This is a genomic window from Streptomyces sp. NPDC127117, from assembly GCF_042677325.1.
Classification (GTDB): domain Bacteria; phylum Actinomycetota; class Actinomycetes; order Streptomycetales; family Streptomycetaceae; genus Streptomyces.
Map to the genome: position 1 here is coordinate 157557 of NZ_JBHXTM010000007.1, position 57671 is coordinate 215227.

Below are 57671 nucleotides of genomic sequence, written 5' to 3' on the forward strand. Positions count from 1 at the left end.
GGCCCGGCACCGCGATTCGCACGCGGTGCCCGGCCCCTGCTGTGGCGCGAATCCTCAGGAAGACGTGCCGCGCGGGAAGGAGACCTCCACGCGCCGGTTCTTCTTCCGGCCCTCTTCCGTGCTGTTGTCGGCGATCGGGTACTGCTCGCCGTAGCCACGGATCTCGAAGGTGACGGTCGATCCGAGATCCTTCACCAGCACCGCCTGCACAGCATTGGCACGCTGCTTGGACAGCACGTCGCCGTGGGCCGACGAGCCGAGATTGTCGGTGAAGCCGAAGACGCGCACCTTGCTGGCGTTCTGCTTCTTGATCTCGGCGGCGATGGCCGCGATACGGGAGTTGGCGGCGGAACTCAGCTTGGCGCTGTCCTTGCCGAAGAGGACCTCGGCCTGGAGCGCGAACTTGACGTTCGCGTTGCTGTCCTCGCGTCGCTCCTCGCCGCCCATGTCCTCGACGACCTGGATGATGTCGAGGACCTTGGCCGGGGCGAGCGTGGCGCCGTCAACCATTTTCAGGTCGGGGTCCTTGCCGTCCACAGGGACCGGCGGGGCCGCTGACGCCTCGGTACCCGGCGGTACGCTCGGTCCGTCATCGGCCAGAGCGACCGAGGCACCCATGACGGACGTGCCGGCCATCAGCACTACCGTCGCGATGACCATGCCTGTCCGTCGAATCGGACCACTCCGCATGCAGGTGTATGTCATCTCGTCCGTCACCCGGAGATCTTCAGCGACGTGGTGGCGAACGTCGGCAGGTTGAAGTCGACCTCGGTCGTCTCGGCGGGCGGCGCCGGGAACTGCATGAAGACCGGGACCGAGGCGCCGGGCTGGACAGCGGACATGCCGGTCGTGCACAGGCAACGACCATCGGTGTCCCGGAGGATGTAGTAGCGCTTCTTCCCGGCCTTGTCCACGAGCGTCGCGCCGCCGACGGAGTTCAGATTCTTGCTGACGATGGCGACTTCGCTGCCGGCCCAGGCGGACGGGTTGACGACGGTCTGGCCCTGGTTCTTCAACTCGCCCTGAACCGTGACGAAACCGCCGCCGTCGCGCTTCACCTGGTTGACGACCAGCAGCATGTTCTTGTCGCCCCTGGCTTCCGCGAGCTTCACATTCGGGTCCACGTCCTCCCCGGCAGCGGTGTCCTCCTGCTCCTTGCCCTTGTCCTCGTCGGAGGACTTGGGAGAAGCAGGGGAGGACGGCGAACCGGTGTCCTTTGTCCCTCCGCCGTCGTCGGCACCGCAGCCGGTGACGGCCAGGGCCAGGGCCGCCGTCATCGATACGGCTGCCACTACCCTTCGGGACTTGATGGAGCGCCGAATGCTCATCGCTTCTGATTCCTTTACTCGTCGTTCGCTGTCAGCTGTCGACCAGGTGCACGTCAAAGAGAATCTTGCTCACCTGTTCCCAGGGCGGGGGGCTGCCCGGACTGATTGACAGCATCTCGCCACCCCTGCACGTGAAGAAGTACACGTCCTGGATGCTGTCGTCGTTGAAGTCCACGGACCTCCACTTGGGGCAGCGCCACTCAATGACAGCAGTGGCATGCCCCTTGGCGAACGTGCGCTTCATGCCGGGAACCACAGACGCACCCACAGGCTTGAGAGTCTTGACGTCAACCCTGATCTTGTCCCGCTCGCCGCCGGGCATGGGGACGCATCCGGGCGGAGTGAGCTTCGCGTCGTTCTCTGCGGCCATCGCCCGTGCCGCGGGACACCCGGTAACCGGATGCGCCTGCAGGAACATGTCCAGCATGCTCTCGGGAAGTGAAGCGAGGAACGGGGCCTCCAGCTGCTCGCGGGACTGCTGGGCGGCAGCCAGCGCGGCAGCGTCCGCTGCTCCCTGGGCCCCGTTGCGCAAGGCAGCGGCCTTACCGACGGTAAAGAAGGCAAACGCGAGGAAGAGCAGGCCCGCCACCATCACAACATAGATGGGGAAAGCCTGCCCTGCCTCGCCGCGAAGTCTCGCGATCATTAGCCGGCCTTGATCTGCGACACCAGGTCGGAGATCTTGCTCGAGATCGAGCCGCCGATACCCGAGGCCGCGATCGCACCGATGATCGCCACGACCACCAGGATGATGCCCAGGTACTCGAACGCCGTCTGGCCGCGGTCCTTGTTCTCGTAGCGCTTCTGAATGGCGCTGACAGTGGTGTTGGCCCAGCCGTTGACGCGAACGGCGGTCTTCAGGGTGATGTTCGACATGGTGTTCCCCTCCGGGTTCGGCCGACCGGTAGCCGGCCGACTCGCAAGTTCCTTTGGTGTCGCCCGCGGTACCGGCTTCCTCCTGGCCGGTGCCGCTGGCGACATGAGAAACATACGGCGGCGCGCCCCGCTCGCCGGAGGGCCCCAGGGCCCATTCCCGGGCCCAAACCGTCAGTTGGGCCTGTGACACAGGTGTGTGCAGCCAGGACCCAAATCCCGCCGCAGCGCCGTTCCCGTTCCCGTACGCACTCTTCCGCTCAGCCACGGTGACCACCGGCCTCGCGCGCCCCTCGTCCCGTCACGGGGGCCGTGCCGAGCCAGCGGGCGATGGCCTCGCTGCGGCTTGTGCTGTGCAGCTTGGTGAAGATCCGGTTGATGTGGTTCTTGACCGTCTTCTCACTGATGAAGCAGGTGGCGGCGATCTGCTGATTGCTCATGCCGGAAGCGATCAGCTCCATGACCTCCACCTCCCGCGAACTCAGCCCGTACTGCTGCCTGTTGAGCGTCATGCCCGGTTCCCCGGTCATGGAAGACTGTGCCACAACTGGTTGCAAATGCGAAAGACCCTGCGGTGCCCGGACAGGTCGCGGCGCAGGTGGAGACGGTTCCGGCTTGGGCGCATGTGCAGGCGCACCGTGTTGCTGAACGGAACTCTGGGGATGACCGTCGTATCCGGGCCCCTGGTAGGGAACACCTGTGGTCAGTGCCGTTCCGAGCCCTTCCGGAAGCGGTCGTGACTGCGGCCCCGGGCCCTGACGCATGTGGGCGAGGAGGGCATTGGCCGCGGTGGCGGTGAAGTGGGCCCGGCCGTCCTTCGTGTCGCGCACCGCCTGAACCAGCTGGTCGGCCGTGAACTCGCCGTGGACCAGATAGCCGCTCGCGCCCAGGCGCAGCGCCTCGTGGACGATCTCGTTCTCGCGGCTGTAGGTCAGCATCATGACGGGCGCGACCTGCACCAGGTGCGGCAGCGCGGAGATGCCGTCGACGCCCGGCATCCGGACGTCGAGCAGGACGACGTCCGGGCGGTGCCGGACGGCCATGTCGTAGGCCTGGCGGCCGTCCGCGGCCTCCGCGACGACCTCGATGTCCTCACGGCCGGAGAGCAGGACGCCGAGGCCGGCCCGGACCACGGGGTTGTCGTCGGCGACGACGACCCGCAGGGCGCTGGGGACGGTCATGGGCGCCGCCGCGGGGAAGGGGGGCAGGGGCTCGGATGTCGCGGACTGCTGTTGGACGGGGAACACCTGGGAGCTGGGCTCCGAGTTGAGCGGGGTGACGTGCGAGGACGTGTGCTGGGAAGCGTGGTTCCGAGCGGCCCAGTTCTGGCCCGACGCACGGGAGACGTCGTCCGGCATCTGCGACCTCCTCTCAAGGGTCTATGGGGGGTGAGGGTGGAATGAGAGAGCGATTCAGTCGGGCTGCTCCGCCCCTGGAGCGGCGAGCAGGGCAGCCATCGGGAGTTCCAGGCGGACCTCGGTGCCCTTGGCCGCCTGCCCCTTTCCGATGCGGATACGGGCACCGATGGACGCGGCACGCTCGACCATCCCGACCAGACCGAAGTGCCCGGCGTGGCGGAGATCGTCGAGCGTCGTGCCCGGAGGCAGACCGCGCCCGTCGTCGTACACGCTGACGCGCAGGACGTCGCCCTTCACACCTGCGAGTACGACGAGGTAGGTGGGTTGTGCGTGGCGGTGGGCGTTCTCCATCGCCTCGGAGGCGATGGTGAGCAGTTGGCGGGCGACGACCTGGGGGACGTGCGGTATCGGTGCGTCGTTGAGGAGCCGGAAGGTGGCGGTCAGCCCGTGCCGCCGGGTGAAGTCCTCAGCCCGGGCCCGGAGTTCGCGTACGACGTCCACACCGCCGTCGAGTCCGGACTCGCGGCGCAGGTCGGAGAGCAGTTCCCGGGACTCGGCGGCGGCGCGGCGGGCGGCGCGGGCGACCAGTTCGGCCTGGTGCTTGACGGTCAGCGGGTCCATCCGGTCGGAGGAGCCGGCCAGGCCGTCGGCTGCCAGCGCCAGTCCGTGCAGGGTCTTGGCAACCGAGTCGTGCATTTCCCGGGCGAGCCGGGTCCGCTCGCCCTCCACGGCCTCGCTGACGGCGAGACGAGCCCTGGTCTCGGTGAGGGCCTGGCTCGCCGTCCCGAAGCGCAGGAGCAGATTGCGCAGGGTGACGCCGACGGCGCCCGCTATGAAGCAGAAGCCCGGAAGCAGGATTGCCGTGGCGTCGGCGGGCTGCATCTTCGGGGTGGTGTTGTACACGCCGAGGACGATGACCACCTGGAGCGCGGCGAACACCGCTGCACCGCGCCAGCCGTAGACGAGCCCGGCCAGCAGCGGGGTGCACACCGTGACGTAGGCCAGGGTGGACTCGGGACTGGCCGTGATCAGCAGCAGAGCGCCGAAGAAGGCGTCTATGCCCAGCAGCCACGGGTGGCGCAGGAGGACGGGGCCGAAGCGTTCCCAGTCCCGGAACAGCACGTACGAGCCCATGAACGTGACGAGGATGGCCGAGCCGATCAGCCAGGAGGCCAGGCCGGGAGCGGTGTGACCGAGCGCGAACGGTGTGGCGATGGCGATCATGGCGAGCCGGAAGCCGAAGACCTGCCTGCACATCGCCTGGAGGGCGTTGAGCTGGATCGCGAACGCCGGGCGTGATCCGGGGTCGGCGATCGCCTGGCGCACCTCGGCATTCAGTCCGTTCTGATAGCTGCCGAGTTGGAACGACACGAGCCCGTCACCTCCCTCCGCCCGATCTGCCCACCGTCCGCCTCGTTCACGTCATCCGCCCATGAGGGTGCTGAAGTCGACGTTGACCCCGTAGACGAAGCCGACCGTCAGCATCACCAGCGTGCCGGGCAGCAGGAACGTGGTGACCGCGAAGGTCGCCTTGGGAACGGCCCTGGCCGCCTTCCGGCGGGCGTTCTGAGCATCGGTGCGCCGCATGTCGTTGGCGATCTGGATCAGTGTCTCGACGATCGGCGCACCGAGCTCCTCGCCCTGCTGGAGCGTGGTCACGAACATCGCGACCTGCTCCGAGTCATTGCGCTTGCGCAGCTGATCGAAGGCCTCGCGGCGGCTGACGCCCATGTCCATCTGGCGCAGGGTGATGCGGAGTTCGTCCGCCCAGGGCCCCTCGTACTTGTCGGCGACCCGGGCCAGTGCCTGGCGGAAGCCGAGGCCGGCGGAGACGACGACGGCGAGCACATCGAGGAAGTCAGGAAGGGTCCGGTCGATGTGGTCTCGACGGATACGGACCGCGGACCAGATGCCGACCTCGACCCAGAACAGTCCGAATGCGATCAGCACCAGGGAGAGGAAGACCTGCCCACGGATGATCATCGAGAAGGCGCCGAGCAGGCCGAGTCCGCCGTAGACAGCCCGGCGGGCGGCGTAGCGGTCGATGGTCAGACCACCCGGGTTGCCCGCCATGTCGATCTGGCGGCGCTTCTTGTTGACCGACTTGGCGCCCATCATGCGCAGCACCATGGGGGCCCAGCGCATGCCCAGGCGGTCGATGCCGGAGCCGACCGCGCTGGTACGGGTCGCCCCGACTTCAAGAGCGATCGCGAGGTCACCGGGGAGCTTCGCATCGGCCCGGTACATGCGGACACCCGCTATGGCTCCGAAGACCGCGAGACCTACGACTCCTGCCAGCAGCAGATCCATGTGTGCGCCGCCCATCAGACGTCGATCTTGGAAAGGCGACGGATCACGATGAATCCGATCGCGTACAGGGCAAGGGAGACGATCACCGCGACCTGCCCGATGAACGCGCCGGTCATACGGTCGAGTGCGCCGGGCATGACCGTGTTCATCAGGAGCATGGCGCCCAGGCCGAAGGCGGGAACGGCATAGGCCGTGACCGTCACCTGGGAGAGCTGGGTCTTGACCTCGCGTCGGGTCTCCTTGCGCTCCTCCAGCGTCTCGGTGAGGTTGCGCAGCGAGCTGACGACCGTACCGCCGGCTCGGTTGGACAGGACGAGAGTGGTGACGAGGACGACGAGTTCGCGGGAGGGCAACCGGTCGGTGAGTTCGCTCATCGCGTCCTCGAGGGATTCACCGACGGCAAGACGGCGGGCCACCCTGGCCAGCTCCTCGCCCGCCGGATCCTCCAGTTCATCGGCCGCCATTCCGATGGAGGTACGCAGCGCCAGGCCGGCCTGGGTGGCGTTGGCGAGGATTCGGGCGAGCTCGGGAAGCTGGTTGATGAAGTGCTCGGTGCGTTTGGTCCGCTGCCAGTTCAGGAAGGCGTTGGTTCCCCAGAGGCCGATGAGGGCGGCGACCGGACCGAAGAAGCTGGCGAGCATGGACGAGGCGATCATCCAGAGCCCGGCCAGGGCGACGAAGGCGTAGACGAAGAACTCGCCCGGGGTGATGTCGAGGCCGGTGGCAGCCAGTTTCAGTTCGAGCTTCCGGCCCAGGCCGGTCTTCCGCAGTCGGCTGTCCACCGCCCGGAATCGACGGCGGCGGCCTGCCTCCGGAATGTGGCCGGTGTGTGAAAGCCGGTCCACCAGGGCGTCCCGATCGGCCTTGCCGCCGCTGTAGGCGTGCAGGCCCACGACGCCCGTGACGCCGGCGAGCAACGTCACGCCGATGGTGAGAAGAGGGAGATTCGTCATGGCACGGTACCTAGTTGGCCTCTCGGGTGGCGAGCTGTTCAGCGGATTCGGCGACCCCGAAGGCCTGCGGGATGGGCTGGCTGGCCATGTAGAGGCGCTCGGCGATCTTGCGCGGAATCGGGAGGTACTTGAACTCGCCGTTGATCCGTCCTTCGGCGTCCATCGGCTGGGCGTTGAACTTGGCGACGGTCACGATGCGGTAGGGATCGCGCCCGTGCGAGTCGAGGACCGCGATCTCGGTGATCTTTCGGGAACCGTCGGCATGCCGGGTGAGCTGGACGATCACATCGACGGCGCTGTTGATCTGGTCGTGCAGCGCCTCGAACGGGATCTCGATCTCGGACATCGAGGCCAGAGTCTGCAGACGCATCAGTGCGTCCTCGGCGTTGTTGGCGTGGACGGTGGCGAGCGAGCCGTCGTGACCGGTGGACATCGCCTGGAGCATGTCGAGCGATTCACCGCCACGGACCTCACCGACGACGATGCGGTCCGGACGCATACGCAGTGAGTTGCGGACCAGGTCACGGATGGTGATCTGGCCCTTCCCCTCGACGTTAGCCGGGCGGGACTCCAGCCGGATGACGTGGCTCTGCTGGAGCTGGAGCTCGGCGGAGTCCTCGATGGTGACGATGCGCTCGCTGTTGGGGATGAGGCCGGACAGCGCGTTGAGGAGCGTTGTCTTCCCGGTGCCGGTGGCACCGGAGACGATGACGTTGAGCTTGGCCTGGACGAGCCCGGCCAGCAGGATCAGCATCTGATCGTCGAGCGAGCCGACATTGATCATTTCCTGGAGCGTGAAGGCCCTCGGGAACCGTCGGATGGTGAGCGTCGCACCGGTCAGCGACAGCGGCGGGATGATCACGTTGACACGCTCACCACTGGGTAGACGCGCGTCGACCATTGGGTTCGACTCGTCGACGCGGCGGTTGACCGTCGACACGATGCGCTCGATGGTCTGCATCAGTTGCTCGTGCGAACTGAAGCGCATCGGCAGTTGCTCGACCTTGCCGCTGCGCTCGACGAAGATCTGGTCCGGCCCGTTCACCATGATTTCGGTGATGGACGCGTCCTCGAGGAGTGGTTCCAGGATGCCGAGCCCGAGGGCCTCGTCGACGACCCGGCGGATCAGCTGGGTGCGCTCGACGGTCGAGAGGACCGGGCCCTCACGGCTGATGATGTGGCTGAGAACGCGCTCCAGCCTCGCTCGCCGGTCTGCGGCGGCGAGCGAGGACATCTCCGCCAGGTCGATCTCTTCGAGCAGCTTGGCGCGGTAGGTGGCCACCATGTGGCTGTCCTCCCGCGCCCCGCCGTTCTTCTCGGGGGCGCTCATGCGTGCCCGCAGACTCATTGCGTAACTCCTCGTTCGGAAAAACTGTGGTGACCCGGTCGTGCGGTGCGGGCCCCGCTCACCCTCGCGGCATCGTGGAACTACGACTGGCCCAACCCCAGTCGTCGATTCCGGGCACCACAGAGGGGATCCTCACGCGAGTGGTGTACGTCACGTCGTCGGACCCGCCATGGCGCTTGAACCTCGAGTTCTTGTGGCTGCCGAGCCAGTCGCTCATCGCCTCGCGCCCCGCCTGCTCGGAATCCCCGCGCGGCACGTCCTGGGTGGCGCTACGTGCGGCCGCGCGGGCTCCGGTGCCCGCCTGGTTGGCGGCATACGCGGCGACCCCCAGTTGAATCGCGAAGAGGCCCACCAGGAGCAGCAGAGGGATGAAGCCCATGTACTCGATGGCGACCTGACCGCGCTCCCGGCGGGAAGCGGTGCCTGTCCGGTCCGAATTGTGTACGCGCATGCTCATCGCTCGGCCTCCAGCGGCGACGCGGCGTTGCCCTCGATGGTCATCGGCCAGTTGAGTACGCCGGGCACCAGGACCGGAACCCTCAGCTTCACGGTGGCCTTGTACAGCCCGGACGAGGAGCTGCACTGGGTCCGCTTCATCGACTCACGCCAGACCTTCGGCAGATCCTCCTCGGCAGCGTCCCGGCACGCCTGGCCTCGCGTTCCCTCCGAGATGGCTCCCTTGTGCGCCGCCTGGTCCGCCGAGTTCCCCGCCAGGGAGAACGTGTAGCCGATCAGCGCGCACTGCCAGAGCGCGATCAGCAGCAGGATGATCAGCGGTGTGACGCCCAGGAACTCGATCGCGGTCTGTCCGCGGTCACGCCCCCGGCCGATGAGACGGACGCGCATCCCGCCCCGCACCGGGGCGACATCACCGCAACGCCTTCCCCGTATCTCCGTGTCTCTCGTCTCGGTAAGTGCCATTGGTCAACTTGCCCCCTAGGTCGTCTGCCGGTTCCGGGAGTTGCCGTCGCGGTCGCGTCGGCGCCCGATCGAGCCTCGGTCGTTCTTGAACTTCGCGCTGCTCTTCGCGCCGTTCTTTTCCGCCTTCTCAGGAACCTTGACGATGCCCAGCTCGCCCGCAAGGGCCCAGAGGGCCTGTTTGACCGTGCTCTTGGAGTCGAGTTCGTGCAGCCGGCCCGCGTCGACGACGGCCTGGAGTTCCTTGAAGTTCGCGGGAACGGCGGTGTTGGCCGTCGTGGTTCCGGTGATCTTCTCGATCAGCTGCGGCTGGATCTCGGTGTTGCGGATGAAGCGGTTGACAAGGGTGACCGTGTCCTCGGCCTTGCGGATCTGGAGCCGTTCCCACATCCGTACGACCCGCTTCGCACCACGCACCGCGATCACATCGGGCGTGGTGACCAGCAGCGCCGTGTCGGCCATCTCGATGGCCGCCGCGCTGGCGCCCTGGAGTTGGCTGCCGCAGTCGATCACCACGACCTCATAGCGCGAGCGCAGCGCGCTGACGATCTGCCGGGCCGAGCGGTCGCTGACCTCCTCGGCGCTCTCGCCCTCGTTGGGGGCCAGCAGCAACGCCAGGCCGGTGCCGTGGCTGAACACGGCGTCGGACAGGACGCGCGGCGATATGTCGGTGATCGTCGACAGGTCGACGATCGATCGCCGGAACTGCACATCGAGGTACGAGCCGATGTCGCCGGTCTGGAGATCCAGGTCGACCAGGGCGACGGTCCGTCCGGACGTCTGGGCCGCCAGGGCGATCTGCACGGCGGTGACGGTGGCGCCCACGCCGCCCTTGGCGCCGCTGACGGTGATGACCGTACCGCCGGGGCCGGTGAAGACATCGGCCCCGGTGGTCAGGTGGCGGCGGACTCCGACGGACCACTGGGCCGCGGATTGAACCCTGTTGGCCAATTCCTCGTAGCTCAGGGGGAGGGTGACGACACCACGTGCACCCGACTCCATCGCGGACGAGAACAGACCTGGGGTGACATCGGCGGTGATGAGCACGACCCCGATGGCGGGGAAGCGCAGGGAGACCTCCCGGATCAGTTCCAGTGCCGGCACCGGACCGATCCGCTCGTGGACCAGCACGACCTCGGGCAGATCGTCGAGCGACTCGCCCGCGAGGCGGGCGAGGGTGTCGATGAGCTGGGTCGAATCGGTGACCGGAGCGGCCGGCTCCGCCTCGGGGAGCTGGCTGAGCAGGGTGGTGACGGATCTGGCCGCGTCGATGTCACCGACGGCCGGGAGGATCCTCGTGGTCATTCGATCCTCACTTGTCCTTGTCGAGCGTGTAGGTGCGGTCGCCCGGACGGATGGTGCTGTCACTGCCGGAGGCGAGGAGCGCGAGGCGTACGTGCTCCGCGAAGGACTCGGCGTAGGCGATGCGCTGGGTGTCGAGCGTGTTGAGCGCGAAGGTGATCGGGACGGCCTCGGTGCCCATGTTGGACTTGCCGTCGTGGCTGGGCTCCAGGGCGGTCAGCTTGCCGACGTCCAGGACCTTGGCGTTGGAGACGATGACCTTCGACTGGGAGGGGTCGCCGTCGCGCTCACCGGCGAAGGTGGCGTAGATGTTGACGGTGGCACCCGGGGTGATCTTGCCCGCGACCCCGGTCGCCGCGTCGATCATGATGGCGATCTCCTGCTCCCCGGGCTGCAGTTCGGGACGACGCTGCATCATGTCGGACTGGAGGAGCGAGCCCTTGCGCAGCTGGGTGACGGCGATCTTGCCGTTGACCTCGGAGAGGTCCGTCACCGCGTTGGAGGAGAGCCAGCGCTTGGGCATCGAGATCTTCTCGAACTGCCCGGAGGACAGGGCGGTATAGGGGGCTACATCGGACTTCAGCTGGTAGGCCGAGACCTCCGGCCCGACCTTGGAATTGACGTCGCTGATCACCGAGAGCACGCCGGCGAAGGCGCCGAAGGCGCACAGAACCGACAAAAGCAGGAGTATCACGCCGCGGCGCTGACGGGAGTTCATGGGCCGGACAACCTCGTTCAATTCGGATGCGTGGGGCAGCGGACGGAAGGGCGTCTACGGAGGAAAGCGGAAGCGCTGGAACTGCGGTGGTACCGGGTCTGCGGTGGTACCGGGTCTGCGGTGACGCTAGGACTGTGGTGGTGCGAGCGCTCCATGGCTGAGGACACCGGCTGGGTGCTTTCGGTTCTCCGCTGCGGGTAGCGGGGAGGAGCAGAACCCGCAGAGATCACCGATGAGTTCCATTCCGCACCAGTGGCAGATCTCCCGGCGCACCGAGGACACCAACTGGTACAGGACGGAGATGTCTGGCAGAAAGGCGGCGAATTCCACCAGTTTCCCGGTTCCCCACCATGCGGGGGAATCGGACGGGAGTGCGGCCTCGTGAATGGACTGGACCTTCCACGCGGGCGCGAGGGTCTCCTTCACCCACTCGGACTGGGACTGCCCCTTGGCGGTCATCAGATGAGTGGCGAATTCGGGGCCGGTCGGGAGTTCCGCCTTCGGACCGACCTTGACGAGCTGTGGTTCGGGGCCTGCGACCACGGCGAACTGGGAGCCGGGCACCCAGGACTTGGCATGGGTCCTGAGGTCGACCGGGATCCGGTCGAACTTGGTGACCGAGTGGAGCAGGGCGCCCGCGTGGATGTAGTGCGCCAGCAGCCGGGCGGCGGAGGCCACCACTCCGGGGCTGAAGTCACAGATGGACAACTGGCGCAACTGCCGCACGAGTACGGCCACGCCGAGCGGCGGCAGGTCCGCCTTCACCAGAGCGATGCGATCGCTCTCCAGGACCGAGCGGACGGAGTAGAGCCGGCGCTCGTGGGCGGGCGAGATGCCGCTCGGATAGACGGCGACGACATAGCCGTGCTGTTCGAGCAGCACGTGCATGTCACCGATGGCCATCTCCAGAGCCTGGGCGTCCGGAGCCTGCAACAGGGCGGCTGTCGGTGTCTGCTGATCGGTCGGAGGTAGTACCAAGTCAGCACTGGTCACTGCTATTGCGGTCGGCACGCTGTTCCCCGTTTCGGCTTCCGGCCGGACGCCGGTCATGACGTCGGCCGCAATCGCTCCTGCTCCGCGGTTCTGCCTCAGCACTTTATCCACGTCTTACCTGGCAGAGAACACTTTTCGGAGGCCAGTCCGACAACGTGTGCGAGGCGCCCGCGTAACGCCCTGGTGCTAAATCGGATCAAATCGAAAATCGTCAACTTCTGTACAACTGCGGAGGGTTACCGATACACCTTCCGGTCACCCGGGCCCCGAATTCATCGCCGCACGTCAGCAAGGATGCGGAACCTGGCGCGCCCGACCCCGCGAGGGCCGGGACGGTCACTGTCCGAGCACTCCGGGCACTTCACCCGCACGGGGTCGGACACGGCGCGACGGGGTCAACAAAACGTCAATTCACAGGGAAGCCGAGGCCGGTCCGGGGCCCAAGCGGAGGCTCCCGCGCCCCGTCGCGGGGCCGGTTCGGAAGCGACCGGGCAGACGCGGTCGTCGCAGGTCCCGTTGCCAGAGGTCTTGACAACTCGATTGGTCTGGACCAGTTTTGTCGGCCAGCGGTGGCCACCGTTCCTCAACTCCACATCCCCTTCTTCTGCCCGTCACCTTCCGGACGGCCCGAGTAGCGCCGGTCGACCCCGCCGGCTGTCGCACGGGTACCCCGGCAGGCATCCCCGACTCCCCACGGAGGCAGCAAGTGGAACCTTCCCCCGTCAACGGCCACAGAATCCGCAGGCGGTACAACCGTCCCCTCGTCGGCGCCGTCGCGGCCGTTCTCGCGGCCGGCGCGCTGACCGCCACGGGCCTCGCCGGAAACGCCCAGGCGGCCGACATCAATGTCGCCAAGAACGCGGGCTTCGAGTCCGGGCTCGCCAACTGGACCTGTTCCGGCGGCAGCGGCGCCACCGTCGCCTCCCCCGTGCACGGTGGCACCGCCGCACTCAAGGCCACCCCGTCCGGCCAGGACACCGCGAAGTGCACCCAGACCGTCGCCGTGAAGCCCGACTCGACGTACACGCTCAGCTCCTGGGTGCAGGGCGGGTACGCGTACCTCGGCGCGAGCGGCACCGGTACCACCGACGTCTCGACCTGGTCCCCCGGATCCGGCAGCTGGACGCAGCTCACCACCAGCTTCAGGACGGGGCCCAGCACCACCTCGGTCCAGGTCTACACGCACGGCTGGTACGGGCAGGCCGCCTATCTGGTGGACGATGTGTCGGTCAACGGCCCCGACGGCGGGGGCGGCACCGACCCGGAGCCGACCATCCCGTCCGCCCCGGCCGGTCTCGCGGTCGGCACGACCACCTCCTCCTCCGTGGCCCTGTCCTGGAACGCGGTCTCCGGCGCGACCGGCTACACCGTCTACCGGGACGGCGCGAAGGCGACCACCGCCACCGGGAACTCGGCGACGGTCACGGGGCTGGCCGCCGACACGGCGTACCAGTTCTCGGTGACCGCCACCAACGCGGCCGGCGAGTCCGTCAAGTCCGCTACGGTCAGCGGCCGTACGGCCAAGGAGGGCGGCGGCAACCCCAACCCCGGCACCTCCGTGCCCAAGCACGCGGTGACCGGCTACTGGCAGAACTTCAACAACGGCGCGACCGTCCAGAAGCTCAGCGACGTGCCCGCGAACTACGACATCATCGCGGTCTCCTTCGCCGACGCCACCGGCACACCGGGCGCCGTCACCTTCAACCTGGACACGGCGGGCCTGAACGGCTACACCGTCGACCAGTTCAAGGCCGACATCAAGGCGAAGCAGGCGACCGGGAAGAACGTCATCATCTCGGTCGGCGGCGAGAAGGGCTCCGTCTCCGTCAACAGCGACGCCTCCGCCACCAACTTCGCCAACTCGGTGTACTCGCTGATCCAGGAGTACGGCTTCAACGGCGTCGACATCGACCTGGAGAACGGCCTCAACTCCACGTACATGACGAAGGCGCTGCGCTCGCTGTCGCAGAAGGCGGGCTCCGGCCTCGTCATCACGATGGCCCCGCAGACCATCGACATGCAGTCCACCGCCGGTGAGTACTTCAAGACGGCGCTCGGCATCAAGGACATCCTGACCGTCGTCAACATGCAGTATTACAACAGCGGTTCGATGCTGGGCTGCGACGGCAAGGTCTACTCGCAGGGCTCGGTGGACTTCCTCACCGCGCTCGCCTGCATCCAGCTGGAGGGTGGCCTCGACCCGTCCCAGGTCGGCCTCGGTGTGCCCGCCTCCACGAGCGGTGCCGGCAGCGGCTACGTACCGCCGTCGGTCGTGAACGCGGCCCTGGACTGCCTGGCCAAGGGCACCGGCTGCGGTTCGTTCAAGCCCTCGAAAACCTACCCGGGTCTGCGCGGGGCCATGACCTGGTCGACCAACTGGGACGCCAAGTCGGGCAACGCCTGGTCGAACGCGGTGGGCCCGCACGTGCACGGCATGCCGTAGCCGGTACTCGCCGGCCGTCGGCCGCACGGCCGGCATCAGTGACCAGCAGCGCCGCCGCTCCCCCGGCGGCGCTGCTGCACGTTCCGGGTCCGGTGCCCGTCCCGGGTCTGTCCCGGACCCGCAACAGGCTGTCCGGGACTGCCGACATTCCATGGCCGTTCGGGAGCGTTCGTGGCACCGTTGTGTGGCGCGGTGGCGGTGCGACAGGGGGAGGGACATGGCCGGGGCGCGGATTCAGGCGTTGGGCGGGGACGATCCGGCGGTGCTCGGACCGTACCGGCTGCTCGGGCGGCTCTCGTCGGGCGGCATGGGGCGGATCTACCTCGCCCGGAGCGGCGCCCGGAGCGACGGGCGGGGCAGCGGGGAACTCGTTGCGGTGAAGACCCTGCTGGCCGAGGGCGAGGTCAGCGACATCGACCGGCGGCGGTTCGCCCGCGAGGTGTCGCTGGCGCAGCGGGTCGACAGCGCGCACACGGCGCGGGTACGGGAGGCGGACCCGCAGGCCGAGCGGCCGTGGATGGCCATCGAGTACATCGCGGCGCCCCCGCTGTCCGAACTGGTGCGCGCCTGCGGGGTGTTGCCCGCGTCGGCCGTACGGTGGGTGGCGGCCGGCACGGCGAAGGCGCTGGTCGCCCTGCACGGGGCGGGCATCGTGCACCGCGATGTGAAGCCGCAGAACGTGCTGCTGCCGCTGGACGGCCCCCGCCTGATCGACTTCGGCATCTCGCACGCCAACGACCTCACCCGGACCAGTCTCACGCTGGGCACGATCGCCTTCACCTCGCCCGAGCAGGCGCGCGGTGAGCCGTCGACGGCCGCCTCGGACATGTACTCGCTCGGTGCCACCCTTTTCATGCTGGCCACCGGGCGCCCGCCGTACAGCCCGGACGGTGACACCCTGCGGTTGCTGGCCAGGGTCCAGCGCGGCGAGCTCGACCTCGGAGGGCTGCCGAAGGAGCTGATCGGGACGGTCCGTCCGTGTCTGGCCGCGGATCCGGGGCAGCGGCCGGCGCCCGCCGAGCTGCTCGCCCGGTTCCGCAGGGACCAGGCAGGGCTGCCGGCCACGGACAGCGGGGTGCGCTGGCTGCCGCCGAAGTGGTCGGCGCTGATCGGGGAGTACGCGGCCCAGGGCCTGGCGCTCGCGTCGGGGCGCCCGTCCGATCCGGTGGCGGGGAGCGATGATCAGCGCACCGGCATGGTGCCGCCGCCGGGCCCGACCCGGGTGTACACCGCGGACCGCGAGGCGCAGCTGCGGGAGCGCGAGCGGGCCGCCCGCGAACGGGAGCGGGCGGCGAAGGAACACGAGCGGGCGGAACGCGAGCGCGCGGAGAAGCGGGCGGCGCGGGAGCGGGCCGCGCAGGAACAGGCCGCGCAGCAAGCCGCGCGGGAACAGGCGGAACGCGAGCGGGTGGAACGGGCCGCTCGGGAGCGGGCCCGGCGGGAGCGGGCCGAGAGGCAGCGCGCCGAGCAGGCGGACCGTGCCGCACGGCCGCGGGCGGCCTCGCCCACTCCGGGCACGACGCGCCCGACGCCCCCGCCGTCCGCTTCTTCGGGCGGGTCTTCGGGCTGGGGCTGGCTGATCGCCGTGGCCGCCGTCATCGCGCTCCTGGTCTGGCAGCCCTGGACGACATCGGGGAGCGGGAACGGAGGCGGCGGGAGCCCTTCCGGCGTCACCGGTTCCGGCGCCGTCACCTCCGGCAACGACCTCGGCACTCATACGGACGGCAGCGACACCGGCTCCGGCAGCGGACCCGACAGCGACAGCACCTACGGCTCCGGCGGCGACACCGAGGAGTCATCGCCCACGCCGACCCCCACGCCGACTCCCACCCCGGACGCCACCGACCGGGCATTCGCCGCGGTGCGTGCCGGTGACTGTCTCGATGTGTACAACGACGGGCACGACAACATGAGCGCCAGGACTCCGGTCCGGGTGGGCTGCCGGGCGTCGAATGCCTACATGCACGTCAACCGCGTCAGCACCACGACCGGGGCCGCCAGTTCCTGCGACAGTGGACCGGGCTTCACCTGGTGGCGCAAGTCCGGTGAGGACGGTGTCGAGCGGACGCTCTGCCTCGACCGGGTGTTCCAGGTGGGCCAGTGCTTCCCCGCGCAGGTCAAGGGGGCCACCAATGCTGATCTGACGGTGGTGTGGGACTGCGACGCGTCGACCGTGCCCCGGGCCGGCCAGTCGATCCTCCGGATCACCGGCTACTACCGGGCACCCGCGGCGGGCACGAACTGGACCTGTCCGGCCGGGCGCGGAGAGCGGTTCTGGTACTGGCCGGTGAACAACGGCCGGAGCATCATCTGCGCCTCGGGGGCCTGAACCGGCACGGCGCGGCGCCCCCGATGGGGCACCGTGCCGACCGCCCAGGCCCCGGCGTCGCCGGGGCCTCCCGTCTGGATCATGCCGGGCTCGCGTGCCCCGGTGTCTGATCCGGCCCGATCCGAACGAAAGACCCTAGATCACCAGACCGAGCAGTGCCGCCACCGCGAATCCCGCGACCGACAGGACCGTCTCCAGGACCGTCCAGGACTTGAGGGTGTCGCGTTCGGAGATGCCGAAGTATTTCGACACCATCCAGAAGCCGCCGTCGTTGACGTGCGAGGCGAAGATCGAACCGGCCGAGATCGCCATGATGATCAGGGCGAGATGCGCCTGCGAGAGGTCCTGGCCCTCGACCAGGGGGACGACGATGCCCGCGGTGGTGACGATGGCGACGGTCGCCGAGCCCTGGGCGACGCGCAGGACCACGGAGATCAGCCAGGCGAGCAGGATGACCGGCAGGCCGACGTCGTTGAAGGTCTTGGCGAGGGCGTCCGCGATGCCGCTCGCCTTGAGGACGGCGCCGAACACACCGCCCGCGCCGACCACCAGCAGGATGTTGCCGACCGGCTTGAGCGAGGAGGTGGACACCGATTCCAGGGACTTGCGGGACCAGCCGCGGCGGATGCCCAGCAGGTAGTACGCCAGCACCAGCGCGATCGTCAGGGCGACGAATGGGTTGCCGAAGAACTCGATGACGGAGCGCGGCGTGGAGGGGTCGAGCGCGATGGAGGAGAACGTCGCGGCGAGGATCAGCACCAGCGGGGTGCCGATGATCGTGAGTACGGTGGCGAGCGCGACCGGTTCCTCGCGCGGGGTGACCCCGGCGGCCCGCTGCTCGGCGACGACCGCGGCCCTGGCCTCCTCGGCGGCCTCGACCATGTCCTGCGGGACCGGGACGAATATTCGCTTCCCGATCCACGCGGCGTAGCCCCAGGCGGCGAGTACGGACGGGATGCCGACGACGGCGCCCATCAGGATGACCCAGCCCAGGGAGACGTGGAAGAGTCCGGCGGCGGCGACCGGGCCCGGGTGCGGCGGCAGGAACGCGTGGGTCATGGACAGGCCAGCCAGCAGCGGCATCGCGTAGAGCAGGATCGACTTGCCGGACCGCTTGGCGGCGGCGTACACGATCGGCGCGAGGACGAAGATGCCGACGTCGAAGAAGACCGGGATGCCGAAGATGAGGCCGGTGAGGCCCATGGCGAGCGGGGCCCGCTTCTCGCCGAAGAGGTTCAGCAGCCGGGTGCTCAACACTTCGGCGCCGCCGGAGACTTCGAGGATCGAGCCGAGCATCGTGCCGAGGCCGATGATGATCGCCACATGGCCGAGGATGCCGCCCATGCCGGATTCGATGACGGAGACGGCGGCGGACCTCTGGACCGTACCGAAGAGTTCGGTGACGGAGAGTCCGGCGCCCAGGCCGACGGCTATGGAGACGGCGAGCAGCGCGACGAACGGCTGCAGCCTGACCTTGATGATCAGGAAGAGGAGGAGCGCGATGCCGAGGGCGGCGACGGTCAGCAGACCGGCGGTGCCGTCGATGAGCGGGAGTATTCCACCGGTGTGCGGTGGTGTCTCGGCCGGTGGTGGGGTTGCGGCGAGCAGCATGCGTAACTCCGTTGTCGGAGACGGTTTTCGGGTGTGGGGGAGCGCGGCACGGCGCCCCCATGGGGTGGGGCGCCGTGCCGTGCGCGTGGAGCCGGTGCGGCAAGTGGATCAGCTGGTTCAGCCGAGGACCGCGAGCGCGTCGATCTCGATGAGCAGGCCCTTGGGGAGGCCGACGTAGACCGTCGTGCGGGCGGCGGGGGTGGCCTTGAGGTTCTGCTCGCCGAAGTAGGAGTTGTAGATCTCGTTCATCTCGGCGAAGTGGTCCACGTCCGTGAGGTAGACGCGCATCATCATCACGTCGTCCCAGCTCGCGCCGCCCTCCTCCAGGATCGCCTTGACGTTGGCGAAGGTCTGGAGGGTCTGCTCGCGCAGGGTCGGGCCGGCGGGGGTCGGGGCCTGGCCTTCCGCGGCGGGCAGGAAGCCGACCTGGCCGGCGACCTGGAGGATGTTCCCCTTCTTCACGCCGTGCGAGAACTTCGCGGGGGGCGTGGTGTGGGTGCTCGGGGTGAGGGCGATCTTCTCGGTCATGGCTTTCAGGCTTTCTTGGGTCGGGTGGTGCCGGAGTACTCCCGGCTGATGGAGTCGGCGGTGCGGCGCACCAACGGGAGCAGGGTGAGGAGTTCCTCGGCCGTGACGACGACATTGGGTGCGGACACCGACATCGCGGCGACGACCCGCCCGTCCGCCCCCCGGATGGGGGCGCCGACGCAGTTGATGGACTCCTCGTGGCCGCCGAGGTCGGTGGCCCAGCCCTGTTCGCGGACGGCGGTGAGCTCCTTGAGGAAGGCACCGGCGTTCGGGGTCGAACGGGACGTGTACATGGGGTAGTCGAGCTTCTCGGCGACGGCGCGCCGCTCGGGCTCGGAGAGGTCGGCGAGGAGCAGTTTCGCGACGGCGGCGACGGTGATCGCGACGGGCTTGCCGATCCGCGAGTACATCCTGACCGGGTAGCGGCTCTCGACCTTGTCGATGTAGAGGACCTCCTGCTCCTCGTACACCGCGAGATGCACGGTGTGCCCGCAGCTCTCGTTGAGTTCGACGAGGTGGGGATGGGCGATCTCCCGTACGTCGAGGTTCTCCACGGCCTCCTGCGCGAGGGCGAAGAGGCGGGCGCCGAGGCGGTAGCGCTGGTCCTGCTGGCGGTAGACGAGTCCGTGTTCGTGGAGCGTACGGAGCAGGCGCAGCGCCGTGGACTTGTGGACGCCGAGCCGCTCGGCGACCTGGCCGAGGTCTGCGGGCCCCTGGGCGAGCAGCGGCAGGATGCTCAGTGCCCGGTCGACGGTCTGGCTCATGTCGTACGTACCTCCTGGTCGTCCCCCGTCCACCCGGGGCCGAGACGAAGTCTCCCCCAGGCCTCGTCGTCCAGTGCGGCAAGGGAGTCGGCGTGCGCCCGGGCCGGCGGGGCGGTGAGGTCGCCGGGGACGGTGAGGACGGCGGCGGCCATGAGGTGGCCGTGCCGGACACGGTCGCGTACGGGGAGGTCGCGCAGGGTCGCGGAGAGGAATCCGGCGGCGAAGGCGTCGCCCGCGCCGACCGGGGCGACGACGTCGACGCGGAGGGCGGGGACGGTGGTGACGTCGTCGGTACCCGGGATGCCGCCGGCGCCCGAGAAGACCGTCGCGCCGTCCGCGCCCCGCTTCACGACCAGGGTCGCCGGCTCCGGCAGCGCCGCGCGGATCGCCTCCGCGCCGGTCACCCCCCATGCCTCCTCCGCCTCGTCCTCGCCGACGAAGACCAGGTCGCTGCGGCGGGCCAGGTCGAGGAGCACCTCGGGGGAGGCGTCGGCGTCGCGCCACAGGCCCGGCCGGTGGTTGACGTCGAAGGAGATCAGCGGGCGGCCGGGGCGGGGCTCGGTCAGGTCGTGGAGCAGGGCCAGGCAGTCGGCGGAGAGCGCCGCGGTGATGCCGGACAGGTGCAGGACCCGGGTCGTGGGCAGCGTCCCGTACGGGATGGTGCCCGGGGACATCGCGGACGCGGCGGAACCGGCCCGGTAGTAGGCGACCTCGTGCACATCGGCGGCCCGGTCGGTCGCGGTGCGGAAGTAGATCCCGGTGGGCCGGGACGGATCGCGCCGCACGCCGGAGGTGTCGACCCCGTAGCCGGCGATCGCCTCGACGAGGTGGTCGCCGAAGCCGTCCGCGCCGACCCGGCTGACCCAGGCCGCCCGGTGGCCGGCGGCGGCCAGCGCGCAGGCGACGTTGGACTCGGCGCCGCCGATGCCGCGGCCGAAGGCGGGTACGTCGGCGAGGCGTCCGGGCTGCGACGGCAGGAACGTCACCATGGACTCGCCGAGGCACACGACTTCGGCGACCGTGGCGGCGTCGGCGGTCCTGGCCGGGGTTCCGGACACTCGGGGCTCCTCGCGGGTTCGGTGGTGCGGTTCGGGGCGCGGCGGGGGGTGCACGCCATTGACCCGGCGTCGGCTCGGATGTTAGACAGCGTTAAGCGATATACGCAATGGGTGTTGCACATGATGCAACGACGACTTCGATCGAGGAGGCCCCCTTGGCCGCCGACCGTCCTGTGTCCGGACTCGCCGACGAGCTGGTCGACCACCGCTTCAAGGCGCTCCCGCCCGACGCGGAGGGCCTGACCGTCGGTGCCCTCGCCGCCGAGCGCCGCAACCTCTTCACGGGCGGTTTCACCACCCCGGTGCTCGCCCTGTCCGCGGAGTCGGTCGAGCACAACCTCGCCCTCCTGGAGACGTACGCGGAGCGCCACGGGCTCGCCTTCGCCCCGCACGGCAAGACCTCCATGTCCCCGCAGCTCTTCGCCCGCCAGCTGGAGTACGGCGCCTGGGGCATCACCGCGGCCGTGCCGCACCAGGCGCGGGTCTACCGGGCGTACGGGATCCGGCGGATCTTCCTCGCCAACGAACTCGTCGACGCCTCGGCCCTGCGCTGGCTCTCCGCCGAGCTGGACTCCGACCCGGAGTTCCGCTTCATCTGTTACGTCGACTCGGTGCGCGGCGTGGAGCTGATGGACGAGGCGCTGCGCGCGGCGGGCGCCTCCCGCCCCGTGGACGTGGTGGTGGAGCTGGGCGCGGGCGAGGGCGCGCGCACCGGTGCCCGTACCGAGGCCGACTGCGCGGCGGTGGCCGACGCGGTGGCGGCGGCCGGGACGCTGCGTCTGGTGGGCGTGGCCGGTTACGAGGGCGAGGTGCCGGACGCGTCCGGCGAGCGGGTGCGCCGGTGGCTGGACCGGCTCGTCGCGCTGGCCGTCGACCTCGACCGGGCGGGGCGATTCGCGGCCGGCGAGCAGATCGTGATCAGTGCGGGCGGCAGCGCGTGGTTCGACGCGGTGGCGGATGTGTTCGCGCGGATCCCGGAGCTGTCCGCGCCGGTGCTGAAGCTGCTGCGCTCGGGCGCCTACGTCTCGCACGACGACGGCCACTACCGCCATCTGACCCCGTTCAACCGGGTGCCGGAGGAAGGGGAGCTGCAGCCCGCCTTCCGGCTGTGGGCCCAGGTCGTGTCGCGCCCGACGGACGAGCAGGCGTTCCTCAACGCGGGCAAGCGGGACGCGGCCTACGACCTCGACCTGCCCGAGGCGCAGGTCGTGCGGTCCGGCCGGGACGGCACGGTGCGGCCGGCGACGGGCGTCTCGGTCACCGGGCTCTCCGACCAGCACGCGTGGGTGCGTACCGAGCCGGGTGCGGAGCTGGAGGTGGGCGACTGGGTGGGGATGGGCCTGTCGCACCCGTGCACCAGCTTCGACAAGTGGCAGCTGATCCCGCTGGTCGCGGCGGACGGCACGGTCACGGACTACATCCGCACGTTCTTCTGATCCCCGCGTCCGACAGCTGCGGGAGGGGAGCCGCCCTGCGGGGCTGTTCCCCTCCCCGGCTCTTCCCGTGACCGGGGCTCCGCCCCCGGACCCCCGCTCCCCCACCACCGGAGGGGCTCGATTCCACAGGAGCCGCCCCATGGACCTGGTCATCCGTAACGCCCACGTCGTCGACGGCACCGGCGGCCCCCGCCGCCGTGCCGATGTGGCCATCGCCGACGGCCGGATCGCCGAGATCCACCCCGAGGGCTCCCCCGGCCCGCGCCCCTCCGCCCGCCGCACGCTCGACGCCGACGGGCTCGTCCTCTCCCCCGGCTTCATCGACATGCACGCGCACAGCGATCTCGCGCTGCTCCGCGACCCCGACCACAGCGCCAAGGCCGCGCAGGGCGTCACGCTCGAAGTCCTCGGCCAGGACGGCCTGTCGTACGCCCCGGTCGACGACCGGACGCTCGCCGAGGTCCGCCGTTCCATCACCGGCTGGAACGGCGGTGCGCCCGAGGACACGAGCATCGACTTCGACTGGCGCACGGTCGGCGAGTACCTGGACCGGCTGGACCGCAACTTCGACGGCCGGGGCATCGCCGTCAACGCCGCCTATCTGATACCGCAGGGCACCGTCCGGATGTACGCGGTGGGCTGGGAGGACCGCCCGGCCACCGGGGCCGAGCTGGACCGGATGAAGGAGCTCGTCGCCCAGGGCATGGCCGAGGGCGCGGTCGGCATGTCCTCCGGGCTCACGTACACCCCCGGCATGTACGCCGACGACGCCGAACTCACCGAACTGTGCCGGGTGGTGGCCGAGTACGACGGCTACTACTGCCCGCACCACCGCTCGTACGGGGCGGGCGCGCTCGGCGCGTACGAGGAGATGGTGCGGCTCACCAGGAACGCGGGCTGCGCCCTCCATCTCGCCCACGCCACCATGAACTTCGGCGTGAACAAGGGCAAGGCCCCCGACCTGCTCGCCCTGCTCGACCACGCCCTCGACGCGGGCGCCGACATCTCCCTCGACACCTACCCGTACACGCCCGGCTGCACGACCCTCGTCGCGATGCTGCCGAGCTGGGCGAGCGAGGGCGGGCCCGAGTCGGTGCTCACCCGCCTCGCCGACGACGCCACGGCGGAACGGATCCGGCACCACATGGAGGTGCTGGGATCGGACGGCTGCCACGGCGTGCCGATCGAGTGGGACACCATCGAGATCTCGGGGGTCGGCGTCCCCGCCCTCGCCGACCACGTCGGGCGCACGGTGGCCGACTCCGCCCGGCTGCGCGGCGAGACGCCCTGGGCGACCGCGCGCAGGCTGCTCGTCGAGGACCGGCTCGGCCCGACGATCCTCCAGCACGTGGGCCACGAGGAGAACGTGCGGCAGATCATGCGCCACCGGGTGCACACCGGAGGCAGTGACGGCATCCTCCAGGGCGACAAGCCGCACCCGCGCGCCTACGGCACGTTCCCGCAGTATCTCGGCCGCTACGTAAGGGAGTTGGGCACCCTGTCGCTGGAGGAGTGCGTCGCCCATCTCACCTCGCGTCCGGCCGACCGGCTGCGCCTGACCGACCGGGGGTACGTCCGCGAGGGCTACCGCGCCGACCTGGTCCTCTTCGACCCGGAAACGGTGGCGGCGGGCTCGACGTTCGAGGAGCCGCGCACGCTTCCGGTCGGCATCCCGCACGTGCTGATCGACGGCCGGTTCGTCATCGAGGACGGGCGCCGCACCCAGGTACTGGCGGGCCGGGCCGTCCGGGGAACGGGGAGCGTCCGGGGCGCCGGGGGCGGCCGGGGCGGCCTATGAGGACCCCTCCCCCGCCTGCTCCTTCGCCCAGGCCAGGTCCTCCTCGGTCGGGGCGTCGTCCTGGGTGAGGCTGCGCCGCCAGTAGCCGCTGAACTCCACGGCCTTCCTGGCCAGCCCGCGCTCCTCGACCAGGTGGCGGCGCAGGGCCCGTACCGCCCCCGCCTCACCGGCCAGCCACGCGGCCCCGGAACCGGCGGGCAGCCGTGCCGCCCGCACGGCGTCCGGCAGCGACCCGCCCCGCTCCCGGTGCACCCAGTGGACGGTCACCTCGCCGGCCGAGTCGAGCGGGCGCTCCTCCGCCGCGTCGGCGACCTCGGCCCAGACGAGCGCCCGCGCCCCGGCCGGCAGCGACTCCAGCAGGGTCGCGATCGCGGGGAGCGCCGTCTCGTCGCCGGCCAGCAGAAGCCAGTCGGCGACGGGCAGCGGCCGGGCATACAGCGACGACGGGCCGACCATGCCGAGCACATCGCCGGGCCGGGCGTCCCGCCCCCAGCGGGCCGCGGGCCCGTCGTCGCCGTGGAGCACGAAGTCGACCGTCATCACATCCAGCCGGCGGTCGTACCCGCGGACGGTGAAACTCCGCAGCAACGGCCGCTCGGGCTCGGGGATCGCGAGGTACGCCTCGTACCAGCGCATGCCGTACGTGTCGTCGGCCTCCGGCTCCGGCAGCCGGGGCACGCCCTGCCCCGCCCTCGGGAAGCAGAGCTTCATCTGCTGGTCGGGCCGGTCCTCCATGAGCTCCGCCAGCGCGTCCCCGGTGAAGGTGACACGCGCCGTGCGCGGAGTGATCCGCTCCACGCCGACGACCCGTACGTACGACACGGTCAACGCCTGCCCCATCGCGGCTCCCACCTTCTCCGGCTGATACTTTACGTCGTAAGGAATTGCTCGGGCGAAGTTACTTTATGGCGTAAGGAGTCGCAAGTGGTGGTCTTTGCCGGACAGGGCGACGCCCGCCGTTCGATGTCCCTGCTCTGGCGCGCCGACCGGCCGGATCAGCAGGGCCGGCGCCCCGGTCCCGGCCCCAGGCCGGGGCTGAGCGTCGATGCGATCGTGACCGCCGCGATCGCCGTCGCGGACGAGGACGGCATGGCCGCGCTCTCGATGCGCGCGGTGGGCGAGCGGCTCGGCCGCACCGCGATGGCGCTCTACACCTACGTACCCAGCAAGGGCGAGCTGCTGGACCTGATGTACGACGCGGTCCACGCCGAACTGCCCACGGAGTACGACGACACCGGCGACTGGCGTGCGGGCCTGACCGACTGGGCGCGGGACGGACTCGAATTCCACCTCCGCCATCCCTGGGTGCTCCAGGTCTCCCAGGCCCGCCCGGTGCTCGGCCCGCACGAGTACGCGGGGCTGGACACACTGGTGCGCCTGCTGAACTCGACCGGGCTCGAAGCGCACTTGTTGCGGCGGCTGGTCGGCACGCTCTCCCACTTCGTGCGCGGCTGCGCGGGGACGGTCGCGGAGGCGCGGCAGGCGGCGGCGGTGACGGGCGAGTCGGACGAGGAGTGGTGGTTCGCCCGCTCGGCGCTGCTGGGCGAGGTGGCGCCCGACTTCGCGGAGCGCTATCCGAGCCTGGTCGCGATGGAGACCGCCTCCGCGCCACAGCCACCGGCATCGGCGCCGGGAGAGGGGGCGGTGCCGTACCTGGAGCGGGAGGCGAGGGAGACGTTCGCCGTCGGGCTCGGGGTGCTGCTCGACGGGATCGAGGCGGCGATCGGACGCACGACAGGGCCATGAACGCGACGATCGCCGCCGCGGCGCCCGGGGTGGGCGTCACGGCGGCGACAGGTTCACGCGGCCAGGGTCTTGCGTTTTGGATCAGGCCGGATCAGACCGGATCAGGGAGCGGGGTCCGGCACCGGGGCACGTGAGCCCGGCGTGATCCGAACGAGAGGCCCTGGGTCACGGCTTGGGCAGCGCACACCCCGCACGGTCGAGGTCGAACTTGTTGCCGGTACCGATGCACGGCACGATGCCGTACGTCTCCTGGGCGTAGTTGATGCCCTCGCGCACCGTCACATTGCCGTTCTCGTCGACCTCGCACGGGTTGTTGTCCGTGCACTCCTGGCCGTCCTCGTTGCCGGTGTTGTTGACGGCGACGACCTTGCCGGTCGCGTTGTCGATCACCGGGGAGCCGGACGTACCGCCGATGGTCTGGCAGGCGGAGGTGTAGCGGACCGAGTCCTTCCAGGTCCACTCGCCCTCCTTGAGGCGGTAGACGAAGCCGTCGACGTTGCAGGAGTACGTGCGCTTCCAGTAGCCGGACACGACGGTGATCGCGGTGCCCTGGACCGGGTGCGCGGTGTTCAGCTCCAGCGCCTTGATGCCGTAGGTGCTCTCGATCTGGGCGTAGGTGCTGGTGAGTTCGTACACCGATATGTCGGTGTCGGTCATCGTCCCGTACGCGATCCTGCTGGCCCGCAGGGTTCCGACACCACTGCCCGAGGCGTTGAGCAAGGTGAAGCTACGGGTGGACGGCTGGTCGAGGACGACCTCGCCGGGGCCCGGGAATCCCGTCTCCATGCAGTGCCCGTTGGAGAGCACCAGCGCGGGGTCGCCGGGCTGCGAGTCCGGGGTGCGGACGACGGAGCCGGAACAGTTGCTGAGCGCCACGGTCCCGGCGAAGTTGACCGCCTTGGGCCTGGCCTTCTCCTTGACCGCGGTCGGCGACGCCGCCGCGTGGCCGGTTGCCGTGGTGGGCGACGCCGCTTCATGGCCGGTTGCTGCGGTTGCGGGCGCGACACCTGCCCCGAGGAGCAGAACAGCGAACAGCGCACCGACGAGAGGCTTCTTCATGTGGGGGTCCCCTCAAGTGACCTGAGCAGGGGCCCGATGGCTCCCGCCCACCGAAGTTTCCTTCGGATTTGACATGCGCATGTTGGCGCACTGAAGGGGCCCCCACAAGGGGCGGTTTCAAGCCGTCGGACCTCAGGCGGTGGTCGGCTCCACCGGGATCCACAGCTGAGCGGCGGTCTCCCCCGCCTCCGGCGACGGCCGCACGCTCAGGATCTCGGGGCCGGGCCTGCTCCGGTACGGATTGGACGGGAACCACTGCGTGAACACGTCCCGCCACAGGTACTGAAGCGCCTCGGGGAACGGCCCGGCGTTCTCGAAGACTGCCCAGGCGCCCGCCGGGACCACCAGCACGTCCAGGTCGCCGGGCAGTTCCTGAGCACTCGTCACCACGGCGTGGTAGTAGTCCAGTTCGGTCCCCTCCGCGCGGCCGGCCGCCAGGCCGTCGCTCACCTGGACGATGCCCTCCGGCCGCTGGTCGGACAGTGCCGCGATGCGCGCCACGGTCTCCTTGCCGATGCCCCTGATGAACTCGGCGACGGCCGGGTTGACCCCCTCGTGCACCAGAGGCACCCGCGCCTTCCTGCCGACCACCCGGAACTCGTCCTTCGCCACGATCCGGTACTCCATGCTGCTGCCGCCCTCGACCACGAGACGGAAGGACATCCGGGGCTGCGACCTCAGCACCGCACCGGTCCGCCGGGCCTCGCCCGGACCGACGCCGTGCATGGCCCGGAACGCCCGCGCGAACGCCTCGCCCGAGGAGTAGCCGTACCGCACGGCGACCTCCAGCAACGTCCGTTCCCCGCCCAGCACCTCGGCGCCCGCGAGCGTCAGCCGCCTGCGCCGGACGTACTCCGACAGCGGCATCCCGGCCAGCGCGGAGAACATCCGCCGGAAGTGGTACTCCGAGGTCATGGCGATCCGGGCCGGTTCGGCCATCTCGATCCGCCGGTCGAGCCGGCCCTCGATGTACTCCATGGCCTGGTTCAGCTTCTCCAGCACCCCGGCCTCCTTCCCTCACGGACACTCACGCCGTAAAGAGTGCACCCGGCGCACCCGACGCCCCGTGCCCGGTCCGGTCGGGTGCGACGCGGTCCGGTCCGGCGGACGGCGGGCCACCGGAAAACCCCGGCCGGGGGGATCACGGCAATGGCAGAATCCCCGCCATGACTGATGCCGTGAAGGGTCCTGCCAGCTATTTCCCGTCGATCGAGAAGAAGTACGGGCGTCCGATCGCGGAGTGGAAGGACCTCATCCGGTCCTCCCCGCTCACCAAGCACATGGAGCTCGTCGGCTGGCTCAAGTCCGAGCACGGCCTGGGGCACGGCCACGCCAACGCCCTGGTCGCCCACACCCTCGCCGAGGACAGGACCGAGTGACCGCACCGGCCCGCCGGGGCTCCCGCGCCCGCGCGCCGGGGGCACGGGACCTCGGGACCAGGACCCGAGGACCAGGACCGTCAGACCTCCCGCCCCAGGCGGTCCACCGCCCCGGTTGCGTACGGTCGGCGCATGACCTCCGACCGCGCCGCCGATCACGGCCCCCAGCCCGCCCCCGGCATCGACCTCGACGCCTATCTCGCCCGCATCGGCTGGTCCGGGGAGCGCCGGCCGACCGCGCAGGTGCTGCGCTCCGTGCACCGGGCCCACCTGCTGGGCATCCCGTTCGAGAACCTGGACCCCGTGCTGGGCAGCGCCCCCTCGCTCGCGCTCGCGGATCTGGAGGCGAAGCTCGTACGCGGTGGCCGCGGCGGGTACTGCTACGAGCACAACACCCTGTTCGCCGCCGCGCTGACCGCGCTCGGCTTCCGGATCACGCTGCTCTGCGCGCGGGTCGTGGTGGGCGCCGCGCCCGGGGACGTCCGGCCGCGCACGCACATGCTGATGCTGGCCGGGGTGCCGGGCGAGCCGACCCCGTATCTGGCGGACGTCGGCTTCGGGTCGGCCGGTTCGCTGCTGGAGCCGATCCCGCTGGTGGCCGGCGCCGAGCTGCACGACAGCCCGCGCCACCACCGGCTCGTCAACACCCCGCACGACGGGCCGCTGGAGCAGTGGGAACTCCAGGCCCGCACCGCCGACGGGAGTTGGGAGTCCCAGTACGCCTTCACGCTGGAGCCCTTCGAGGCGCCGGACTACGAGGTGATCAACTGGCACATCGCGACCAACCCGCGCTCCCCGTTCAGCCATCGGGTGTACGCCCAGCGCACCACCCCGAACTCCCATCTGTCACTGTCCGGCCGCACCCTCACGGTCACCGCCCAGGACGGCACCCGCGAGGAACGGGAGCTGGCGGACGGGGCCGAGGTGCTGAGCGTACTGACGGCCGGCTTCGGCATCCGCCTCCCCGAAGGCACCCGGCTGCCGGAGTGAAGGGAGCGTGGCACATCTCACCCATGGGCGTCCGTCACGCCCGGATTCCACCGCATTCGAAGCCCCGCCCCCGCCCCCGACCGGCGTTCCCACGGTCGCGGACTGTGGGCGCATGGCTATGGAAGACGGGTTGGGGCCGAGGGAGTACCCGGGTGGGGCAACCGGGAGGGAAAGCCCGGGCAACAGGGGCAACGCGGTCGTAAGCTCCCAGACATGCAGGTCATCCAGTCCACGAAGCTCGCCAATGTCTGTTACGAAATCCGGGGCCCCGTGCTGGAGGAGGCGATGCGGCTGGAAGCAGCCGGTCACCGCATCCTCAAGCTGAACACCGGCAACCCTGCCGCGTTCGGGTTCGAGTGCCCGCCCGAGATTCTTGAGGACATACTGCGCAACCTCTCCGGTGCGCACGGCTACGGCGACGCGAAGGGGCTGCTGTCCGCGCGGCGGGCGGTGATGCAGCATTACCAGACCAAGGGGATCGACCTCGACGTCGAGGACATCTACCTGGGCAACGGTGTCTCCGAGCTGATCCAGATGTCGATGCAGGCACTGCTCGACGACGGCGACGAGGTCCTCGTACCGGCTCCGGACTATCCGCTGTGGACCGCCTCGGTGTCGCTGGCCGGCGGCACGGCCGTGCACTACCGGTGCGACGAGCAGTCCGACTGGATGCCGGACCTCGCCGACATCGAGCGGCGGATCACCGACCGCACCAAGGCCCTCGTGATCATCAACCCGAACAATCCGACGGGTGCGGTGTACGACGACGAGATGCTGCGCGGGCTGACGGAGCTCGCCCGGCGCCACAACCTGGTCGTCTGCTCCGACGAGATCTACGACCGGATCCTGTATGACGGGGCGACCCACACCCCGACCGCGACGATCGCGCCCGATCTGATGGTGCTCACCTTCAACGGGCTCTCCAAGAACTACCGGGTGGCCGGATACCGGTCGGGCTGGCTGGCGGTCTGCGGCCCGAAGGCGCACGCCTCCTCGTACATCGAGGGGCTGACGATCCTCGCGAACATGCGGCTGTGCGCCAACATGCCCTCGCAGCACGCCGTGGCCACCGCGCTCGGCGGGCGGCAGTCGATCGACGACCTGGTGCTGCCGGGCGGGCGGATCCTGGAGCAGCGGGATGCCGCGTACGACCTGCTGACGCAGATCCCGGGCGTGACCTGTGTGAAGCCGAAGGGGGCGCTGTACCTCTTCCCGCGCCTGGACCCCAAGGTCTACAAGATCAAGGACGACCGGCAGATGGTGCTCGACCTGCTGCGGGCCGAGAAGATCATGGTCGTGCACGGCACCGGGTTCAACTGGCCCGAGCCCGATCACTTCCGCGTGGTGACGCTGCCGTCGACCGAGGACCTGACGGACGCGGTGACCCGGATCGCGCACTTCCTGGACGGCTACGGCCAGCCGTAGCGGCCGGTCGCCGAGGATTCCGCGGACGCCAGAGTCGATAGCGAACAACTTTAGACTGAATCCAAGGTAGGATGGTCCCACTGCAACACCAGGAGGCCATCCATGTACGAACCGATCCGCACCAAATCGGTCCACACACCGGCCGACCACGCCGACGACTTCCCGCACCGTTCCCGTGAGGAAGAGCTGGACATCCAGCTCGCCGGGCACCTGGCCGCGCTCCTCGCGGTCACCGACGAGCTGGGCATCGGCGAGGCGGGCGACCGCATCGCCGAGCAGGTCGCCAGGCTGCGCGGCGCGCCGCCCGCCCGGCACGCCGGCCGGACCGACGCACCCGCGTCCGCGCTGCACCGCCGCGCCCACGCCCTCGCCGGCCGGGCACTGGTGGTGGCCGCTTCCCGCGCCGACACGGCCGTCGCGATCCTCGCGGCCGAGCGCATGGACGCCCACACCGCGGCGCTCGCCGCCCCCGCCGCCACGACACGACTGGTCGGCGCCCACTGACGGCCCCGGTCCACGGGCCGTCGAGGCGCGTGGACCGGGTGCCACCCACCCCCGCCCGGCGGGCAGTTGTTCCTGATCCCGTTCCGCCTCCGTTGCGTACTGGGATAATCGCTTAACCTTCCGTCCACCCAACTCCGCCTGGAATGTGGGTTTCCGCGAGCAGGCTTCGCGTGTGAGACGCATCGTGGGAATCGTCCTGGCGGTGCTGCTGATCGGCGGAGTGGCAGTGGCCGTCGCAGCAGGCCGCGACAGCAAGGACAAGAGCACGGCAACGAAGACCGTGCGTGGAGTGATCGGTTCGGAGAAGGCGGAGTTCTTCGCCGACCCCGATGTGGTGAAGGCCCTCGCCGCCAAGGGGCTCACCGTCAAGGCGGAGACGTCCGGGTCCTGGGCCATGGACCGACTCCCCCTCAAGGGCTACGACTTCGCGTTCCCCGGCTCCAAGGCCCCGGCCGACGAGCTGCAGCGCGGGTCCGCCGTCAAGGGCGGGCCGCTCAGGCCCTTCTACTCGCCGCTGGTCGTCGTCGCGCACCGCGCCGCCGCCCAGGTCCTGGCGGACAACGGACTCGCCACGATGGGCGGGAAGTCCAGCGGCAAGCTGCTGATGGGGCCCTACCTCCGGGCCGCCCGGTCGGACCGGACCTGGCAGCAGCTCAAGGGGGCGGGAAAGCACGCCGAGTTGACCGGGACGGTGTTCATCACCAGCACCGACCCCGTGTCGTCCAATTCCGGCGCCCTCTACCTCGCCGCCGCCTCGTACGTCGCCGACGGCGGCCGGGTCGCCGCGGACGATGCCGCCATCGACCGCACCGCACCACTGCTGAAGAAGCTGATCCGGGTGCAGGGGGCGCAGCAGACCAGCAGCGACGCCCCGTTCCGGGACTTCATCAGCGGGGTCGGCAATCCGCTGGTCCTGGTGTACGAGTCGCAGGTCGCCTCGCTGCTGATGCAGCGGCAGGACGCCGGGGACCTGGTCCTCCTCTACCCCGACACCACCGTCTCCAGCGACCACACCCTCGTACCGCTGACCGGGAGCGGCCGGCAACTGGGCGAACTCCTCTCCACGGACCCGGAGTTGCGGAAGCTCGCCGTGCGGCACGGCTTCCGGCCCCAGGGGGCCGCGGCCGAGTTCACGACCGCCACCGCGGACCACACCGACTACATCGACCAGAAGCTGACCGGGGTCCGCCAGGCGCCCGTGCCCACCGCCGAGGTGCTGCGCGCGATGGCCCGGCGGACCCGCGGCTGACCACACACGCCTTCCTGGAGACCTCAGCCATGACCGAAGAGCCGCAGCCGCTCAGCCTCACCCCGCCGGGCGACTCCGCCCCGCCGCTGGTCCTCACCCCGCCGGAACCGGTCGCCCCGGTCCGGACCGAGCAGGCGGCCGGTCTCGTGCCGGTCGACGAATCGGTACGCACGGAGATGACGCGCCGCGCCGCCGAGTACATCGGCGCCCTCTCCGGGCTCGACGCCCGGTCGCCCGAATTCAGCACCCGGATCGGGGAGATCGCCGCACTCGGGCAGGGCGACATCCGCAGCGCCGCCCAGCAGTCCAACCGGATGCTGGACCGCACCGTCCGCTCGCTGGCCGGCTCCGGGGGCGTGGACGCGCAGTCCAAGGTCGGCTCGTCCCTGGTCGAGCTGCGCCGCACCGTCGAGGACCTCGACCCGCGCGACACCCCGGGCCGCGGCGCCCGCCGGCTGCTGTCCAAGCTGCCCGGCGGCAACAGGATCCGCGACCACGTCGCCAAGTACGCCTCCTCCCAGGCCACCCTGAACCGGATCGTGGGCTCGCTGCGCGGCGGGCAGGACGAACTGCGCCGCGACAACGCCGCCCTGCACACCGAGCGCACCCGGCTCTGGGAGACCATGGGCAAGCTCCAGGAGTACGTGGTGCTCACCGAGGCGCTGGACGGCGCCGTCGAGCAGCGCATCGCCGAGGCCGCGGCCACCGACCCGGCACAGGCGGACGCGCTGCGGGCCGATGTGCTCTTCCCCGTGCGGCAGAAGCACCAGGACCTGCTGACCCAGCTCGCGGTCTGCGCCCAGGGCTATCTCGCGATGGACGTCGTACGGCGCAACAACGACGAGCTCATCCGGGGTGTCGACCGGGCCGCGACCACCACCGTCTCCGCGCTGCGGATCGCCGTGATGCTGGCCTCGGCGCTGGAGAACCAGCGCAGGGTGACCGAGCAGGTGCAGGTGCTGCGCTCCACGACCGAGGACCTGATCCGCGGCAACGCGGAGATGCTCGCCGGCCAGAGCGGTGAGATCCAGCGCATCGCCGCCGATCCGGCGGTGAGCGCGGAGACGCTGCGTACCGCATTCCAGCAGATCTACCGGACGCTCGACGCCATCGACACGTACAAGGCGCAGGCCACCGAGTCGATGGCGGCGACCGTGGAGTCGCTGACCTCCGAACTCCAGCAGGCCGGTGCCCACTTGGAGCGCAGCCGGTCGGCGGGCGTGCTGGAGGGCGGTGGTCTCGGATGACGCACCGTCCCCGGCAGCGGCTGAGACGGCTGCGGCGCCGGGTCGCGCGCTCGCTCGTCGCGCTGCTGGCCGTCGCCGTGCTCGCCCCGCTCGCCGCCTGTTCCACCTCGGACGACGGGGCGCCGGGCGGCGCGTCCGGCGGGGCCGGCAAGGACGACGGCAAGCCGCGGGCCGGCACGCTGCGGGTTCTCGCCTCCAGTGAACTAGCCGACATGAAGCCCCTGTTGGAGGAGGCCCGGAAGGCCACCGGGATCACCGTGCGGCCCACCTGGACCGGCACGCTGGACGCCGTCGAGCTGCTCGGCTCGGGGAAGGCGGACGGGGCGTACGACGCGGTCTGGCTGTCGTCCAACGACTATCTGCGGCTGCACCCGGACGCGGCGGGGCGCATCACGTCGGAGACCCCGCTGATGGTTTCGCCGGTCGCCCTCGGGGTCCGTCCGGCGACCGTGAAGCGGCTGGGCTGGAAGCCCTCGGACGTGACCTGGTCACAGGTGCACCGGGCGGTCGCCGAGGGCCGGCTGACGTACGGAATGACCGATCCGGACCGCTCCAACTCCGGTTTCTCCGCACTGGTCTCGGTCGCCTCCGGGCTGTCGGGCGCGCAGTCCGCGCTGACCGACGCCGATGTCCGGGGCGCGAGCGGGAAGCTGAAGGAGTTCTTCGCGGGGCAGCGGCTGACCTCCGGCTCCTCGGGCTGGCTGGCCACCGCGTACGCCCGGCGCGGCAACGTCGACGCGCTGATCAACTACGAGTCGGTGCTGCTCTCGCTGAACCGCGACAGCCACACCGGGCTGACCGTGATCCGTCCCCGCGACGGGGTGGTGACGGCCGACTACCCGCTCAGCGCGCTGGCCGCCGCCGCTGCGGACGCGAAGGACTCGGTCCGCGCGCTGACCGCCTATCTGCGGACCCCGGACGTGCAGCGGAAGCTGACCCGGGACACCTTCCGCCGCCCGGTCGTGCCCTCGGTGCGGCCCGCGGCACCGCTCGCCGCCGACGCGCGCCGCGAACTGCCTTTCCCGGGCACGCGGTCCGTGGCCGACGGGCTGCTGCACAGTTACGAGAACAAGCTCCGGCGGCCCTCGCGCACCGTGTACGTGCTGGACACCTCCGGCTCGATGGCGGGCGACCGGCTGAAGGCGCTGAAGGCCGCGCTGACCGGGCTGACCGGGGACTTCCGGGAACGGGAGGAGGTCACGCTGCTGCCGTTCGGCTCGTCGGTGAAGCAGGTCCGTACGCACACGGTCGACCCGGCCGATCCGCAGCGGGGCCTGGCGGCGATCAAGGCGGACACGGCCGCGCTGACGGCCGGTGGCGAGACGGCGATCTATTCGAGCCTGAAGTCGGCCTACGAACAGATCGGCGACGGCACCGAGTCCGCGTTCACCTCGATCGTGCTGATGACGGACGGCGAGAACACCACGGGCGACACGGCCACCGGCTTCAGCTCCTACTACCGTGCGCTGCCGGCCGCGCGACAGGTCACCCCGGTCTTCCCGATCGTCTTCGGCGACTCGGACCGGGGCGAGCTGGACCGGATCGCCGCACTGACCGGCGGCCGGCTCTTCGACGCGACGAAGGAACAGGGGCCCGGCTCGCTGGACGGCGCCTTCGAGGAGATCCGTGGATACCAGTAACCCGCCGGGCGAGCCGGGAGGCAGGCCCGCCAACCGGGTACTGGCATACCTGGAGTCGCGGAAGAACCTCACCGGGAGCGCCTGCGGGATCGCCGGCCTCGCCCTCACCTTCACCGGCCTCGCCGGGGCGTACTGGCCGGTGGTGGTCGTCGGACTGTACGGCGCGGGGGCGCTGATCGCGCCTCCCGAGCGGCCCGCGGTCCCGGTCTTCCCCGACCCGTCGACCCAGCTGGACGCGGTACGGACCGACTACGTGGCCCTGTGCGGGTATCTGGACGAGGTCGAGCTGCCGCCCGCCGCGTCCGGCCGGCTCACCGAACTGACCGGTCTGCTCGACGGGCTGCTCGCCCCCGGGCCGGTGGCCGAGGCGCTGGCCGCCGACCCGGAGGGCGTGCACGTCCTGGCGCGCGCCGTGCGCCAGGACATCCTGGAGTCGGTCGACGCGTTCGTGCGGATCCGCCCGTGGACCCGGATGGTGCCGGGCACGGAGCCGCCCGAGCGCCATCTGGAACGGCAGCTGACGCTGCTGCACCGGGAGGTCGAGGAGCTGGCGACGGCGCTGCGGGAGGCGGAGGCGCGTCGGCAGCAGACCCACACCCGCTATCTGGAGGACCGGGGGCGGAACGGGTAGTGCCCGTTCCGCCCCACGGGCCGCACCGGTCTCAGTGGCGCGGCTTCGATCAGGCGCGCACCCGCACCGTCGCGGACGCGGTCGATCCGGCGTGCAGGGTGTCACCGGCGTAGCCGACCTCGTACGTCACCTGGCCGGTGGCGCGGGGCAGGTCGTTGATGGTGAAGGTGCCGTCGGCGGCGACGGCGGCCGAGGTCAGCGTGCCGGTGCCCTTCCGGTCGGTGCGCACCACGGACAGCGTGATCCCGGCGGGCAGGTCCCGGCCCCGGCCGGTCAGGGTGCCGGTGATCGTCAGCCCGGCGCTCTTCTTCGCCTCCGCCGGGGCGGTGAGGGCGATGGTGGTCGGGGCCTTGGCGACCGTGACGCCGAGCGCGGTGTCCTCGGCCGGGCGGTGGGTGATGTCACCGGTGAACGAGACGGTGTAGGTGGCGTCGCCGACCAGCGACGGGACGTCGAGGACGGTGAACGATCCGTCGGCGTCGACCTCGACGGGGGCGAGCCTGCGGTCTCCGTTCGCGTCGTGCCGTACCGCCGACACCCGGACCGGTTCGGCGGGCGCGGGCCCGTCCAGCTCCAGCCGGCCCCTGATCCCGACCGGTTCGCCGACCACGGGCTGCCCGGGGGTGGTGGAGAGCGCGCCGGTGAAGCGGGAGTCGTACTGGGCGGCAGGGGGCTGGATGACGTGCAGCCAGAACTCGTTGCCGGGGGTGTTGGCGGTGACGGCGAACAGCCGCGAACCGTCCTTCGACCAGCCGAGCCCGCGCGGCGCGATCCGGTCGCCGTCGAGCGCGCCCTCGTAGGCGAACTCCAGCGGGGCCGTTCCGGCTGCCGGGTCGGCCGGCTGCACCAGCAGGTCGACCGTGCTCCCGGCCGCGGCGGCTCCCCGGGCTATGTAGGTGCCGTCGCCGCTGAAGGCGACCGCGGACGCCTTGGCGCCCTCGGGCAGCGGCTGGTACGCGGCCGGCGCGTCGGACAGGTCGGCGGCGTCCAGCAGCCGGGTGCCGTACGCGGCGTCGGCGACGGCGATCCGCCGGCCGTCGGGAGACTGCGCCACGTCCTTCATGTCGAGGGCGCCCCGGCCCTCGGCGTCCGCGAACCGGCGCTCCGGGCCGCGCACGAGCGTGTCGCCGCTCGCGTCGAGCGTGGTGAGGAAGGGGTTGGTCGTGCCGGTGTTGCGGTTCTGCGCCATCACGATGCGGTCCGGGACCTCGGGGCCGCTCGTCAGCCGCAGCCGGCCCGTCGCGTTCCACCCGGTGCTGGTGGACCGGTCGCCCGCCGTGCCGTACAGCCAGGTCTGACGGTTGTCGCACTCGGTGGTGAGGTACGGCGTCTCGGTGTGCCACTCCTTGCCGCCCGCGAAGGCGACGTCGCGCGGGCAGGGCACGTCGTACGCGGTGTACGTGTAACCGGTGCGCTCCCGGGTCTCGGTGTCGAAGGCGAGGATGCCCGAGGACTGCGAGACGTGGAGCGTCTTGCTGTCCGCGCTCAGGGCCATCCCGGACGGCGCGGAGGCGGTGGGCAGCGAACCCACCCTCTGGCCCTGGAAGTTGTAGATGTGGACCTGGTTGGCGTACTGGTCCCGGCGGTCGTCGGTGATGTAGACCCGCTCGTGCACCGAGTCGACGACCATGGCCGCGTACGACGAGATCGGCAGCTTGGCCACGGTGTCACCGGCCGCCGGGCCGTCGGCCGCGAGGGCGGCGGACGGTGCGACAGCGGTGAGCCCGGCGGTGCCGAGCGCCAGTGCGGTGAGTGTTGCCGCGATACGTATGCGGTGCTGATTCCTTCTCAACTGAGTCCCCCACAGGCTCTGTTGACCTCCGGTCGACCGAGCCGGAGGCATGTGAAGGAACATCGAAGCGTTGTGGAGGTCCTGTGTGCAAGCCTTGGGTGATCTCCGGACGTTCGCCGCGAAAACGCGGGAAAGGGGCACGAAATGGGGTGGGAAAAGGGGCGGCCCCCGGAATCGTGAGGGGAGACGCTGTTGGCGAATCCGGGGGCCTGTTACTTCGGCCCGTTGAGCTGCGGCTCGGCGGGCCGAAGTGCTGCGAAGTGGCTGGTGCGGGTGCGGGCTCGGGGCGTTTCGGTGAGGTGGGCGTCGAGGCGGGCGAGGTTGATGGCGGCACCGGTGAGCTGGTGTTGCAGGGCGGTCTTCGCGAGGCCGTGGTAGCGGGATCTGCGCAGGCCGCAGCGCTGGACGCCCTGGGAGATGGTGCCTTCGACGCCGGCGCGGGTCTTGTAGCGCTCCTTCCAGGTGTCGGTGCCCTGGTCGGCGCGGGCCTGGCGCAGGGCTTCGTGTTCCGCGCGGGGCCGCAGCGTCAGGCGCCGGCCGACGCTGGAGGTGGTGCACTGCTCGCGGACCGAGCAGGGACGGCAGTCCCCGCCTTTGAACCGGACCCGGATCACCGGGGTGCCCTCGGGAGAGCGGTCAGGATTCCAGCAGGTGGCGGTCTTCCCGCCGGGGCAGGTGACCTGTTCGCGTGCCCAGTCGATGGTGAAGTCGTCGGCGGTGAACCCACCGCCTGCGGCTGCCTGGGGGCTGACGACCCCGGCGACCGGTCCGGTGAGGGTGAGGCCGTACTGGCGGCGGGCGCTGACCAGCGCGTGCGCGTCGACGTATCCGGCGTCGACCAGATGCTCACCGGGCAGACGGCCCACTTCGGCCAGCCGGGCATGCACCGTCTCGGTCATCGAGATGTCGGGGACAGTCGCGTCGGTGGTGGCCACGTTCGTGATCAGGTTCGGGACGTCTTCTTCGCAGGTCTCGGTGAAGTGGACCTTGTATCCCGCCCAGGCGGTGTCCCGTTTGACGCTGTTGCGTGCCTCACTGTCGTAGGGGTTGACCAGGCAGATTGCACCCGGCGGCCTCTCTTTTGGGTCCCGCCGCCTCACCTCACCCTCGACCTGGTGAAAGTTCTGCACCCACATCTGGCGCAGGTGCTCCACCTGCGGAAGCGTCCGCAGCTCCTGCGGTGCCTGCCGGGACCAGACGGTCTCAAGCAGCCGCGTCCCGTCCCGGCCGATCCGCAGTCCCACCTCGTCCCGCTGGGTGCGGGCCTTGGGAAACCGGGAGTCCTCAGCCCTGGCCGCATAGTGCTTGAACCAGTCCGGCTCGGCAACTTCGACCAGCCAGTCAGGGGCGGTCCGAGCCAGCGCGTTCAAGGCCGACCGCAGCGTTTCCGCGACCCGTTCCAGCCAGCACACATCCCGCGCCGCCGACAGCACGTGCGTGGAGTCGGTCCTCGCCCTGCCCGCCGTCTTCAGCAGGCCCCTGTCCCCGGCTGCCACCAGGATGCCGTCCAGCACCCGCCGCCCTGCATCCGCCTTCACCAGGCGGTCCCGGAACTCCGACAGCACCGAGAAGTCGAAACCGGGATCGCCTAATTCCAGCCCGAGCGCGTACTTGAAATCGATCCTTGCCCGCACCGCCTCCGCGGCCTGCCGGTCGGTCAGCCCCTCCACGAACTGCAACACCGACACCAGCGCCAACCGGCCCGGTGACCAAGCCGGCTTCCCCCGCGCCGGGAACAGGTCCGCGAACTCCTCGTCACTGAACAGCGGCCCCAACTCGTCCCGGACCCGAATCGCCAGGCTCCCTCTCGGGAACGCAGCCCGCGCCACCCGCACCGTCTCCGCCGGGACCTCGCCCGGCCCGCTCGGCTGCATCGACATCCGCACCCACCCCATACGACAACGTCGGCCTTCAAGACCACAACCAGGTCCTGAAGGCCGACGTCACGCGCGCCCCCGGATTCGCCAACAGCGTCTCGTGAGGGGATTCCGGGGGCCGTACCGCGGCGGGCTGTCGACCCCACAGGTCAGGGCGGATGTCCGAGGCCCGGCCGCGGGGATGTGCGGGGCGCACCCGCGCGGGGTGCGCCCGGGGGCGTCAGCCCAGGCGCTGGACCAGCGCGCGGTACTCGTCCCACAGCTCCTTCGGCGTGTGGTCGCCGAAGGTGTTGAGGTGGTCGGGGACCAGCGCCGCCTCCTCGCGCCAGATCTCCTTGTCGACGTCGAGCAGGAAGTCCAGGTCGGACTCGGAGAGGTCGAGGCCGTCGGTGTCGATGGAGCCCTTGGCCGGCAGGATGCCGATCGGGGTCTCGACGCCCTCGGCCTTGCCTTCGAGGCGCTCGACGATCCACTTCAGGACGCGGCTGTTCTCACCGAAGCCGGGCCACACGAACTTGCCCGCGTCGTTCTTGCGGAACCAGTTCACGTAGTAGATCTTCGGGAGCTTGGCCTGGTCCTTGTCGGCACCGACCTTGATCCAGTGGTTCATGTAGTCGCCCATGTTGTAGCCGCAGAACGGCAGCATGGCGAACGGGTCGCGGCGCAGCTCGCCGACCTTGCCCTCGGCGGCGGCGGTCTTCTCGGAGGCCACGTTGGCCCCGAGGAAGACGCCGTGCTGCCAGGTGAAGGACTCGGTGACCAGCGGGACGGCCGAGGCGCGGCGGCCGCCGAAGAGGATCGCCGAGATCGGCACGCCCTTCGGGTCCTCCCACTCGGGCGCGATGATCGGGCACTGGCCGGCCGGGACGGTGAAGCGGGCGTTGGGGTGGGCGGCCGGGGTGTCGGACGCGGGCGTCCAGTCGTTGCCCTTCCAGTCGGTGAGGTGGGCCGGAGCGGTCTCCGTCATGCCCTCCCACCACACGTCGCCGTCGTCGGTGAGCGCGACGTTGGTGAAGACGGAGTTGCCCCACATGGTCTTCATCGCGTTGGCGTTGGTGTGCTCGCCGGTGCCGGGCGCGACGCCGAAGAAGCCCGCCTCCGGGTTGATCGCGTACAGCTGGCCGTCCTCGCCGAAGCGCATCCAGGCGATGTCGTCGCCGATGGTCTCCACGGTCCAGCCGGGGATCGTCGGCTCCAGCATGGCGAGGTTGGTCTTGCCGCAGGCCGACGGGAACGCGGCGGCGATGTACTTGGGGGCCTCGGCCTCGCCCTGCGGCGGGGTGAGCTTGAGGATCAGCATGTGCTCGGCGAGCCAGCCCTCGTCACGCGCCATGACCGAGGCGATGCGCAGCGCGTAGCACTTCTTGCCGAGCAGGGCGTTGCCGCCGTAGCCGGAGCCGTAGGACCAGATCTCGCGGTCCTCGGGGAAGTGCGAGATGTACTTGGTGGTGTTGCACGGCCACGGAACGTCCTCCTGCCCCTCGGCCAGGGGCGCGCCCAGCGTGTGGACGGCCTTGACGAAGAAGCCGTCGGTGCCCAGCTCGTCCAGGACGGCCTGTCCCATGCGCGTCATGGTGCGCATCGAGACGGCGACGTAGGCGGAGTCGGTGATCTCGACGCCGATCGCGGAGAGGGGTGAGCCGACGGGGCCCATGCAGAAGGGGACGACGTACATCGTGCGACCGCGCATCGAGCCGCGGAAGACACCCTTCTCGCCCGTGAAGATCTCCCGCATCTCGGCGGGGGCCTTCCAGTGGTTCGTCGGGCCGGCGTCCTCCTCCTTCTCGGAGCAGATGAACGTACGGTCCTCGACGCGGGCGACGTCGCTCGGGTCGGACGCGGCGTAGTACGAGTTCGGGCGCTTGGTCTCGTCGAGCTTGGTGAACGTGCCCTTGGCCACGAGCTCCCCGCACAGGCGCTCGTACTCGGCCTCGGAGCCGTCGCACCAGACCACCCGGTCCGGCTCGGTTATCGCTGCGATCTCGTTCACCCAGGAGACGAGCTCCTGGTGATCGGTGGGGACGGTGAGGGGAGCCGCGATGTCGCGCGCCACGATCGCTCCTTGTTGAGGGTGTCTGTTTGGTAGTTGCCCCGTGGGGGCTGCGACCCGGATGCTTCGACCCCTTCGAATCCCGTTGGCGCTCATCCGGTGCCGACCGCACTCATTTGATCATCCGACCGTTTCGCCCATATGTCCAGGGGGCCGCACACGTGAGCATTGCCACTCGTATCGGTTACCTACGGTCGCGTAGGTACGATGCGGGGATGACTGCTGCCGCCGCCGCGCCCGGGTCCGCCGGGCTGGAACCAGCCGAGTCCGATCCCGTCCCGGTGAAGCCGCGCATGCGCGGCTGGCTGCATGCCGGGATGTTCCCCGCCGTGATCGTCGCGGGGGTGGTGCTGATCGCGTTCACCGACAGCTCCATCGGCCGGATCGCTTGTGGCATCTACACCCTGACCGCGTGCCTGCTGTTCGGCGTGAGCGCGCTCTACCACCGGGGCAGCTGGGGCCCGCGCGGCGAGGCGGTGCTCCGCCGGCTCGACCACGCCAACATCTTCCTGATCATCGCGGGCACGTACACCCCGCTGACCCTGCTGCTGCTCCCCGAGTCCACCGGGACACCGCTGCTGTGGGCGGTCTGGGCTGCCGCCGCGGCGGGGATCGCCTTCCGGGTGTTCTGGGTCGGCGCCCCGCGCTGGCTCTACACGCCCTGCTACATAGCGATGGGCTGGGCCGCGGTCTTCTTCCTGCCGGACTTCCTGCGCACCGGCGGCATAGCGGTGCTGGTGCTGGTCGTCGTCGGCGGCCTGCTCTACAGCGCCGGCGGCGTCATCTACGGCATCAAGCGCCCCAACCCCTCGCCGCGCTGGTTCGGCTTCCACGAGGTGTTCCACTCGCTGACCCTGGCGGCCTTCGTGGTGCACTACGTCGGCATCTCGCTGGTGGCCTACAACCACCACTGAGCAGCGCCCCGACCGGTGCCGGCGCCCCGCCGATGCCGGACAATGACGGCCATGGCCGTCACCTCCCGTACCCCTTCCGTTTCCGCTCCGGGAATGCCGCCGCAGCCGGGGCTCCGCGAGCGGAAGAAGCTCAGGACCCGGATCGAGATCCGGCAGGCCGCGTACCGGCTGATCGCCGAGCAGGGGTACGAGGCGACGACGGTGGAGCAGATCGCGGCGGCGGCCGAGGTGTCGCCCAGCACCGTCTTCCGGTACTTCCCGGCCAAGGAGGACATCGTCCTCACCGACGAGTACGACCGGGTCCTGGCGGCCGCCCTGCGCGGCCGCCCGGCCGGGGAACCGCCGCTGGAGTCGCTGCGGCACGTACTGGCCGAGGCGCTCGCGGCGTTCCTCGCGACCGGGGAGCAGGAGCTGCGGCAGCGGACCCGGCTCATGGTGGAGGTGCCGGCGGTCCGGGCCCGGATGGCGGAGAGCATGTCGGACACGGCCGGGGTGCTGGCCGGCACGCTCGCCGCCCGCGCCGGCCGCGCGCCCGGCGATCTGGCGGTCCGGGTGTTCGTCGCGGCGGTGCTGGGCACGCTGCGCGAGGTGACGCTGTACTGGGGCGAGCACGGCCAGGAGGGTGACCTCGTCGCGATGGTCGACCGGGCCCTGGACGCCCTGGAGGGCGGCCTGAGGCTCTGACCGGGGGCCGGGCCCCCGGTCACCCGTCGGCCGTCACCTGCCACCGAGGCTCCGCGCCAGCTCCCCCGCGTCCGTCGTCGGCGCGTCGCACACGAAGTGCCTGCACACGTACGCCGTCGGCGCCCCGCCCACCATCGGCCGGTCCGCGAGCAGCGGGAACTCGGCCCCGCCCGTCTCCCCCGCCGCCACCACCGCGCCCGGCGCCGTGCCCAGCAGCGCCGTACGGTGCAGCTCCCCGCCGACCGGTCCGGCGACGGCGACCTCGCGCGGCCCGTCCAGCAGCGCCTCGGCGACGGCGAGACCCCAGCTGGTGAACCGGGGGGCGCGCGGCCCGAGCGCCTTGATCACGCCGAGCGCGCTCTCCCCCGCGGCGCGGTGGGCCTCGGAGCCGGTGTGCGCGGCGTACGAGAGCAGCGCCCCGGCCGCCGCCGTCCAGCCCGCCGGGGTCGCGTTGTCGGTGGGGTCCTGCGGGCGGCGGATGAGCTGCTCGGCGTCGTCCGCCGTGTCGTAGAGCAGGCCGCCCTCGCCGGTGAAGTGCTGGAGCACGATGTCGAGCAGGAAGCCGGCGAACTCCAGCCAGACGCCCTCGCCGGTGACCGCGGCCAGGGCGAGGAAGCCCTCGGCGACGTCGCCGTAGTCCTCCAGCACCCCCGCGTGCCCGCCGGGGCGCCCGTCCTTCGAGGTCCGGGCCAGCCGGGCGACATCGCCGAAGTGGACCCGGACCAGCAGATCCGCGGCCTCGGTGGCGCGCTCGACGAGGTCGGGCCGGTCGAAGTACGCCCCCGTCTCGGCGAGCGCGGCGATCGCCAGACCGTTCCAGGCGGCGACCACCTTGTCGTCCCGGCCGGGGCGCGGGCGCGGCTCACGGGCGGCGAGCAGCGCGGCCCGCACCCGGGCGACCCGGTCCGGGTCCGCCCCGGCGTCGGCCCGCGCGAGCTGGAGGACCGAGGAGCCCTCCTCGAACGTGCCCTCGTCGCTCACCCCGAAGTGCTCCGCGGCGAAGGCGGCGTCCTGGTCGCCGAGGACCTCCCGCAGCTGTGCGGGCGTCCACACGTAGTACGCGCCCTCGACGTGCCGCCCGTCCCCGTCCTCGCTGTCGGCGTCGAGCGCGGAGGCGAAACCGCCCTCGGTGGTGCGCAGTTCGCGGACCATGAAGTCGGCGGTCTCCAGGGCGACCCGTCGGGCCGGCTCCGAGCCGGTGGCCCGCCACAGGTGCGCGTAGACCCGGCAGAGCAACGCGTTGTCGTAGAGCATCTTCTCGAAGTGGGGCACCAGGGCGCCCCCGGGCCGCTGGCGCAGCACGTACCGGTGGAATCCCCCGCCCAGCTGGTCGAAGAGGCTCGACCGTGCCATGGCCCCGCACAACCCTTCCGCCATCTCCAGCGCCCCTTCGGACTCCGTCCGGGCGTGGTGCCGCAGCAGGAACTCGATCGTCATGCTCGGCGGGAACCTGGTGTCGCCGGAGCCGAGCCAGCCGCTCTCCGGGTCGTACTCCCGGCTGATGCCCAGCAGTGCCCGCGCCAGCTCCGCCTCACCGGGGAGCCCGCCGTCCCCGTGCTCCAGCTGCCGCCCCGCCAGATCGCGGGTGATCTTCTCGGCGACCTCCCCGACCTCCGCGCGCCGGTCCGTCCAGGCACCGTGGACGCCTTCGAGCACCTGCCGGAAGGACGGCATCCCGTGCCGGGGCTCGGGCGGGAAGTACGTACCGAAGTAGAAGGGCTCCCCGTCCGGCGTCATGAAGACGGACATGGGCCAGCCGCCCTGCCCGGTGGCGGCCTGCACGGCCTCCATGTAGACGGCGTCGACGTCGGGGCGCTCCTCGCGGTCCACCTTCACGGAGACGAAGTGTTCGTTCATGTACGCGGCGACGGCTTCGTCCTCGAAGCTCTCGTGCGCCATGACGTGACACCAGTGGCATGCTGAGTAGCCGACTGACAGCAGAACGGGCACATCGCGCCGTCGCGCTTCCTCGAAAGCCTCCGGCGACCAGGGCCACCAGTCGACGGGATTGTCGGCATGCTGCAGCAGATACGGCGAGGTCGTGTCAGCCAAGCGGTTCACAGTAATCACCCTCTCATGCCACACATGGCAGCCAGGTGCATCAGGCCTCGTCCAGAGAGTCCGCCGCCTTGGGGTCGACCGGGTTGTCGGCGCGCTGGAGCGGAGACGGGGAGGTCTCCGCTCTCACGGGATCGAGCGCCCCAGCGGCACAGAACAGTGGGCAGAGACGGGCAGCACCGGAGCTGTTGAGCGTCCTCGAAGGAGGTGCGCCATGACCGCGGAGGTGGTCGCACCCGCGTGGATGCACACCCAGATCAGTGCGGAGCGGGGGCCCGAAAGGGGCAGCATCAGGAGCCTCTCTCCGCCTCGATGCCTGAGCCCCGCAGGCGGCTCCCGTCGGCGGTGCCTTCCACCTGCCTGCTCAGGTCACCCGCCATTGCGCCCAGGCTCCTCAGCGCCGCAGGAGCAAGTGGTGGGAGCAGAGGGATCGTGTGCGTCCACGCGTCGGATCTCAATAGCTGCAGCGCGATGTGCCGAGCCGTCGCCTCGGCGGGGGGACGGCCATCGCCAGACACACGGGCGAGTGCCAAGCAGGTCCGGATCACCCGGTCGGCGGCGCGATTGTCCGTGGTCAAGGTCACCTGGGCGCCCGCCAGGTGTGCCGCGGCAGTGCGGAGCGCCATCAACCGGGCGTCCGGGGCCCTTGCCGCATCAGCGTGGCGCCACACAGCAACGGTGTCACCGTCCACCGCGGCCAGCAAGGCCAGTTCCGCCGCGGGCCCCTGCCCCGGCTGGAGGGAACGCCACCATCTGTCGGTCGAGCTTACGACGATGTCGGTGTCGTCCTCAGGAAGGCAGCCGAGCCGTGCCAGCAGGGCAAGGACGGCCATCGACTGTGCCTGCCACGGCAAGGAGGGGTCGGCGACGTACAGCGCGGAGCGGTGGAGTGCGTCACTCAGTCGCGGGGCGGGGTGCCGGACGTCCGGGAAGGCGAGAAGCAGCGCCGCCAGCTCGGTGAGAGGGATGCGTGGGCTGCCGTGTCTCCCGACCTCGATTCGCTGTGCCAGGGCCTCCACCAGGGGCGCTGCGACGCGTGCCGCCCCCTCGGGACAGCGTTGTACGAGCCCGGCGGCGACGGCTGCCAGCGCCTGCCGTCTCTGCGGAGCGGTGTCTCCCGCTGCCATCGCCGAGGCCGCGGGCTCGTCCCCGGCATGGGCAAGCGCCTGGGCCACGACGTTCGCCAGTTCGGGGGCCGCGCCGTCGGACACCAGGCGTGCCGCCGCTTGGGCATAGCAGGTACCCAAGTCGTCGTGCCCGGCAAGGGAGCAGCCGAGGGAGAGAGCCGCCAGGTGCCGCGCACGGTCATGTGGGGCAGGCAAGCTCTGCGCGAACGCTTCGGCCTCGTCCTGCCTGCCTCCCGAGCCCATCGCCTGGCAAAGGTCTGCTGTCCAGTCCGCGGGGCGAGGTGAGCCGCTCGCGGGCGTCGAGGGCTGTGCGGCAGCACAGTTCCGCAGCGCTGTCTCAAGCAGTTCTCGGCTACGCAGGAGGTTGCCGGCGCCCAGTTGGTCTTCCGCCTCCAGCAAGAGGGGGAAGTGAGGATGATCGGGGTGCGGGCCATCGCCGAGGGGAGGCAGGCCGGCAGACCTCCGGTGCGTGGGCTTGTACCTGGTCGGGGGCGGTTTCCGTACACCTTCGAGCCCTGCCTGTGCCGCCTCTGTCATCTGCACTGTTCGTGCTGCTGCTGCCTTTCCTCGCTCTTTGCGCGTCGCCAGATAGGTGTCGCGCTCGTCCTTCGCGGTCTTGCGCTTGCCGTCGTCCTTCCTACGTTTCGCCTTCCTCTGCTCGTCGGCAGCAGCCACCACCTCATTGTCCTCTCGCGCCCTCTCCTCCTGGGCTTTCTCGAATACCCACTGCGCCCGTTCCAAAAGGGCGTCCCCCAGCACCCCGATGCGCAGTTCTTCCGGCAGGGCCTCCATAAGTCGTCTGGTGCCGTCGAGGTCATCCCTCACGACACCCGTGTCGGCCACCGCCTTGGTCAGGCGCGCCAGCGTTCCGGCCAGTTCGCGGCGAAGGTGGGCCTGATCGTCCTCGGACAGGGGAACGGAGTCCCTCAGCGCCTCGATCGCCTTGCGTATCCGGGCCAGGGCCTTCCGCGTCAGTTCCGAAGCCGAACGACGCCGCTTGGCAGGGAGATCGATGAGCGCCGACGCCGCGGTGGCCAGGACGTCGATCGTTCCCAGACCGTCCGCGTCGCCGAGTTCCTCACAGATGGCCTCGACACGGTCACCTGCGTACGAGCCGAAAGACGGCGCGGTCCGCGCCAACGCACCCCAGAGATCTACCGCCGCCGCCCGGGCACGCATCCCACCCGCACTGAGCATCCAGGCTCGGTCGTGCAACACCGCTGCAGCATCTCGGTCTTCCATCGAAGCCAGCATTCCTGCCGCCTCGATGAGCGTTTCTGTCCCGGCCGTCCGGTCCTGGAGCACCGTGCGCAGCAGCGGTCGGGCCGACTCGGGCCCCTTCAGTGTCACCAACGTACGGGCCGCGCCAAGAAGCCGCGCATGCGACTCGGGGTCTCGGAAGGTGCCGGGAAAGCCCTGGTGGGCACGGTCTCGGACCAGCCACTCGACTGCCTCTCGTACGACGGCGTCGGCGTCCAGGTCGGCCCGTCGCGCGTATGCCATTTCCACCGCCACGTCCGCCAGGTGCACGGCTCTGGCGACGGCCGTGGGCGCGGAAAGAGCCAGACCACGTGCCCGCTCCACGTCCCCCAGCCTGACGAGGAGGGAGGCAGCCCCGGCAGGTACGTCGCGTACGTCCTGGCGCAGTAGAGACCGCGCGGCACAGAGAGCTACGAGCGCCGCCAGAGCCTCGCCGTCGGGCGTGGCGTCCGACGAGCCGGTGATCTCCGTTTCACAGGACTCCAGTTGAGCGAGTGCGGCGTCCGGCCCGGCCGTGCGGGCGAGACGAAGCAATCGGGGCATGTCGAGGACGTACGCGGCACGTTCGGCGGTGTCGGTCAGCAGGCGAAGCAGATGTGCCACGGGGTATGGGGGCGTGTCGTCCGGCCAGCCGGCCGCGCGCCATCTCCGCGACCAGGCCAGCAGTACATGGGTGTACCGCAGGACCCCAGCCTCCCCCAAGTCCTCGCGCACCGCGCGGAGGAGTTGAGGATCGGCCAAGGCGTACGTCCGGAATACCGGGTCGTCGGTTACGAGGGCGCGCCCCGCCGGTCCCTGCGCCAAGCGGTCGAGGCGCTCTGCGGGGAGTCCGGTCAGGTCCGCCAGGTCCGCCGTACGCAGGCCGCCGCCCGCCACAGCCAGCAGGCCCGCGACCGGTTCGCCCAGCGCGGCGACGTCCGGCCGCGGCTGTCGGATCAGCGGTACCCCTGGGACGGGTAGAAGAGTCCGCAGGTGTCGGCTCTGGCGCAGTGGATGCCGTACTGAGGGAACGTCGTCGGGGAGAAGGACGCAGCGCCGGAGGGAGACGATGACGCGCATGTTCGGCGGAGGCCGGGAGGGCAGGAGGGCAGCGATGCTTCCGCGTGCGGGCCTCCGCCCAATTCCGGCCCATCCCTCGGCGTTGGTGGTATCGGCTCCGACCCTCGTCGTCCCGCTCTCGGCTGCGCGGCTCGACCAGGCCACGTCGTCATCAAGTCCATCGACCACGAGCAGAAGCTTCCGTCCGTGGCGTGCGCTCTTCGCCGCGGCCTCGGCGAAGAGCGCCTTCCACCCCCGGGCATTGCTCGGGACGGGGCTCCCGGTCCTGCCGAGGAAATCGTCGATCTGGTCGACGATCTCCGTCTCGAACTCGGCGCGTGTGTCCGTGCCATGAGCCGCGGAGACGAAGAAGGTCACGATGTCGGCGTCGGCCGAGGACTGCCGACCGACGTAGTCGGCGAGCAGCGCGGTCTTGCCCACGGGAGCGTCGGCGTGCCAGCACAGATACGACGGTGCGTCGGCGCGGGAGTCCCGGACGAACGCGTTCATCGCCGTACGCTCGTCCGTTCGTCCCCGGATCTCGACCGCGGAAGCGTCGGGGGCGGAACGGTGCAGCCGGATGAAGCGGAGGCCAGGATTCGCTCGCCGGCGGTTCGCAAGGATCTGCTGTTCCTGCGCGTTCCTTGCTTCGTCCCGAGCCGCATGCAGGGCGGCTTCCCACTCGACGTGCGCGTACGCCGAAGAACCGGCGGCACGCTGCAGCTTCCCCACCAAGTCCCAGAAGTCGTGCTCTCGCGCCGACGAAGGGACCGCCTTACCCTCAACCCAGCCCGCCAGCGTCGAGGGAGCGACCCCCAACTCCGCAGCCGGTTCTGCGATGGGCGTCCCCTCTGCGGCCCTCCACGCCTCCTTCAACATGTGGCTCAGCTTGTCGCGCGCGCGTCTCGACGAAGCCGCCACCCGCTCACTCCCGTTCCTTACTCACTACCCCAGGAAACTCGGCCGTCTTCGTACGACCACAGCAGGTCCTACCTGCGGAAATCATGGCGCGGCAGTATGCGCAACTTCCCGTCGCTCAGAGCCGCCGCGATTCTGGAGCCATCGCCACAGCCGCCGAACCCGGCTCCCGACAAAAGGATGGACCGTGTCCCAGATTCCCCAACTGCTCCATTACACCGCAATCTTGAGTGGGTGCGCCGGCCTTCTCTACACGGGCGTCCTGTTCGTCGTGGCCCTCGTCTCCGTCCTCGCCTCCACACCGGAGCGACGCAAGGACGCGAGGACAACGCTTAGCATCCTCGTACGTCGGCGGTCGCGTTGAGACGGCTCATCCGATGCCGTGCGAGCCGGCCGCGCCCGCGCTTCCAGCGAGCAATTTCTGCACAAGCAGATCGGCTGCCGCCGGGAGCCTGAGGGCTCTGGTTGGGCTTTCCCCACGTGGGCAGGGGTGCCCCTCTTCACGGCTTGCCCAAAGCATGGCGAGAAACGGAGAACACGTCCTTGCTGCGACCATCACCTGATATTTTTCTGGCTGTTGCTCCAGACCGATTCGACAGCCAGGCAAAAGGTGGTGACATGGATTGTCCGAGGCTGGACCGCTGAATCCCGCTGAACAGCGCCCCAGTTGGGATCCTCGCTTCAAGCCCTGCATCCCCACCGTCACCATCGCCGGCGCAACCGCTCACCACTCCCTGTGCGGGCTCTTCGCCGCAGCCGATGAACTGGCCACCCTCGACTGCGCCTCACCGGGCGAAACCGTCGCCGTCATCGAGCACCTACTGGCGATCTGTTTCGCATCCAGCACCTGCCCGTCCTCCGACAAGGAATGGCGCGCCTGGATCCTTGACCGGAGAAGCCTTGCGCCGGCCGCCACATGGCTGGCGAATCAACCAGCGGATTCCTGGGACCTGTTCCACCCCGCACAGCCGCTGGCGCAGAACTCCGAACTGGCGGCAGATCTTTGCGAGAGCGGCACCGGAACAGCCCAGCTGGTTATCGAACACGCCGGTGACTACAACCAGCATTTCGACCACCATCACCTCGAACTCGATAATCCGCTCCCGGCTGCGGACGCGTTTCGCGCCACTCTCACCCAGCACGTCTACGGCCCGTACGGGCGGGCACGCATGTCCGGAAAGCGGCTCGGCGCCAAGGTAACCAATCTCGCGGCGGGTCGTCTGACGGGACGGATCCGGGTCATCGCCCTGGGGCAGTCGCTCGGCGAGACCCTGCGCCTGAACCTCTATCCGCCCGACGGGCCCGGGAAGCCGCTCAACACCTCTTGGACCACAGCCGGATTCGAGCGGCGCACCTTCAAGGGGAACGTGAAGCCCCGGATGCCGCGAAGCTCTGCGGACCTGCACAGCTCCCTGGGGCGTTCCGTGCTGCTGCGTCCGGCACACGGGCCGCACGGACAGATCACGGTCGACCGGGTCCTGATCGGAGCCGGCGAGGTACTGGATCTCGACCCGACACATCATCTTCAGGACGCCGTATACGGCAAGACGACGAACGGCACGTCGAAGCCGCTGTGGCCCTCCCCCAGCAGGGCCCTCTGGCAACAGGCCCACGCCCTCTACAGCGCCGTCAAGGATGACCGGATCGGGTTGTACGCGCGGCTGCGGTCCATACTCCCGTACAAGCGGACGACGCCGGGCGCCCCCTACCAGCTCTGGGCTGTCGGTCTCCTGGCCAACAAGACGCTTCCCGTCATCTGGACACACGGCGCCTACCCCTATGCCCCTGGCATGGCCGCGCACCTCTACCGGGCATCCCGCAGGGGCTCGGACATCGCCGAACACATGGCGCAGGCCCTGAAGCACGCGGCGGTCGTGGCCGCGGAGACCGCGTTCCCGGCCGTGCGGGCCGCGGACGAGGCCGGACAGGTAGCACGGCTCGACGCCCGCTACGCCTTCTGGCCCACGGCCGAGAACCCCTTCCACGAATTGCTGGACGAGGTGATCGACCGAGGGATTGAGGACGACGATCCGGTGTCCGCGCCATTGGTCGCCTATGCAGTGGAGTTGCTGAAGACGGCTCGCACCCACTTACTCCAGCGCTTGGACGCCCTGCCGCCCAGCGACCGCAATCACCGCGCGCGGGCCCGGGGCGTACAGCTCTTCGAAGAGGCCATGTCCGGTGATCGGGCCCCGGCCGAACTCCGAGGGGAGACCGCACTTGACTGAGCAGAGTCCGCCGGCCGGGGTGGGGACACAGCAGCCTGGGTTCCCGCACGACAGCACGGCACTCACCGCTTGGCTCACCGCCCTCGTCCGCAACCGCGAGCACGGAACTCTCGCCGAACTCCGCAGGGCCCGGGTCCGCACCAATGCGCACATCCGCGCGGGCTGGTTCGGGGGTGACGACCACCGCGACCTTTTCGAGCAGATGGCATTCCTGTTCGCGATCTACCATCAGGGGCGCCCCACACCCTCGTACGGCCATGGCAGCCTCGGCGCCGCGGCCCGCAGGATCGGGGACGGGATCGGGCGCGGGCCGGAAAATCCGGGTGCCCAGCGGCTTCTGGACCGTGTCGTCGCCAGTCGGCGTATCCCCTGGCGCCACCTCCAGCACACGGTCACCCGGCTCCGGTCCTGCGAACAGCCCCCACCGTCCTGGACCGGCCTGACCGAGGACCTCATCCAATGGCATGACCGCAAAGCGCGCGTCGCCTATCAGTGGTCGGTCGAGTTCCACACCCCGCCGGGCGCGACCGGGACGCACCGGACGAACCGATGACGCCACCGGCGACTCCACCAATGATTCGACCGACGACGCGGAAGGACACCACCCCGTGACCGAGTCACCTCGCAGCCAGTTTCTCTCCTTGCATCTCATCGAGACGCTGGCCGCGGTCCTTCCGGTACGCGACGAGAACGGGCAGCCCAAAACCCTGGTCTTCGGCGGCGTGGAACGCCACATGATCACGAGCCAGGCGCGCAGGCGTGCCGAGCGTGTCCACGCGCGTAACCGGGCCAACGCCGGCCGGGGAGCGCTCAAGGAACGGAGCATGGGCGTCCGTACCCGGGAGTGGGCGCTCCTGGCCGGACGTGAACTCGAGTCCGCACACGGCTGGGATGCGGACAGGGCTCTGGCCACGGCCCGAGCGGTGCTGGAAGGGAGCGGTCTCAAATTTGGCGACCCGAACAAGAAGACTGTTGCCAATTTGACCAGGGTACTCATTTTCGCCCCGTCCGACGCCGGAGTGAAGATCGCGCATCACATCGCCGGTCGGGCGGCGGAGGTCGAGGAGTGGTGCAGCACATATCTCGAAGCTCAGGCGAACGCCGAGGCGGCGAAGAAGGCGCGGCGGGGAGCGCAGAAGAAGGCTGCGGCACTACCGAAGGCGGAGGGAGCCACAGAGAAGGCCGCGGAGGAAACCGCCGCGGCCGTCGCCCTTCCCCCGCTGCCCAAGGCCACGCGCGATGCCGTTCTGCTCGCGCTCGCTCCTCGCGACGCCGTGGACATCGCTCTTTACGGCCGCTTCCTCGCCGAGCTTCCCGACTCACCGAACGTCGACGGCGCCGTCCAGACAGGGCACGCCTTCACCGTGCACGAGTCGGAGCAGATCGAGGACTTCTACGCGGCCGCCGATGACGCGAAGCTTGATCGCAAACGCAATGCTCTCGACTTCCTCGACGCCGCCGACGACGCGGGCGCCGGCATGACCGGGTACCAGTCCTTGATCTCCGGAACCTTCTACCGGCACGCGGTTCTCGACCGTACACAGCTCCGCACCAATCTACGAGCGGCCGGAATGGACGAAGTCGAGGCCGAGCAGGCCGCATCCGAGGCCGAGAAGGAGTTCGTGAACTCCTTCGTGGAAGCATTTCCGGACGCGAAGAAGAACTCAACCGCGTCCACCGGATCGCTCCCGGCGCTCGTCCTCTCCTTCGAAGGGGAACGCCCCTACAACTACGCGTCTGCCTTCCAGAAGGCGGTCGACGAGGGGCCCTCGTCGACCGGCGGAGAAGGTCCGGCGGGCCCCGCTGCCGTACGCAGGCTGCTGCGCCACCACACCTTCGTCAGCCGCCGACGCAACGATCTACGTACCGCAAGGGTGCTCACGTACGACCCCGAGATCGACCTGCTCCTGGGCGAGCTGGGACTGCCGGAGTCGCTGTCCGTGGTGGAGCGAGCCGAGGACCTCACGCCGTGAGCAGAGAGAGCGACACGCACGTCCTGCTCGTCCGGCTGGCCGGACCTCTGCAGTCCTGGGGCGTCAACGGCAGATTCGCCCGTCGCGACACCCACAGCCGTCCCACGAAGTCGGGCGTGATCGGCCTATGTGCCGCGGCTCTCGGGCTGCCGCGGGATGAACCCCTAGGGGAGCTGGCCGAGGTGCTCTTCGGGGTGCGGGCCGACCGGCCCGGCACGCCGCTTCGCGACTACCACACGGTCGGCGGGGGAACGTATCCGCTGCGCCCGCGCGACCTCATCACCGACCACCAGCGAGCCACCAAAGCAACGACGGACCCGTTGTCGGCCCCACCGGCCTCGGAAGCCGGTCCGTTCGGCCGGGGAGAGCTAGAAGCCTGGTACGGCTCGCCGAAGTACGTCACCGCCGACCGGGCGTCAGGAGCACTCGTCTCCGGAGAGGTTCGCCGCCATAGCCTGATCACAGAGCGTTGGTATCTCGCTGACGCCGCCTTTCTCGTCGGTCTGGAACACCCGGACACAACCCTCCTGGAACGTATGGCCCATGCTCTGGAGTGCCCGAAGCGGCTGCTCTGGCTCGGTCGCAAGGCCTGTCCGCCTTCGGGGGACCTCGCCCTCGGCATAGTCCCCGGCCCTCTCCGGTCAGCGTTCGAAACACACGCCCTGCTCCCCGACGCCGTCGGCCCCGAAAGTGAGCCGTCGGCTGCCGTGACGCGCGCACGCCCATGGGCCTGGATCGAGAGTCCGAGACCGCTCCCCGGTGTCGGCCCCCTGTCCGACCAGCCCGTGCACTTCGGAGCGGACGGGGGCACTCACGGCCTCCGCTGGGAGACCCGCCATCGCATCACCATCGCCGCACACGCCCGTGGATGGGACATCATCCTGTGAACACGACCGCCGCCGCGTCGAGTGCGCCGTCAGGCGCGAGTGGGGCCGCCAGGTTCGTCGCCGCGCAGACCCTGCTGACCCTGGATTCCCGGCATCCGTTCGCCGGTAAGTCACTCATCGACGCCCAGGACATGCACCGGACCGTCATGAGCGGCTTCCCCGGTTGGGTGGACGACGGCAGCCCGGACCCGCGTGCACAGATGGGCATCCTGTCGACCTGGACCGTCGACCTCCGTCAGGCACGGCTCAACCTGGTCGTCCAGTCGTCACTTCCCGCGGACTGGAGCGGTATCCCCCACGCGGCGCTGGCCGAAAAGCCGGAGCCCCTCACCATCGACCGCACCTTCCGCGTCGGTGACCAGGTCGCCTTCCGCACAGTCGTCAATCCGGTCCGCAGCGTTCCACCTCCACCGGGCTCTCCACCGAAGACCCGAGGTATCCGCGTCCCCCACACACGCCCCGAACACGTGAAGGGGTGGTTCGCGCGTCGCCTCCAACCGCCCGGCGAACCCGCGATCGCCCCGGACGGTCTCACTCGCATCGGTGCGGACACCGACACCGACCGGATCGCCGTGCGCATGCTCCCGCGCGTCTCCAGCCCGGCACCACACAAGGGCTTGCGCATCGCTCGCGCAGAAATCAAAGGCACCCTCACTGTCACCGACCCAAAGACATTCGTCGCAGCCCTCACTCAGGGCATCGGCCACGCGCGTGCGTACAGCTGCGGGCTGATCCTCGTACGCTGAAGCTTTTCAACGCTGGCCGAGGGCGGATCTCCCGGGCGTGGCGGCCATCGACGTACGCGGGGGTCGTGAGGACCGCAGGATCGTCCCCGCACGCCTGTGGGGACCACACGGGTCGTCCCGGCCATGGCCGACCAGGGGGTGAGTCTTCAAGGGCGCGGTGAAGGACGCCGCGCATTTTCCGTCATTGGTCTCCGCGAATCGGTTGAGAAGAACGCCACCATCAGACCTGCAGCACCACGATAGGGGCCCGACCAGCACGTGTACGATCGTTGCGTTGTGCTCAGTCAGGAACTGCTCCAGGTCACGTTGGTGGGCGGTCGCGCCAATGGAGCACCCCGACCACGGTGGACACCGGTCTGCACGGCGCCACCCGGATCGCGTCCGCCGAGGAACGTGTCACCGTCCAGGCCGTGTTCGAGAGACACGGCATGCCGCTTCCGCAGGGTGCAGTGGCCGTGGTGTTCGCCTATCCCGGCCACGGGGTCGGCGAACGGCACCGCCGGTTCTCGGGCTGCACCAGCCAGATGCTGCTGCTCCCGAATGCCTCGGCCGGGCTGTCCCGGCTCGGGATCGATGTCGCCGCGGCGAGCACCGAAGGCGCCGAAAAGCACGCCCATCTGGGCGAACTCGGCCGGATCATCGCCCGGTTCACCGAGGACGACGCCCTGCTCGCGGACCGGGGGTCCGCCCCGCTGCTCCCCTGCTGCACGGTGTGCACCGCGAGGGCGAGCAGGCGACGTCCCTGATGGAGCAGGTCGAACAACGTCGTCTTCGACGACACGGCGAAGTTCGTTCTCGCCGAGGACGCCCTGCCGGCGCTCGAACCCCACCTCCGGCTCCTGGGCGACCTGTACACGGCGACGACGCGGCAGCAGCGGCCCAGCGTCGCCGACCACCTCCTGCGGGAGCGCTTCCACGCGGTGCGGGAGCACGAGGGGTTCATCAGTACGTTCCTGGCTTTCTTCCCCGGCTGGGAACCGGCGGCGGTGCTCGGCGCGGACGTGATCCTTCCGGCCGGTGCCCGGCCGCCGGGCTACACGGAGCTGACGCACTGGTTGGACGGCGTCGCGGCCTCGATGCTGCCCGGCTCCGGCTGTCTGGTCCATGGCGATGTGCACCTGAAGAACATGCTGCGGCGCGCGGACGGTTCGCCGGTGTTCGTCGGCCCGCGTACCGTCTGGCACGGCCGGGACCGGCCGGACATCGGGTTCGGCGATCCCAGCCACGACTTCGCCACCCTGCTGCACAGCGCGCTGCCGATGAGCGGCCTGCTCCAGGCCGTTGCCGACGGCACGTCCGAGGCCCTCCGCTGAAGTCATCCTCAGCTTCCCCAGGCCTCGGCGTTCAGCTCGGCGCCCGGGTCCTGGCCGAGATCGGAGACGACCGCCGACGCTTCGCAGACGCTCGTGGTCTGAAGGCTTACGCCGGTGCCTCACCGATCACCCGCGCCTCAGGCGAGAAGTCGAGCGTCACCCGACGGTGGGTGAAAAACGACCGGCTGAACCATGTCGGCTACCTCTGGGGCCTTCTCCGCCCCCAACGCCTCACCAGGTGCCAAACGCCACTACCGCAGGCGCCGTGACGAGCATGGCGACTGGCACGCGTCCGCCCAGCGCAACCTGTTCAACCGCATGATCGGGCAGCTCTTCCACTGCCTTCAGCACGGCCAGCTCTTCGACGAGGCCGTCGCCTTCCCCGCGGCAGCCGAGGCTCTCACGGCATGAACTCCATCAGCCGTCGACCGCGCGGGACCAGCGCTCCTGGATGGCTACCTGCTTCCGCTCAAGCTCGGCATCCATCACCCGGCTGGTGGCCGTCCCCGGAATCGTGAGCGACCGCCCACGAACCCTGACGATCCGCAGATCACACCAAACTCTGCTCCGGATCACCCTCTGCCGCGTCTCGATACCGGCGACCTCCCTCCAAGGGATGACTCGCCTGCTGACGAAGGTGTGGAACTCCAATCCCCTGGCGGTCAAGAGGACCCTGCCATAGATCAGATTGACGGCGCCCACGAACGCGACCACAGTGAGAACTCCAAGGCCACCCACAAACCACCATTTGCTCGACTCATGCGTGGTCAGGATCATCGCCACCATCACACCAGTGAGGGCCAGCGTCACGAGGCCGTTCTGCCACCAGGCTCTCTGGCGGTCATCAGAGTTGAAGCCGATCCACACG

At 70.1% G+C, this 57671-nt stretch carries 49 protein-coding genes and 1 pseudogene (1 of these 50 only partly in view); 23 read left to right on the top strand and 27 right to left on the bottom strand.

Annotation, left to right across the window (positions count from 1 at the left end; genetic code table 11):
• Positions 1-54 precede the first annotated feature (54 nt).
• The 14 genes from ACFVH0_RS09195 to ACFVH0_RS09260 all read right to left on the bottom strand — a co-directional run bounded on the left by ACFVH0_RS09195 (position 55) and on the right by ACFVH0_RS09260 (position 12101).
• Complete coding sequence (locus ACFVH0_RS09195; protein WP_385818949.1) at positions 55-660, bottom strand: OmpA family protein; 606 nt, start codon at positions 658-660, stop codon at positions 55-57.
• A gap of 53 nt (positions 661-713) precedes the next feature.
• Complete coding sequence (locus ACFVH0_RS09200) at positions 714-1328, bottom strand: hypothetical protein (protein ID WP_385818950.1); 615 nt, start codon at positions 1326-1328, stop codon at positions 714-716.
• Between the two features lie 31 nt (positions 1329-1359).
• On the bottom strand, positions 1360-1974 hold the full coding sequence (locus ACFVH0_RS09205; RefSeq protein WP_385818951.1) for a pilus assembly protein TadG-related protein: 615 nt from the start codon (positions 1972-1974) through the stop codon (positions 1360-1362).
• A complete protein-coding gene (locus ACFVH0_RS09210; protein ID WP_385818952.1) occupies positions 1974-2204 on the bottom strand; it encodes a Flp family type IVb pilin in 231 nt (76 codons plus the stop codon). The genes ACFVH0_RS09205 and ACFVH0_RS09210 overlap by 1 nt, the downstream gene beginning before the upstream one ends.
• Positions 2205-2461: 257 nt before the next feature.
• Complete coding sequence (locus ACFVH0_RS09215) at positions 2462-3559, bottom strand: response regulator (protein WP_385818953.1); 1098 nt, start codon at positions 3557-3559, stop codon at positions 2462-2464.
• A gap of 54 nt (positions 3560-3613) precedes the next feature.
• The gene (locus tag ACFVH0_RS09220) at positions 3614-4930 is read right to left on the bottom strand and encodes a sensor histidine kinase (RefSeq protein ID WP_385818954.1); all 1317 of its coding nucleotides are present in this window, start codon (positions 4928-4930) and stop codon (positions 3614-3616) included.
• Positions 4931-4981: 51 nt separating this feature from the next.
• Positions 4982-5869, bottom strand: a complete 888-nt coding sequence (locus ACFVH0_RS09225; protein ID WP_385819021.1) for a DUF5936 domain-containing protein — start codon at positions 5867-5869, stop codon at positions 4982-4984.
• Between the two features lie 14 nt (positions 5870-5883).
• Positions 5884-6822 carry a type II secretion system F family protein gene (locus tag ACFVH0_RS09230; RefSeq protein WP_385818955.1) on the bottom strand — a complete coding sequence of 313 codons (939 nt, stop codon included), beginning with the start codon at positions 6820-6822 and terminating at the stop codon, positions 5884-5886.
• A gap of 10 nt (positions 6823-6832) precedes the next feature.
• Entirely contained in the window at positions 6833-8170 is a 1338-nt protein-coding gene (locus tag ACFVH0_RS09235; protein ID WP_385818956.1) for a CpaF family protein, read from the bottom strand.
• Between the two features lie 58 nt (positions 8171-8228).
• Positions 8229-8627 carry a TadE family protein gene (locus tag ACFVH0_RS09240; RefSeq protein WP_385818957.1) on the bottom strand — a complete coding sequence of 133 codons (399 nt, stop codon included), beginning with the start codon at positions 8625-8627 and terminating at the stop codon, positions 8229-8231.
• Positions 8624-9016, bottom strand: coding sequence for a TadE/TadG family type IV pilus assembly protein (locus ACFVH0_RS09245; RefSeq protein ID WP_385818958.1), 393 nt, complete (start codon positions 9014-9016; stop codon positions 8624-8626). The genes ACFVH0_RS09240 and ACFVH0_RS09245 overlap by 4 nt, the downstream gene beginning before the upstream one ends.
• A gap of 90 nt (positions 9017-9106) precedes the next feature.
• The gene (locus ACFVH0_RS09250) at positions 9107-10393 is read right to left on the bottom strand and encodes a CpaE family protein (RefSeq protein ID WP_385818959.1); all 1287 of its coding nucleotides are present in this window, start codon (positions 10391-10393) and stop codon (positions 9107-9109) included.
• A gap of 7 nt (positions 10394-10400) precedes the next feature.
• The gene (gene cpaB / locus ACFVH0_RS09255) at positions 10401-11108 is read right to left on the bottom strand and encodes a Flp pilus assembly protein CpaB (RefSeq protein ID WP_385818960.1); all 708 of its coding nucleotides are present in this window, start codon (positions 11106-11108) and stop codon (positions 10401-10403) included.
• A gap of 126 nt (positions 11109-11234) precedes the next feature.
• On the bottom strand, positions 11235-12101 hold the full coding sequence (locus ACFVH0_RS09260; protein WP_385818961.1) for a hypothetical protein: 867 nt from the start codon (positions 12099-12101) through the stop codon (positions 11235-11237).
• Positions 12102-12807: 706 nt separating this feature from the next.
• Here ACFVH0_RS09260 and ACFVH0_RS09265 point away from each other — a divergent pair.
• Together ACFVH0_RS09265 and ACFVH0_RS09270 are read left to right on the top strand one after the other, a co-directional pair.
• Complete coding sequence (locus tag ACFVH0_RS09265; protein ID WP_385818962.1) at positions 12808-14544, top strand: chitinase; 1737 nt, start codon at positions 12808-12810, stop codon at positions 14542-14544.
• Between the two features lie 217 nt (positions 14545-14761).
• Positions 14762-16873, top strand: coding sequence for a serine/threonine-protein kinase (locus ACFVH0_RS09270; protein ID WP_385818963.1), 2112 nt, complete (start codon positions 14762-14764; stop codon positions 16871-16873).
• A gap of 135 nt (positions 16874-17008) precedes the next feature.
• Here the strand turns inward: ACFVH0_RS09270 and ACFVH0_RS09275 are convergent, their stop codons facing one another.
• The 4 genes from ACFVH0_RS09275 to ACFVH0_RS09290 form a co-directional block, all read right to left on the bottom strand.
• Complete coding sequence (locus ACFVH0_RS09275) at positions 17009-18484, bottom strand: GntP family permease (protein ID WP_385818964.1); 1476 nt, start codon at positions 18482-18484, stop codon at positions 17009-17011.
• Positions 18485-18601: 117 nt separating this feature from the next.
• Positions 18602-19012: a RidA family protein gene (locus tag ACFVH0_RS09280; protein WP_385818965.1), complete on the bottom strand. Its 411-nt coding sequence runs from the start codon at positions 19010-19012 to the stop codon at positions 18602-18604.
• A gap of 5 nt (positions 19013-19017) precedes the next feature.
• The gene (locus ACFVH0_RS09285) at positions 19018-19776 is read right to left on the bottom strand and encodes an IclR family transcriptional regulator (protein ID WP_385818966.1); all 759 of its coding nucleotides are present in this window, start codon (positions 19774-19776) and stop codon (positions 19018-19020) included.
• Complete coding sequence (locus ACFVH0_RS09290) at positions 19773-20834, bottom strand: sugar kinase (protein WP_385818967.1); 1062 nt, start codon at positions 20832-20834, stop codon at positions 19773-19775. The genes ACFVH0_RS09285 and ACFVH0_RS09290 overlap by 4 nt, the downstream gene beginning before the upstream one ends.
• A gap of 107 nt (positions 20835-20941) precedes the next feature.
• Between ACFVH0_RS09290 and ACFVH0_RS09295 the strand changes: the two genes are divergently transcribed.
• Together ACFVH0_RS09295 and ACFVH0_RS09300 are read left to right on the top strand one after the other, a co-directional pair.
• Positions 20942-22270 (top strand): alanine racemase, encoded by a 1329-nt coding sequence (locus ACFVH0_RS09295; RefSeq protein ID WP_385818968.1) that lies wholly within the window; start codon positions 20942-20944, stop codon positions 22268-22270.
• Positions 22271-22409: 139 nt separating this feature from the next.
• A complete protein-coding gene (locus ACFVH0_RS09300) occupies positions 22410-24068 on the top strand; it encodes an amidohydrolase family protein (protein ID WP_385818969.1) in 1659 nt (552 codons plus the stop codon).
• Here ACFVH0_RS09300 and ACFVH0_RS09305 read toward each other — a convergent pair.
• Positions 24063-24908, bottom strand: a complete 846-nt coding sequence (locus ACFVH0_RS09305; RefSeq protein ID WP_385818970.1) for a siderophore-interacting protein — start codon at positions 24906-24908, stop codon at positions 24063-24065. The genes ACFVH0_RS09300 and ACFVH0_RS09305 overlap by 6 nt on opposite strands.
• 84 nt (positions 24909-24992) lie before the next feature.
• Here ACFVH0_RS09305 and ACFVH0_RS09310 point away from each other — a divergent pair, with 84 nt between their 5' ends.
• Complete coding sequence (locus ACFVH0_RS09310; protein WP_385818971.1) at positions 24993-25814, top strand: TetR/AcrR family transcriptional regulator; 822 nt, start codon at positions 24993-24995, stop codon at positions 25812-25814.
• 165 nt (positions 25815-25979) lie between these two features.
• Here ACFVH0_RS09310 and ACFVH0_RS09315 read toward each other — a convergent pair whose 3' ends face one another.
• Entirely contained in the window at positions 25980-26873 is an 894-nt protein-coding gene (locus ACFVH0_RS09315) for a serine protease (protein WP_385818972.1), read from the bottom strand.
• Between the two features lie 132 nt (positions 26874-27005).
• The gene (locus ACFVH0_RS09320) at positions 27006-27875 is read right to left on the bottom strand and encodes a GyrI-like domain-containing protein (protein ID WP_385818973.1); all 870 of its coding nucleotides are present in this window, start codon (positions 27873-27875) and stop codon (positions 27006-27008) included.
• A gap of 164 nt (positions 27876-28039) precedes the next feature.
• Here ACFVH0_RS09320 and ACFVH0_RS09325 point away from each other — a divergent pair, with 164 nt between their 5' ends.
• The 8 genes from ACFVH0_RS09325 (at position 28040) to ACFVH0_RS09360 (ending at position 35938) form a co-directional block, all read left to right on the top strand.
• Positions 28040-28252, top strand: a complete 213-nt coding sequence (locus tag ACFVH0_RS09325; protein ID WP_385818974.1) for a DUF4287 domain-containing protein — start codon at positions 28040-28042, stop codon at positions 28250-28252.
• A gap of 132 nt (positions 28253-28384) precedes the next feature.
• Positions 28385-29242, top strand: a complete 858-nt coding sequence (locus tag ACFVH0_RS09330; protein WP_385818975.1) for an arylamine N-acetyltransferase — start codon at positions 28385-28387, stop codon at positions 29240-29242.
• Positions 29243-29455: 213 nt separating this feature from the next.
• Entirely contained in the window at positions 29456-30667 is a 1212-nt protein-coding gene (locus ACFVH0_RS09335) for a pyridoxal phosphate-dependent aminotransferase (RefSeq protein ID WP_385818976.1), read from the top strand.
• 102 nt (positions 30668-30769) lie between these two features.
• Positions 30770-31171 carry a hypothetical protein gene (locus ACFVH0_RS09340; protein ID WP_385818977.1) on the top strand — a complete coding sequence of 134 codons (402 nt, stop codon included), beginning with the start codon at positions 30770-30772 and terminating at the stop codon, positions 31169-31171.
• Between the two features lie 145 nt (positions 31172-31316).
• On the top strand, positions 31317-32420 hold the full coding sequence (locus ACFVH0_RS09345; RefSeq protein ID WP_385818978.1) for a hypothetical protein: 1104 nt from the start codon (positions 31317-31319) through the stop codon (positions 32418-32420).
• A gap of 29 nt (positions 32421-32449) precedes the next feature.
• The gene (locus ACFVH0_RS09350; protein ID WP_385818979.1) at positions 32450-33667 is read left to right on the top strand and encodes a toxic anion resistance protein; all 1218 of its coding nucleotides are present in this window, start codon (positions 32450-32452) and stop codon (positions 33665-33667) included.
• Complete coding sequence (locus ACFVH0_RS09355) at positions 33664-35307, top strand: substrate-binding domain-containing protein (RefSeq protein WP_385818980.1); 1644 nt, start codon at positions 33664-33666, stop codon at positions 35305-35307. The genes ACFVH0_RS09350 and ACFVH0_RS09355 overlap by 4 nt, the downstream gene beginning before the upstream one ends.
• 40 nt (positions 35308-35347) lie before the next feature.
• Positions 35348-35938: a hypothetical protein gene (locus ACFVH0_RS09360; RefSeq protein WP_385819022.1), complete on the top strand. Its 591-nt coding sequence runs from the start codon at positions 35348-35350 to the stop codon at positions 35936-35938.
• A gap of 49 nt (positions 35939-35987) precedes the next feature.
• Here ACFVH0_RS09360 and ACFVH0_RS09365 read toward each other — a convergent pair whose 3' ends face one another.
• The 3 genes from ACFVH0_RS09365 to ACFVH0_RS09375 all read right to left on the bottom strand — a co-directional run bounded on the left by ACFVH0_RS09365 (position 35988) and on the right by ACFVH0_RS09375 (position 41660).
• Positions 35988-37730, bottom strand: a complete 1743-nt coding sequence (locus ACFVH0_RS09365) for an Ig-like domain repeat protein (protein ID WP_385818981.1) — start codon at positions 37728-37730, stop codon at positions 35988-35990.
• Between the two features lie 212 nt (positions 37731-37942).
• Complete coding sequence (locus ACFVH0_RS09370; RefSeq protein ID WP_385818982.1) at positions 37943-39610, bottom strand: IS1182 family transposase; 1668 nt, start codon at positions 39608-39610, stop codon at positions 37943-37945.
• Positions 39611-39827: 217 nt separating this feature from the next.
• A complete protein-coding gene (locus ACFVH0_RS09375) occupies positions 39828-41660 on the bottom strand; it encodes a phosphoenolpyruvate carboxykinase (GTP) (protein WP_385818983.1) in 1833 nt (610 codons plus the stop codon).
• A 212-nt stretch (positions 41661-41872) separates the two neighbouring features.
• Between ACFVH0_RS09375 and ACFVH0_RS09380 the strand changes: the two genes are divergently transcribed.
• Both ACFVH0_RS09380 and ACFVH0_RS09385 read left to right on the top strand, forming a co-directional pair.
• The gene (locus tag ACFVH0_RS09380) at positions 41873-42571 is read left to right on the top strand and encodes a hemolysin III family protein (protein WP_385818984.1); all 699 of its coding nucleotides are present in this window, start codon (positions 41873-41875) and stop codon (positions 42569-42571) included.
• Between the two features lie 51 nt (positions 42572-42622).
• Entirely contained in the window at positions 42623-43255 is a 633-nt protein-coding gene (locus ACFVH0_RS09385; protein WP_385818985.1) for a TetR/AcrR family transcriptional regulator, read from the top strand.
• Positions 43256-43288: 33 nt separating this feature from the next.
• Here ACFVH0_RS09385 and ACFVH0_RS09390 read toward each other — a convergent pair whose 3' ends face one another.
• Both ACFVH0_RS09390 and ACFVH0_RS09395 read right to left on the bottom strand, forming a co-directional pair.
• The gene (locus tag ACFVH0_RS09390; RefSeq protein WP_385818986.1) at positions 43289-45316 is read right to left on the bottom strand and encodes a thioredoxin domain-containing protein; all 2028 of its coding nucleotides are present in this window, start codon (positions 45314-45316) and stop codon (positions 43289-43291) included.
• A gap of 287 nt (positions 45317-45603) precedes the next feature.
• Positions 45604-49617 (bottom strand): hypothetical protein, encoded by a 4014-nt coding sequence (locus tag ACFVH0_RS09395; RefSeq protein WP_385818987.1) that lies wholly within the window; start codon positions 49615-49617, stop codon positions 45604-45606.
• 662 nt (positions 49618-50279) lie between these two features.
• On the opposite strand from ACFVH0_RS09395, the gene ACFVH0_RS09400 reads away from it, so the two are divergent.
• The 8 genes and pseudogenes from ACFVH0_RS09400 to ACFVH0_RS09435 form a co-directional block, all read left to right on the top strand.
• Positions 50280-51884 carry a type I-E CRISPR-associated protein Cse1/CasA gene (locus ACFVH0_RS09400; protein WP_385818988.1) on the top strand — a complete coding sequence of 535 codons (1605 nt, stop codon included), beginning with the start codon at positions 50280-50282 and terminating at the stop codon, positions 51882-51884.
• On the top strand, positions 51877-52437 hold the full coding sequence (gene casB / locus ACFVH0_RS09405; protein ID WP_385818989.1) for a type I-E CRISPR-associated protein Cse2/CasB: 561 nt from the start codon (positions 51877-51879) through the stop codon (positions 52435-52437). The genes ACFVH0_RS09400 and casB overlap by 8 nt, the downstream gene beginning before the upstream one ends.
• Before the next feature lie 55 nt (positions 52438-52492).
• A complete protein-coding gene (locus ACFVH0_RS09410; RefSeq protein ID WP_385818990.1) occupies positions 52493-53857 on the top strand; it encodes a type I-E CRISPR-associated protein Cas7/Cse4/CasC in 1365 nt (454 codons plus the stop codon).
• Positions 53854-54744 (top strand): type I-E CRISPR-associated protein Cas5/CasD, encoded by an 891-nt coding sequence (gene cas5e, locus ACFVH0_RS09415; RefSeq protein ID WP_385818991.1) that lies wholly within the window; start codon positions 53854-53856, stop codon positions 54742-54744. Before ACFVH0_RS09410 ends, cas5e begins: the two co-directional genes overlap by 4 nt.
• Complete coding sequence (locus tag ACFVH0_RS09420) at positions 54741-55490, top strand: type I-E CRISPR-associated protein Cas6/Cse3/CasE (protein WP_385818992.1); 750 nt, start codon at positions 54741-54743, stop codon at positions 55488-55490. The genes cas5e and ACFVH0_RS09420 overlap by 4 nt, the downstream gene beginning before the upstream one ends.
• Before the next feature lie 344 nt (positions 55491-55834).
• Positions 55835-56236, top strand: coding sequence for a hypothetical protein (locus ACFVH0_RS09425; protein WP_385818993.1), 402 nt, complete (start codon positions 55835-55837; stop codon positions 56234-56236).
• A 174-nt stretch (positions 56237-56410) separates the two neighbouring features.
• Positions 56411-56803, top strand: coding sequence for a hypothetical protein (locus ACFVH0_RS09430; RefSeq protein ID WP_385818994.1), 393 nt, complete (start codon positions 56411-56413; stop codon positions 56801-56803).
• Positions 56802-57214 (top strand): annotated as a pseudogene (locus tag ACFVH0_RS09435) (IS110 family transposase); the annotation flags it as partial. The gene ACFVH0_RS09430 and the pseudogene ACFVH0_RS09435, both read left to right, overlap by 2 nt.
• Positions 57215-57220: 6 nt before the next feature.
• Here the strand turns inward: ACFVH0_RS09435 and ACFVH0_RS09440 are convergent.
• Positions 57221-57671, bottom strand: the 3' portion of a protein-coding gene (locus tag ACFVH0_RS09440) for a hypothetical protein (RefSeq protein ID WP_385818995.1). Its footprint extends 8 nt past the window's final position; the window shows 451 of its 459 coding nt (coding positions 9-459); the start codon falls outside the window, past its right edge; the stop codon is at positions 57221-57223.

Coding starts and splice junctions, on each gene's coding strand:
- ACFVH0_RS09195 (WP_385818949.1), bottom strand. CDS start 660: ATGGTCATCGCGACGGTAGTGCTGATGGCCGGCACGTCCGTCATGGGT.
- ACFVH0_RS09225 (WP_385819021.1), bottom strand. CDS start 5,869: ATGGATCTGCTGCTGGCAGGAGTCGTAGGTCTCGCGGTCTTCGGAGCC.
- ACFVH0_RS09270 (WP_385818963.1), top strand. CDS start 14,762: ATGGCCGGGGCGCGGATTCAGGCGTTGGGCGGGGACGATCCGGCGGTG.
- cpaB (WP_385818960.1), bottom strand. CDS start 11,108: ATGAACTCCCGTCAGCGCCGCGGCGTGATACTCCTGCTTTTGTCGGTT.
- ACFVH0_RS09275 (WP_385818964.1), bottom strand. CDS start 18,484: ATGCTGCTCGCCGCAACCCCACCACCGGCCGAGACACCACCGCACACC.
- ACFVH0_RS09370 (WP_385818982.1), bottom strand. CDS start 39,610: ATGTCGATGCAGCCGAGCGGGCCGGGCGAGGTCCCGGCGGAGACGGTG.
- ACFVH0_RS09235 (WP_385818956.1), bottom strand. CDS start 8,170: ATGAGTCTGCGGGCACGCATGAGCGCCCCCGAGAAGAACGGCGGGGCG.
- ACFVH0_RS09340 (WP_385818977.1), top strand. CDS start 30,770: ATGTACGAACCGATCCGCACCAAATCGGTCCACACACCGGCCGACCAC.
- ACFVH0_RS09200 (WP_385818950.1), bottom strand. CDS start 1,328: ATGAGCATTCGGCGCTCCATCAAGTCCCGAAGGGTAGTGGCAGCCGTA.
- ACFVH0_RS09280 (WP_385818965.1), bottom strand. CDS start 19,012: ATGACCGAGAAGATCGCCCTCACCCCGAGCACCCACACCACGCCCCCC.
- ACFVH0_RS09385 (WP_385818985.1), top strand. CDS start 42,623: ATGGCCGTCACCTCCCGTACCCCTTCCGTTTCCGCTCCGGGAATGCCG.
- ACFVH0_RS09210 (WP_385818952.1), bottom strand. CDS start 2,204: ATGTCGAACATCACCCTGAAGACCGCCGTTCGCGTCAACGGCTGGGCC.
- ACFVH0_RS09230 (WP_385818955.1), bottom strand. CDS start 6,822: ATGACGAATCTCCCTCTTCTCACCATCGGCGTGACGTTGCTCGCCGGC.
- ACFVH0_RS09285 (WP_385818966.1), bottom strand. CDS start 19,776: ATGAGCCAGACCGTCGACCGGGCACTGAGCATCCTGCCGCTGCTCGCC.
- ACFVH0_RS09325 (WP_385818974.1), top strand. CDS start 28,040: ATGACTGATGCCGTGAAGGGTCCTGCCAGCTATTTCCCGTCGATCGAG.
- ACFVH0_RS09295 (WP_385818968.1), top strand. CDS start 20,942: ATGGGTGTTGCACATGATGCAACGACGACTTCGATCGAGGAGGCCCCC.
- ACFVH0_RS09245 (WP_385818958.1), bottom strand. CDS start 9,016: ATGCGCGTCCGTCTCATCGGCCGGGGGCGTGACCGCGGACAGACCGCG.
- ACFVH0_RS09205 (WP_385818951.1), bottom strand. CDS start 1,974: ATGATCGCGAGACTTCGCGGCGAGGCAGGGCAGGCTTTCCCCATCTAT.
- ACFVH0_RS09250 (WP_385818959.1), bottom strand. CDS start 10,393: ATGACCACGAGGATCCTCCCGGCCGTCGGTGACATCGACGCGGCCAGA.
- ACFVH0_RS09240 (WP_385818957.1), bottom strand. CDS start 8,627: ATGAGCATGCGCGTACACAATTCGGACCGGACAGGCACCGCTTCCCGC.
- ACFVH0_RS09315 (WP_385818972.1), bottom strand. CDS start 26,873: ATGAAGAAGCCTCTCGTCGGTGCGCTGTTCGCTGTTCTGCTCCTCGGG.
- ACFVH0_RS09350 (WP_385818979.1), top strand. CDS start 32,450: ATGACCGAAGAGCCGCAGCCGCTCAGCCTCACCCCGCCGGGCGACTCC.
- ACFVH0_RS09395 (WP_385818987.1), bottom strand. CDS start 49,617: ATGTTGAAGGAGGCGTGGAGGGCCGCAGAGGGGACGCCCATCGCAGAA.
- ACFVH0_RS09300 (WP_385818969.1), top strand. CDS start 22,410: ATGGACCTGGTCATCCGTAACGCCCACGTCGTCGACGGCACCGGCGGC.
- ACFVH0_RS09330 (WP_385818975.1), top strand. CDS start 28,385: ATGACCTCCGACCGCGCCGCCGATCACGGCCCCCAGCCCGCCCCCGGC.
- ACFVH0_RS09305 (WP_385818970.1), bottom strand. CDS start 24,908: ATGGGGCAGGCGTTGACCGTGTCGTACGTACGGGTCGTCGGCGTGGAG.
- ACFVH0_RS09355 (WP_385818980.1), top strand. CDS start 33,664: ATGACGCACCGTCCCCGGCAGCGGCTGAGACGGCTGCGGCGCCGGGTC.
- ACFVH0_RS09335 (WP_385818976.1), top strand. CDS start 29,456: ATGCAGGTCATCCAGTCCACGAAGCTCGCCAATGTCTGTTACGAAATC.
- ACFVH0_RS09380 (WP_385818984.1), top strand. CDS start 41,873: ATGACTGCTGCCGCCGCCGCGCCCGGGTCCGCCGGGCTGGAACCAGCC.
- ACFVH0_RS09215 (WP_385818953.1), bottom strand. CDS start 3,559: ATGCCGGACGACGTCTCCCGTGCGTCGGGCCAGAACTGGGCCGCTCGG.